48 protein-coding genes are annotated in these 44,001 nt (G+C 49.8%); 22 read left to right on the top strand and 26 right to left on the bottom strand.

Annotation, left to right across the window (positions count from 1 at the left end):
• Positions 1-78: 78 nt before the first annotated feature.
• From QEH59_RS14735 to QEH59_RS14730, 3 genes are read right to left on the bottom strand one after another with little or no spacing between them, the layout of a single operon-like run.
• Positions 79-600, bottom strand: a complete 522-nt coding sequence (locus QEH59_RS14735) for a hypothetical protein (RefSeq protein WP_308986146.1) — start codon at positions 598-600, stop codon at positions 79-81.
• A complete protein-coding gene (locus tag QEH59_RS19030) occupies positions 597-800 on the bottom strand; it encodes a ParE family toxin-like protein (protein ID WP_425609252.1) in 204 nt (67 codons plus the stop codon). The genes QEH59_RS14735 and QEH59_RS19030 overlap by 4 nt, the downstream gene beginning before the upstream one ends.
• 44 nt (positions 801-844) lie before the next feature.
• Positions 845-1,768 (bottom strand): viperin family antiviral radical SAM protein, encoded by a 924-nt coding sequence (locus QEH59_RS14730; protein ID WP_308986145.1) that lies wholly within the window; start codon positions 1,766-1,768, stop codon positions 845-847.
• Between the two features lie 129 nt (positions 1,769-1,897).
• On the opposite strand from QEH59_RS14730, the gene QEH59_RS19025 reads away from it, so the two are divergent.
• The 3 genes from QEH59_RS19025 to QEH59_RS14720 all read left to right on the top strand — a co-directional run bounded on the left by QEH59_RS19025 (position 1,898) and on the right by QEH59_RS14720 (position 4,770).
• A complete protein-coding gene (locus tag QEH59_RS19025) occupies positions 1,898-2,116 on the top strand; it encodes a helix-turn-helix transcriptional regulator (protein WP_425609251.1) in 219 nt (72 codons plus the stop codon).
• Positions 2,117-2,444: 328 nt separating this feature from the next.
• Entirely contained in the window at positions 2,445-2,651 is a 207-nt protein-coding gene (locus QEH59_RS14725; RefSeq protein ID WP_308986144.1) for a MerR family transcriptional regulator, read from the top strand.
• A 661-nt stretch (positions 2,652-3,312) separates the two neighbouring features.
• Positions 3,313-4,770, top strand: a complete 1,458-nt coding sequence (locus QEH59_RS14720) for a tyrosine-type recombinase/integrase (protein ID WP_308986143.1) — start codon at positions 3,313-3,315, stop codon at positions 4,768-4,770.
• Between the two features lie 3 nt (positions 4,771-4,773).
• On the opposite strand, the gene QEH59_RS14715 is transcribed toward QEH59_RS14720, so the two are convergent.
• Together QEH59_RS14715 and QEH59_RS14710 are read right to left on the bottom strand one after the other, a co-directional pair.
• On the bottom strand, positions 4,774-5,121 hold the full coding sequence (locus QEH59_RS14715) for a helix-turn-helix transcriptional regulator (RefSeq protein ID WP_308986142.1): 348 nt from the start codon (positions 5,119-5,121) through the stop codon (positions 4,774-4,776).
• Positions 5,122-5,219: 98 nt separating this feature from the next.
• Positions 5,220-5,507, bottom strand: a complete 288-nt coding sequence (locus QEH59_RS14710; RefSeq protein ID WP_308986141.1) for an antirestriction protein ArdA — start codon at positions 5,505-5,507, stop codon at positions 5,220-5,222.
• A gap of 115 nt (positions 5,508-5,622) precedes the next feature.
• Here QEH59_RS14710 and QEH59_RS14705 point away from each other — a divergent pair, with 115 nt between their 5' ends.
• The 3 genes from QEH59_RS14705 (at position 5,623) to QEH59_RS14695 (ending at position 7,827) form a co-directional block, all read left to right on the top strand.
• Entirely contained in the window at positions 5,623-6,612 is a 990-nt protein-coding gene (locus tag QEH59_RS14705; RefSeq protein WP_308986140.1) for a hypothetical protein, read from the top strand.
• Positions 6,606-7,394 (top strand): hypothetical protein, encoded by a 789-nt coding sequence (locus tag QEH59_RS14700; protein ID WP_308986139.1) that lies wholly within the window; start codon positions 6,606-6,608, stop codon positions 7,392-7,394. Before QEH59_RS14705 ends, QEH59_RS14700 begins: the two co-directional genes overlap by 7 nt.
• Positions 7,395-7,671: 277 nt before the next feature.
• Positions 7,672-7,827, top strand: a complete 156-nt coding sequence (locus QEH59_RS14695; RefSeq protein ID WP_308986138.1) for a hypothetical protein — start codon at positions 7,672-7,674, stop codon at positions 7,825-7,827.
• Positions 7,828-7,854: 27 nt separating this feature from the next.
• Here the strand turns inward: QEH59_RS14695 and QEH59_RS14690 are convergent, their stop codons facing one another.
• From QEH59_RS14690 to QEH59_RS14675, 4 genes are all read right to left on the bottom strand, one after another.
• Positions 7,855-8,676 (bottom strand): RES family NAD+ phosphorylase, encoded by an 822-nt coding sequence (locus tag QEH59_RS14690; RefSeq protein ID WP_308986137.1) that lies wholly within the window; start codon positions 8,674-8,676, stop codon positions 7,855-7,857.
• Positions 8,677-8,688: 12 nt separating this feature from the next.
• The gene (locus QEH59_RS14685) at positions 8,689-9,891 is read right to left on the bottom strand and encodes a restriction endonuclease (RefSeq protein ID WP_308986136.1); all 1,203 of its coding nucleotides are present in this window, start codon (positions 9,889-9,891) and stop codon (positions 8,689-8,691) included.
• A 100-nt stretch (positions 9,892-9,991) separates the two neighbouring features.
• A complete protein-coding gene (locus QEH59_RS14680) occupies positions 9,992-10,438 on the bottom strand; it encodes a DNA/RNA non-specific endonuclease (RefSeq protein ID WP_308986135.1) in 447 nt (148 codons plus the stop codon).
• Entirely contained in the window at positions 10,411-10,662 is a 252-nt protein-coding gene (locus tag QEH59_RS14675) for a hypothetical protein (RefSeq protein ID WP_308986134.1), read from the bottom strand. The genes QEH59_RS14680 and QEH59_RS14675 overlap by 28 nt, the downstream gene beginning before the upstream one ends.
• A gap of 129 nt (positions 10,663-10,791) precedes the next feature.
• On the opposite strand from QEH59_RS14675, the gene QEH59_RS14670 reads away from it, so the two are divergent.
• The 9 genes from QEH59_RS14670 (at position 10,792) to QEH59_RS14630 (ending at position 25,930) form a co-directional block, all read left to right on the top strand.
• Complete coding sequence (locus tag QEH59_RS14670; protein ID WP_308986133.1) at positions 10,792-11,454, top strand: helix-turn-helix domain-containing protein; 663 nt, start codon at positions 10,792-10,794, stop codon at positions 11,452-11,454.
• Between the two features lie 154 nt (positions 11,455-11,608).
• Entirely contained in the window at positions 11,609-13,654 is a 2,046-nt protein-coding gene (locus tag QEH59_RS14665; protein WP_308986132.1) for an ATP-binding protein, read from the top strand.
• Between the two features lie 40 nt (positions 13,655-13,694).
• Positions 13,695-14,876 (top strand): hypothetical protein, encoded by a 1,182-nt coding sequence (locus QEH59_RS14660; protein WP_308986131.1) that lies wholly within the window; start codon positions 13,695-13,697, stop codon positions 14,874-14,876.
• Positions 14,876-15,457 (top strand): condensin complex protein MksE, encoded by a 582-nt coding sequence (locus QEH59_RS14655; RefSeq protein ID WP_308986130.1) that lies wholly within the window; start codon positions 14,876-14,878, stop codon positions 15,455-15,457. The genes QEH59_RS14660 and QEH59_RS14655 overlap by 1 nt, the downstream gene beginning before the upstream one ends.
• Positions 15,454-19,134, top strand: coding sequence for an ATP-binding protein (locus tag QEH59_RS14650; protein WP_308986129.1), 3,681 nt, complete (start codon positions 15,454-15,456; stop codon positions 19,132-19,134). The genes QEH59_RS14655 and QEH59_RS14650 overlap by 4 nt, the downstream gene beginning before the upstream one ends.
• A 293-nt stretch (positions 19,135-19,427) precedes the next feature.
• A complete protein-coding gene (locus tag QEH59_RS14645; RefSeq protein WP_308986128.1) occupies positions 19,428-19,958 on the top strand; it encodes a DUF7281 domain-containing protein in 531 nt (176 codons plus the stop codon).
• Between the two features lie 37 nt (positions 19,959-19,995).
• A complete protein-coding gene (locus QEH59_RS14640) occupies positions 19,996-22,023 on the top strand; it encodes a tetratricopeptide repeat protein (protein ID WP_308986127.1) in 2,028 nt (675 codons plus the stop codon).
• A gap of 73 nt (positions 22,024-22,096) precedes the next feature.
• Positions 22,097-22,648, top strand: coding sequence for a hypothetical protein (locus QEH59_RS14635; RefSeq protein ID WP_308986126.1), 552 nt, complete (start codon positions 22,097-22,099; stop codon positions 22,646-22,648).
• A gap of 438 nt (positions 22,649-23,086) precedes the next feature.
• Positions 23,087-25,930 carry a hypothetical protein gene (locus QEH59_RS14630; RefSeq protein ID WP_308986125.1) on the top strand — a complete coding sequence of 948 codons (2,844 nt, stop codon included), beginning with the start codon at positions 23,087-23,089 and terminating at the stop codon, positions 25,928-25,930.
• On the opposite strand, the gene QEH59_RS14625 is transcribed toward QEH59_RS14630, so the two are convergent.
• The gene (locus QEH59_RS14625) at positions 25,902-26,102 is read right to left on the bottom strand and encodes a hypothetical protein (RefSeq protein WP_308986124.1); all 201 of its coding nucleotides are present in this window, start codon (positions 26,100-26,102) and stop codon (positions 25,902-25,904) included. The genes QEH59_RS14630 and QEH59_RS14625 overlap by 29 nt on opposite strands.
• A gap of 392 nt (positions 26,103-26,494) precedes the next feature.
• On the opposite strand from QEH59_RS14625, the gene QEH59_RS14620 reads away from it, so the two are divergent.
• A complete protein-coding gene (locus tag QEH59_RS14620; RefSeq protein ID WP_308986123.1) occupies positions 26,495-26,758 on the top strand; it encodes a hypothetical protein in 264 nt (87 codons plus the stop codon).
• Here QEH59_RS14620 and QEH59_RS14615 read toward each other — a convergent pair.
• On the bottom strand, positions 26,739-26,987 hold the full coding sequence (locus tag QEH59_RS14615) for a hypothetical protein (RefSeq protein ID WP_308986122.1): 249 nt from the start codon (positions 26,985-26,987) through the stop codon (positions 26,739-26,741). The genes QEH59_RS14620 and QEH59_RS14615 overlap by 20 nt on opposite strands.
• A 122-nt stretch (positions 26,988-27,109) precedes the next feature.
• Here QEH59_RS14615 and QEH59_RS14610 point away from each other — a divergent pair, with 122 nt between their 5' ends.
• Positions 27,110-27,355 (top strand): hypothetical protein, encoded by a 246-nt coding sequence (locus tag QEH59_RS14610; RefSeq protein ID WP_308986121.1) that lies wholly within the window; start codon positions 27,110-27,112, stop codon positions 27,353-27,355.
• A gap of 67 nt (positions 27,356-27,422) precedes the next feature.
• Here QEH59_RS14610 and QEH59_RS14605 read toward each other — a convergent pair whose 3' ends face one another.
• The 14 genes from QEH59_RS14605 to QEH59_RS14540 all read right to left on the bottom strand — a co-directional run bounded on the left by QEH59_RS14605 (position 27,423) and on the right by QEH59_RS14540 (position 37,864).
• A complete protein-coding gene (locus tag QEH59_RS14605; RefSeq protein WP_308986120.1) occupies positions 27,423-27,635 on the bottom strand; it encodes a hypothetical protein in 213 nt (70 codons plus the stop codon).
• A gap of 11 nt (positions 27,636-27,646) precedes the next feature.
• Positions 27,647-27,928, bottom strand: coding sequence for a hypothetical protein (locus tag QEH59_RS14600; protein ID WP_308986119.1), 282 nt, complete (start codon positions 27,926-27,928; stop codon positions 27,647-27,649).
• A 59-nt stretch (positions 27,929-27,987) separates the two neighbouring features.
• A complete protein-coding gene (locus QEH59_RS14595) occupies positions 27,988-28,356 on the bottom strand; it encodes a hypothetical protein (protein ID WP_308986118.1) in 369 nt (122 codons plus the stop codon).
• A gap of 113 nt (positions 28,357-28,469) precedes the next feature.
• On the bottom strand, positions 28,470-28,985 hold the full coding sequence (locus QEH59_RS14590) for a hypothetical protein (protein ID WP_308986117.1): 516 nt from the start codon (positions 28,983-28,985) through the stop codon (positions 28,470-28,472).
• Positions 28,975-30,027, bottom strand: coding sequence for a TrbI/VirB10 family protein (locus tag QEH59_RS14585; protein ID WP_308986116.1), 1,053 nt, complete (start codon positions 30,025-30,027; stop codon positions 28,975-28,977). Before QEH59_RS14585 ends, QEH59_RS14590 begins: the two co-directional genes overlap by 11 nt.
• Positions 30,028-30,040: 13 nt before the next feature.
• Positions 30,041-30,934: a hypothetical protein gene (locus QEH59_RS14580; RefSeq protein WP_308986115.1), complete on the bottom strand. Its 894-nt coding sequence runs from the start codon at positions 30,932-30,934 to the stop codon at positions 30,041-30,043.
• A gap of 6 nt (positions 30,935-30,940) precedes the next feature.
• On the bottom strand, positions 30,941-31,627 hold the full coding sequence (locus QEH59_RS14575) for a hypothetical protein (protein WP_308986114.1): 687 nt from the start codon (positions 31,625-31,627) through the stop codon (positions 30,941-30,943).
• On the bottom strand, positions 31,624-32,844 hold the full coding sequence (locus QEH59_RS14570; RefSeq protein ID WP_308986113.1) for a hypothetical protein: 1,221 nt from the start codon (positions 32,842-32,844) through the stop codon (positions 31,624-31,626). The genes QEH59_RS14575 and QEH59_RS14570 overlap by 4 nt, the downstream gene beginning before the upstream one ends.
• 6 nt (positions 32,845-32,850) lie before the next feature.
• Positions 32,851-33,294, bottom strand: coding sequence for a hypothetical protein (locus tag QEH59_RS14565; RefSeq protein WP_308986112.1), 444 nt, complete (start codon positions 33,292-33,294; stop codon positions 32,851-32,853).
• 14 nt (positions 33,295-33,308) lie between these two features.
• Positions 33,309-34,103 carry a DUF4141 domain-containing protein gene (locus QEH59_RS14560; protein WP_308986111.1) on the bottom strand — a complete coding sequence of 265 codons (795 nt, stop codon included), beginning with the start codon at positions 34,101-34,103 and terminating at the stop codon, positions 33,309-33,311.
• A gap of 2 nt (positions 34,104-34,105) precedes the next feature.
• Entirely contained in the window at positions 34,106-34,516 is a 411-nt protein-coding gene (locus QEH59_RS14555; protein ID WP_308986110.1) for a hypothetical protein, read from the bottom strand.
• 47 nt (positions 34,517-34,563) lie between these two features.
• Complete coding sequence (locus QEH59_RS14550; protein WP_308986109.1) at positions 34,564-37,212, bottom strand: VirB4 family type IV secretion system protein; 2,649 nt, start codon at positions 37,210-37,212, stop codon at positions 34,564-34,566.
• Positions 37,205-37,546 (bottom strand): hypothetical protein, encoded by a 342-nt coding sequence (locus QEH59_RS14545; protein ID WP_308986108.1) that lies wholly within the window; start codon positions 37,544-37,546, stop codon positions 37,205-37,207. The genes QEH59_RS14550 and QEH59_RS14545 overlap by 8 nt, the downstream gene beginning before the upstream one ends.
• A gap of 45 nt (positions 37,547-37,591) precedes the next feature.
• Positions 37,592-37,864 carry a hypothetical protein gene (locus QEH59_RS14540; RefSeq protein WP_308986107.1) on the bottom strand — a complete coding sequence of 91 codons (273 nt, stop codon included), beginning with the start codon at positions 37,862-37,864 and terminating at the stop codon, positions 37,592-37,594.
• Between the two features lie 188 nt (positions 37,865-38,052).
• Here QEH59_RS14540 and QEH59_RS14535 point away from each other — a divergent pair, with 188 nt between their 5' ends.
• On the top strand, positions 38,053-38,997 hold the full coding sequence (locus QEH59_RS14535) for an AAA family ATPase (protein WP_308986106.1): 945 nt from the start codon (positions 38,053-38,055) through the stop codon (positions 38,995-38,997).
• Positions 38,998-39,038: 41 nt separating this feature from the next.
• On the opposite strand, the gene QEH59_RS14530 is transcribed toward QEH59_RS14535, so the two are convergent.
• A complete protein-coding gene (locus QEH59_RS14530; RefSeq protein WP_308986105.1) occupies positions 39,039-39,491 on the bottom strand; it encodes a JAB domain-containing protein in 453 nt (150 codons plus the stop codon).
• 416 nt (positions 39,492-39,907) lie between these two features.
• On the opposite strand from QEH59_RS14530, the gene mobF reads away from it, so the two are divergent.
• The 4 genes from mobF to QEH59_RS14510 form a co-directional block, all read left to right on the top strand.
• Positions 39,908-41,161: a MobF family relaxase gene (gene mobF, locus QEH59_RS14525; protein WP_308986104.1), complete on the top strand. Its 1,254-nt coding sequence runs from the start codon at positions 39,908-39,910 to the stop codon at positions 41,159-41,161.
• 98 nt (positions 41,162-41,259) lie between these two features.
• Positions 41,260-43,371, top strand: coding sequence for an RHS repeat-associated core domain-containing protein (locus QEH59_RS14520; protein ID WP_308986103.1), 2,112 nt, complete (start codon positions 41,260-41,262; stop codon positions 43,369-43,371).
• Between the two features lies 1 nt (position 43,372).
• Positions 43,373-43,600 (top strand): hypothetical protein, encoded by a 228-nt coding sequence (locus QEH59_RS14515; RefSeq protein WP_308986102.1) that lies wholly within the window; start codon positions 43,373-43,375, stop codon positions 43,598-43,600.
• Between the two features lie 173 nt (positions 43,601-43,773).
• Positions 43,774-44,001, top strand: a 228-nt coding sequence (locus QEH59_RS14510) for a hypothetical protein (protein WP_308986101.1), incomplete at its 3' end; no start/stop codon positions are given.

Raw genomic sequence — 44,001 nt, 5'->3', positions numbered from 1 at the left:
TCATCGATCAAAATTTAAGGTCTCGAAATCCAGAAAAAGCAAAGGAAAACCGAAGAAGAAAACGGTCGATAAAGCCGCTTAAGTCCGTGCCATTCGGGTCAGAGGATACTTTGCTTCGTCTTCCCATAGTGAGCATACCAACTGGTGTAGGCTCTTTTCCAGTATTGGTCCTCCATTGCTGAAGTGGTTGAGTTGGAGTTGAAATAGAGGCAGTATCTTCACGGCATGCTGAACATTTAGAAGCGTATTCAAGCTGCGGGTCTCGTACCTCGAGTTGATAAGAGTGCTTTCCGTGATGCGTTTCTGATGGATTTTACAAATAGCATACCATGCGGCGTGAAGGCTTAAATATAGATACTTGTTATTGGGTATTCTTGAAATTGACGCTACGAGCCAATTATCCATCTCAGTTAAACGCGGCGGCCCATCTTTCTCATTCGCCCAGTTTCTTAGTAAGTCTTTGTTGAAAACCTTCTCATCTGGCGTTTCTGAAAATGCCTCATTGATCGTTGGAAGGCCCATCGCATGCACTAGGAAGTGGAAGACTTCGCCGAAGGTAGGGAAGGGGGTATTAATGATGTTTGATGGTTTTGTGCTCATTGGGATAATTTAGAAAAGTTCAGGTTATTGTAAGATGAGTGCGTATAACAATCATAAAAACGATAGCCGTTTTCGGTTGTCAGAAAAATTGCCCGCCAATGTAAGCCCAGTGGCACTGAGATGATTTCACTGTTCCGACGTAACTGTTTGCCCCTGAAACGACGATGGTTGGCACCATTTTGCTCTAAGTCCTGTATCATCTTGTTGAGCCGTTTACGGTGGGCGCGTGGCAGTTGAACGTTTTTCACTTTGCCCCCCTTTCTGCATTGAGTCCGGTCGCGAAGTCATAATCGCCGTCGCGCTGTTTGAAGCGTTCCATAGAGAAATTGACATCGGAAAAGGCTTCCTCAATGCCTACATCTAGAATGGGACGGCTGTAGTTGTATGTGCCTTCTAAGGTGTCAAAGAAGCGGCCATCGGGTGAGATCATCGCGTAGGTGCCTCGGATGTCCGACTGCGTCTCGGGGATAACGGTGACGCCCTGGGAGCTTAAGGAAGCGTGACGGGATACAAATGCGTCAAATCGCTCCTGTGTGACGACCCATTGATTAAAGCAGCTGCCGTTCTCCTCTTCGACCCGCGAGGCTTGTAAGACCTTCCAACGAGTCGGACGGGCTTGTTCGATGAAGTCATTGAAGTCTTCGTCTGCGTTCTTCTGGTTAACGACTGTGTTGATCTTCACTCGGATACCGAAACTCTTAGCTAGTTTGATTTTACGGAGATACTCGCCTTTGGTTTGAGGCATTCCACGAAACGCACGACCAATCTTAAGGTTCGTTGCGTCGTCGGTTGAATCGATACTGATAGTTAACCAGTCGAGAATAGGGCCCAACTGGCGTATCGCATCATCACTCAGTAGCGAAGCATTGGTGACAAGTGAAGTCACCAGTCCTAAAGAACGTGCATATGCAATCGCTTCATAGATTCCTTTGAATAGGAGCGGTTCGCCCCCCACGAAGGTAACTTTTCGGCATTTACATCCTATTGGCTTAGGTGCTCTTGCTATTTGTCGTAAAATTTCCAGTATTACCTCAAGGTTGAGGAACTTTTGTTTGATTCCCGGAAATCCTGCGTAACAGAACCCACAAGCGTAATTGCAGAGTAGGGTGAGATGCAGGTTGATAGTATGCGCGAGGCGTTGTTTTTTTGTGTTTTTTATTGTGTCCATAATTAAGAGCACAACGTTTGGGGGCATAATATCCATTGGGGTAGATTCTCTTTTTCTGAATCTTGCAACTTCTTGATTCACAGATGGGTTTGACTTCTAATTTTAGTTTAAAAGTGCTTTTCGTTGGAGATGCAGAACTCAAATGATGGCAGTAGTCTTAATTTATTCACCCCCGAGGAACTAATGAAAGAATTGGGAGTCTCGCGCCGGACGCTCCGCCGCTACGAGTTGGCTGGGATGATTCCCGCGATACACTTGTCAAAGAGATGTATTCGTTTTCGCCGTTGTGATGTTGAGAGTATGCTTGATCGCTTTACGTATTCTCGGAGGCATTCATCTGTTCTCTAAAAAAACGGATTCTCAGAAAAATTCTCATAATTTTTTTCTAATCTGAATTTCAAGGGTGGGGGGGTGTTTCTGTAATGATGCCAGCAAATTGAAAGACTGGGAGTTGTTTTACTATAATAAGGCGATTTTCTCGCCCTTTAGGGGCCTTTTATAGGGTGTAGGGGGTAGGGAGGCACATGGTGGGCTTGAGCAGACCAGTCGGCATCCTATAGAAAGTTATGATGAAAAAAGACCTACACGCGAAACCATCGACATTCTACGCACATTTGCGGGGCCTGCGCTTGCGACCGGGCTACTGGAGCGGGGTGAACTCGAAGCAGCGCTTCATTTGCTCGAAGATCTGATACGAGAGCCGAAGCAAGATCGACTGATTACGTTTACCGCCGCAGCGAAGCAACTGGGGGTGTCTACTAAAACGGTCTCTCGAATGCTCGAATCTGACGAATTGAGGGGAAAGCGCTTACGTCGTCATTACCCTCAGAGCATGCGGATCTTCCAATCCAGCGTAAATGAAGTGTTGAGTCCGGTCGCTTGAGCGTCGTCTCAAATTCATTTGTTTGAGGGGAAATGGCTTCAAAATCGTTGAGTTAACTTTGAGTTACGTGATCTCGATTCACGGAAACACACGAAAACTATCGGATTAAGCTAACTAACGTAGCATCGCGCTAGATAGGCATGAAAAAGCCCCTTAGAGTGATCTAAGGAGCTTTTAAATTGGGTGCAGGGCTAGGATTGTTTGGTCGATCACTTCGTTCCTCCTGTGTCGTCGCCTGCGCTCCTCGGTAGAACCTAGGTTCAACTCCTCGATTGCACCGGACATTAAAAAGGCCGACTCGCTTCGCGAATCGACCTTTCAAATGGGTGCAGGGCTAGGATTTGAACCTAGGACCTTCAGGTTATGAGCCTGATGTGCCATAAGTCAGAAATGACTTTATTTAAGGGTCTTATGGGATTTTCAGTATATTTTATTGACTGACATGGGTCAAAACTTAGTCTTTGGGTACGTTAGAAAGCAATTCTGATCGTCATTGTTTCAGATTGCTTCATGAGCCTGAATTTTAGCTGTCACAAGGAAACGTTCAAGTTTCAACTGGCTAGAAGTGAATAGGTTATAAAGGCGGTGAACTGATACCGCAACCGGGACGGTCGCTTATAGCTGCGACCGTCGTTTATTCACCTCAAATCAAGGCTATTCTATGGCATTACAAATGAATTCTGATTCCAAGTGGTTCTACGGGCGCATCATGGTCAACGGGGCCAGAAAAAACGTTCGCTTGGGTATTGAAATTAAAGGCAAACGCCCATCCTCCCTACGAGAAAAAGGAGACGCGTTGTTTGAAAGATCAAGAGGGCAGGCCCAAGAAAAACTTCGGCAGCTGCAAAACGAGGCGAGTCAGAAGAAGGCTACGGTTGAGATACTGCAAACGATCCATGAAGCTCGAACGGGTGACCGAGCGGGATCTATTCCGCTAAGGGCGACCAAGACGAAAATGGGCATGTGTGCCGCTTGGAAGAGCATTCCAAGAAAACGGAAACATTCGGATCGATACGTCAAGCAGGTTGAGTCCACTTTTGAGCGCTTCATTGTATTCCTTGAGGAGAACTACTCGAAAAAGAAGGTCTGTGAGATGGCCGATGTTCGTAAGCAAATGGCTGGAGATTTCATGCAGGCAGAGGCCGAACGCGGCGTCTCCGCAAAGACGTTCAATAACACGTTGATTCTACTGCGATCCACCTTCAAGGCGCTAGCGGATGATGCCGCTATCTTCAAAAATCCCTTTGGTGCGATTCCGACTAAAGAAGAAGATACCGTTTTCCGTAAGCCCTATGAGATTGATGAACTCTCAAATATTGTTGAGATCGTCAGTCGGAAGGAACACGCCTTCATTCGGCCTGTAATTATTGCCGGAATTTGTACCGCGATGCGCAGGGGGGACTGCTGCCTGTTGGCTCCAAGCTCGGTTGATTTCGAACAAAAGTTCATCAAGGTGAAGACTGGCAAAACTGGGAAAATTGCGCAAATCCCTCTTTTTCCTCTGCTGGAGGATGAGTTGAAAAATCATCCGTTCAAGGCGGGAAGCAAGTATTTGTTTCCCGAGCAGGCAGAGATGTATTTAAAAAATCCGGATGGAATTACATGGCGGGTTAAGCAGGTTTTAAAGGCCGCTGGATACTACGATGCGGTGAAAGGCGAAAATGCCGGAAAGACTCCGGGAGCAATTCACGTCGCAGATACTCACGCTAAAAGAAAGATCGGTTTGAGGAATGCTTCGATTCGTGATTTTCACTCGTTTCGAGTCAGTTGGGTCACTCTCGCGTTAACCTCTGGAGTTGACTTGGAACTCGTGCGAATGGTGACCGGACACAAGACGGTTGATATCGTCCTGAAGCACTATTTCCAGCCGGGGCGTGATTACTTCAGGAAAAACCTGGAATCAAAAATGCCCGGCTTGTTGATGAATAATGCAAATTCGAGCACTGAGCAAGGCGACGAGCGAGGGGCAATTCTTCGCCTGATCGAGCTGTCGCAACGGCTGGAAGGCAAAAGAAATTCGGAGCTTAAGAAACAGCTCCTTGATGGTTTGAGGTCTTTGCTTGATCGGCATTCAGCTAAAGAGAACGGTCAAGCTGCCAAGCTCTTAACTCAACCCTAAGCTTCAGGCGGCACTGTTCATTCCTCGCGCCTTTGGCTTATACTGCGAACGCTGTTGGGAAAGATTCACCAAATCGCCGTAACTATAGCGAAATACTCCATCAAAAATTTCAATCGGTTTTATCGCGCCGGTATTGACGAGCCTCCAAAAGGTAACGCGACTAACTCCCAGTTTCTTGGCTGCGTCGTTCATTTTTAGCAGCAGTGGTTCATTGGTGCTGTGATTTTGGTTGCAGCTTGGCCCAGGGAGGTTGCCTGCCAATGCCATCATGATAAATTCGACGATTTGAGGATCAACTTGATCGTCGTTGTTAATCGCTAGTTCGATGATGGATTTGGTGGCTTCTTTCATGGCGTTTCCGTTACGCCGACAAGGTAACAGGAAGCCATCAGGCTTAATAGGGAATGCTCATGCACGCGTTCTTCCCAATTCCTTTGGGTGCAAACCCATCAGCAAGGAGGGAGATTGCAGCGATTTGCAAAACTGATGCTGTATGCTTTGAAATGTCCTTCGATGAATATCTCGAAATCAATCCACACCTTCGCCGCTGAAGGGCATGTCCTGTCGTAATCGTGGATGGCGTGTTCTTCTGCCTCTGGGGGCGGGGAGGGCGCGAGCACGTTACGGATTTCTTTCCAAGTGCCGTCGGTCTCGTCCGGAATCTCGATCCATTTGCCGGGAAGTTGTCCAGCGCCGCCACAGTCACTTACGCCTCTGCCGGACGGACTATAAATCATGAACTTGTTTAAATTATCGCCCTTGATTGTGCAATCAAGCTATGACCAATTATTGTAAACAACATGAGGGACGATAAACTTGACATGTTTATCGTCCGAAGTCTAGTTTACGTTGATGCCAGAACCTCTCCTCCGCGATCTCAGGAATTACCTTGAGAAAGTTTCGGGTGCCAAACCGGCCCTCCAGAAAATGGATGTCCCGCATCTGCCCCTTTTCATGCGCGACCGCTACAGCTTTTTTTCCATCGAGCTGTTCGGTCGCCTATGGCAGCTGATCCTCGAAAACGCTCCACAGGCTCCCGGGTCTGCTGGTGAGTATGAGGCCCAAGCGAAAAAACTGACACCGCATCTGGGGGGCAGCCCGGTCTTTGTCTTACCATCGCTGCCTTCGAGCACCCGTGATCGCCTCGTGCAGCGCGGTGTGCCCTTTATCGTTCCGGGCAATCAGGCATTTCTTCCCTCCGCACTGGTCGATTTACGCGAGCACTTTCCCCGTTCGACGCAGGGGGCCAAGGCAAGTCTCAGCCCGACCGCTCAGTTGGCGGTCCTCTATCATTTACAGTGCGAGTCCCTGGAGGGCGTTCCTCTCCGCGTCATTGCCGAAAAGCTCCAGTGCTCCGCGATGATGCTGAGCAAAGTGAAGAATGAACTCCTAGAGTCGGGCATCTGCTCAATCAAGCGCGCCGGGCGGGCGCTCTTGCTTGAATTTCCACGGAGTAAGGCCTCCACTTGGGACATGGTGAAAGATAAAATGACCTCGCCGGTCAAAGCGACGCATTGGGTCCGGCACTCGACGGGGGAGCTGCCCGCCTTACTCTCCGGGTTCAGTGCCTTAAGTCGTCATTCGATGTTAGCGGAGGATCCACTCCCTACCTATGCCCTCGGATCGGATCGGTTCGATTCCTTGGTCGAGCAAGGCGTGCTGACACTTCTTCCCGACGCCGACACTGCCGACGCCTGCATTGAACTCTGGTCGTATGATCCCAGATTGCTCAGCGACGCAGAGACGGTTGATCCGCTCTCCCTCTACCTCGCGATGCGCTCGACAGAAGACGAACGTGTCGAGCAAGCATTGGAACAGTTGCTGGAGGGGATTGCATGGTAAGGGGGCTCGACATCTTTCGAGAGCGCTTTCGTGAATTTAAGGAAGGCTTCGTTCTCATCGGCGGTGCGGCCTGCGACGATTGGTTCAGCAGGCAGGCCCTTGATTTTCGAGCCACGAGAGATCTCGACATTGTCCTTTTGATCCATGCCCTCGATCAGCGCTTTGTCGCCGCCTTTCGTGCCTTTATCGAAGAGGGCGGCTACGAGGTTCGGCAGCGTTCCGATGAAACACCCATCCTCTACCGCTTTGCCAAGCCCAGTGACGCACGCTTCCCCGCGATGCTGGAGCTTTTCAGTCGCAATCCGGAGGTCTTCGAGCTGGCCGACGGGCAGACCATCATTCCCGTGGGATCGACCCTGCACGAGCGCAGTCTCTCCGCCATTCTTTTGGATGACGCCTATACAACCCTCGTTGAAAACGAACACGTCGATAGCGACGGACTCCATTTCGCCAGTGTCGCCGCACTCATCCCACTCAAGGCGCGGGCATGGCTGGATCTTTCCGAACGACGGGACCGTGGCGAAAAGATCGATTCGAAAGACATCGACAAACATCGCTCAGACATCTTCCGCCTTGCCGCCACACTGCCTGACATCGCTGGTCCCGAGTTGCCGACAACGGTGCGCGAGGATCTGGAGCGGTTTCTGGCGGCTTTTCCAGAGTCCTCACCGGAGTGGCCCCGCATTCTAAGTGCGCTCAAAGTAATCTTTGGAGGCGGACTGCGTCCCGAGCGTTTACTCGCAGCAGTGAGAACCTATTTCCAAATCCCCAACAACTCCTGACGCAGCTCCCATCACCGGAGAACTGATTTTCCCAAACATGCGCCGCCCACACCTTCATTCTCATATTCCTTGCATCCTTTGGGGAGTGGGCTGCCTTGATTGAAAGCCTGAATTTCCTGCCAAGCGGCGAGCGAAGCTAGAGAGTGCCCGGAGCGGACGATGATTCGTCCTGTCAAGGTGGAGATGGGGCTGTCCCGAATTGCCGGAATAGAGGTCGGGCGACGAAAAGGTTCCGGCAATTAAGCCCCATACGACCTTGACAGGTTTAAGCGCAGGGATGGCAGAATTTCTCCCGCGCTGCGGGAAATCAGGCTTTTCGTTCTTCTTCGTTATTGCCGATACCTTGGGGCTCTTGCTTTCATTGCTCCCGGCAGCTTACATCGTTTATGCGATGCAGACTGAGTTTAACCAGTTTGCATCGAAAGTTAGATAGTGTCGTGCCTCAGGTTTAACATCCACATTAGGGTTCCCAGTTGATTGTTCCGTCCTGATAATGACCTGATGCGTTCCTTATAAGCTCATAGTCGTAAATCCCATATTCATAGCGTTTTACTATCTTCAAAACTGAATTCCCAGATAACTCTAATTTGCTCCGCGCAGCATCGACATTTAAAGCTAAATTCATCGCATGGCTTGAAGCGACACTTGGATAAACTAAACCGTCAATATCCGGCAATTTTTCCAAGAGTTGTCGCCCAAGCGCTCGTGTATATAGGTAGCCCTCAGCACTAGCATTCTTTTTAGCAAGAATTTCAGACAGTATTGCGTCGATCAATATGAACCCGATCCCTTTTTTATGAGGTATTCCAGACAGAATTCTATTAATCAATGCTCCTGCTTCGTCCGAGATCGAAGATTTACCTGAGCGATGCACTTTATAGTATTCACCCACGAGACCACATCTTATCTCCTCTTTTATTTTAAACCCAGCAATATGAACATAGCAACCTTCACTAGCTTTAATTTCCTCAAAAACAGCATGTTTGTTGAATGAGCCGTAAAAAACGGATTCGCCGCAATTATTAATCCTGCCAGGTTTAGTTATCATTGATGGTGGAGGTGCCTCCAATTCTTTGACATTTTGGTAGCCAGATGATTCAGAGCATATACGTGCCCTCCATATTGGTTCGCTAAAGTTGAAACGATAGTTGAGAAGCTGGTAGTGCTTTAACAGCTGTCCAAATTTCCAATTAATCGACTCAGAATCTTTATCAGATAATAGGTCGAGGCGGAAGCGTTCCAACCAGTCCGGGTCTAATATTTGGATGATATTCTTCGCCATACTCAGACTTCATTAGTTAGATTGTCGTAGCTGGAATTCAGCAATAATTGCAGGGCGTGAAGCAAGTAGGTTTTCTGGGTGACTGTTAGCCCAAAGTTCAATCCGTAGCCCCGAGTCTGATTGGTTGTGCTTTTCGGCATAGTCAACTGCATCGCTGGTAAAACGGCCAGACGTTGCTATTACGTGACAATCTACGCGTGGAGGTTCCCATAGCGTCATCTGACCTTTGGCGGCGGTTAAGTCTGGTAGTGACACACTTTTAGACAACCAGTGCTTGCATTGGATTATAAGTCGATGTCGCAACGTACCACCAAGTTGATCTTGCGTAACACGAGAAACCGAAAGGTCTCGTCCTCGATCAGGAGCATTGGTTCCAGTCAGCCATTGAGGGTTTTCGTAGCCTGGAGTGCGTGAAATTAAGGTAAAGATTAGGCGTTCAAAACTTTCAGGTGACAGTGTCTCCCATGCTAGACCACTCACTACTTCACCATGGGGGTTCGAACTCACCAATTCCCCTAAATCGCCGACATCTACTGGTAGCGCTTCATCGTTTCCATAGAGCGAGGCCTCAATCCCTTGTTTCACCGCAGGCCAGTCATGCTTAATAATATCAAAGAGGTCGCAAACTAATCCGAAATGAAGATGGCGGTTAAGATCACTCCATCCTTTAGGGCGTTTGATCGAATCTCCCAGGAGTGTATTTATAAGTGCAACAGATGAAGCTAAGTCCAGCCATTCTGGGTTATTTAAGGACTGGTCTGTAGGTTGGAAGCCCGTAGGATACAATTTCCCTAGTGACAATATTAGGTTATCAACATGCTCCATTGTCTCAATGAGTTTGGCGCGCACCAAGGCTCTACGCTTCTTACTGAAACGATATCTGTAATCTTGGATATGCTTACCTTGCGCATATATCGCATCTTCAACCGCAACTTTGCATGAAAATTCGTCTAGTTCTGCAGCATCTAGCCTCATCTGACCAATTGCATTCAGGTCATATAAATCAATGGGCATACTCCAACCGTCGATTTTGGGTAGCGCTTTTGCAATATCGGTAAAAGTGCGGCATCGGTCATCATATGCGTTTTCGCTCGAATCAACAAATGCAATGCCTTTTGGGATCAAATCAGATATTTCGTTCCAGAGGACACCTAACTTATCGAGATTGGATTGAACTGCATCAAATGTTTGCAGGGCTTTTGTTAATGAAGGCATGAGTAGAGCGTAGTAGTTGAGTGGTTTCTTTGCGGACGGTACATATTTGTTTAGTTAACCGATAGGATAAAATGCATTCGATTGTGAAATGAAAGTATGATTACCACATCCTCACCGCCCGTACCGCTTCCATATGCCCCTCGGACGCTTCATTGAGCAGGGTGAAGAAATCCAGTCCCGTAGCCGCCTCGATCTCGTCCACTGAGACTAAGTAGGAATTCAGTCTTGCCGCGCTACCCGCAGTCTGAGGCATCACCCGCGCCAGTAAGCGGGTGGCACCATCCATCTCGTCGATCACGACCTTGAAGAAGGCTGTGGGTACCGTCACCCCAGATTCCAGCTCTGCGACCGGTTCTTCGTCAATCGGCCCGGTAATCACCCATAGCTCCTGTCCCTCTCGGAGGTAGTCATTGGCGATCAGCTGTTCGACCTCCTTCCAAGGACCTCGATTCAGATCCGGGGTCTGTGGTACGATGTTGGACATCAAGAAAGTCTCAATCTGGGCGGCTTCACTGAATGTCATGCCAATAGCGTAGTTGGGTGCCATGTGGCCACGATTAAAGCCAGAATTCGTGTAGTCATGGCGCTCGACCCTAGCGCGAGTTTCAGATCCGCCTCGAAGCCGTCAGGGCGCTCAGCTGTACGTCCTGCGCTGCTGTATTTCAGGCGGTAGGCGACCCATGCCGGGTTCATCCGTTCCTCGTCATAGCCGACCAAGTAGCCCTTATTCTCTACGATCTTAAGTAGACGGGCAAGAAAGATGCCTAGCAAGAGACGCCCGGGCTGCAGATGGGGTTTTTATTCAAACCGATTTAACCGAAGGTTGCCGTTTGCTAACTTCAACAACTTTAATAACTTTAATTATTGACGTAGTATTGTGCGCGGAGCATCAATGCTTGCATGCAAAGTTTATCAACTGTCATTCGCGAGCTCATGGAGCATCGCGAGCTGACGGGGAGCCAATTGGCCGAGGATATCGGTCTGAGTGCGGCTTCCGTCAGTCGGATTGTGACCGGGCAGTCTAGGCCTCGCCAAGTGACCCTCTCACGCCTGATGAAGCGACTTTGCACCTCCAAGGAGGAGGAGCAGATGCTGATCGCGGCCTACGAGTCGAAGGATGCGGAAGGGCTTCCGCTTGCCCCGCTCATTTCGGAGGCAGCAAATGCGCAAGCGGAGGAGGAGCGCGTCGAGCGTTTTTTGGAGGTAAAAACTCAGTCGATCCTCTTCAAGCGATCTGTTGCCCGTGAACTTGAACTGGCAAAACATAGCTACTTTGCGGATTTCTGCCGTGGCTCCGCATCCACCGACTTTCTGGTAAACATTGGTAGCCGGAAGATCGCCTTGGAGTGCAAAAGTAATGTGCACCGCGACATATCAAAAACCGTGATCACTGCCAAAATCCTTCGAACCAAACTCGGCTGCTCTGAGGTCTTGTGTGTCGTCCCTTTTGGACGTGAGGAAATAGAGGAGGAGTCGATCGACATTCGTTTCGTTAACCTTTCTGAACTAAATGAGACCCTACAAAGTATTACTTATGCGAAGGATGAAGGGAGTGGAAGATGATCCGATTTGTTGAGGTAAAGCAATGAATACAGTTAGAATCAATTTCAACAACTGCTATGGTATACGTTCCCTAGAGCACGAATTCGATTTCAGTCTGGGAAACGGTCAGCGTGGAAAACCTAGAGCTTATGCGCTCTATGCTCCAAATGGGTCGATGAAAACCTCCTTTGCGAAAACGTTTGAAGATCTTTCTGCAGGAAGGTCGCCACGAGAGGAACGCTTCGACAGAGAAACTAAGTGTGAAGTTGAAGTAGATGGGCAACCTATCGACTCTGAAAATATTTACGTTCTCCACTCAGTAATCGAGATTAAGAGAGACCGGCCAGCGGTTACGAATATCCTCGTCAATCCGGAACACAAAGCCCGTTACGATGAAATCCTCGTAGATCTGGATAAGCTAAAAACAAAACTGGTTAATTCGCTGCAGAAAAAATCGAAGCTGAAGAAAGATGATATCGAAACTAGTATCACCCAGGATTGGGATAACTCAAACTTTGCAGACTGTGTCCGACTTGCGAAGGAAAGCGCAGATACAGAGGATTACACGCAATTCGTTTATGCTGTAATATTTGAACCAAAGGCACTGGAGATTCTGAAAAGTCCTGAGTTCTTGAGCAATGCTCAGCAATTCAACCAACGCTATCAGGAGTTATTTGATAAGGTGGGGACGATTTACCGTAAAGGAGTTTTTAATCCAACAAAAGCGGAAGCCTCATTTAGCACTCTCGACAAGCAAGGTTTCTTTAAAAGCGGTCATCGAGTTCACCTATCCGGAGAGCAAGAATCTTTAGACCAAGAGAGCTTAAATTCGAAAATTGAGCAAATACATGAGGAGATTGACGCAGACCAAGTGCTCAAAGATATCCGCAAAAAGCTGTCAAAAAATGCTCAAACTCAAGCGCTTACTGATCTGTTCGAGAGTCTGTCCCCCTCATTGACAGAAGTATTTTTGGAAAAGACTAAACCTCAGAACCAGAATCAGCTGCGCAAAGAATTATGGGCATTCTATATCCGTGACAACGCAGATGCTGACAGCTATCTCGAATCATATAATGCCAGTAAAGAGGAAATGGCCGCAATCGAGCAGACTGCTGCTCAGTTCGTGCCGCAATGGGCTAAAGCAATTGATTTATTTAATAGTCGTTTCATCGATATGCCTTTCAGGCTGGCGGTTGAGAATCAAACAGCAGTCGTTCTTGGTAAAGAACAAGCTCGATTACAATTCATCTTTGAAGACGGGGAAGACCGTGTTGTCTGGAGCCGTTCTGAGCTAAGGACTTTAAGCCAAGGTGAAAGCCGCGCTTTGTATCTGTTATATTTCATTTTTGATGTCGAAGAGCGTATTCTAAACCAACAGAGAACTCTTTTTGTAATTGACGACGCGGCGGACTCTTTCGACTACAAAAACAAACATGCGATCATCCAGTGTCTCAAAGACCTAAGCAAGCATGACTTTTTCGCGCAAGTAATTCTCACGCATAACTTCGACTTCTTTCGCTCAATTCAGAATAGCTATGTCGCATACAATCGATGTTTGATGGCAAACAAATGTAGCGACTCAATTGAATTGGTTCAGGCAGATGGCATTAAGAATATCTTTGTAAAAAAATGGAAAGAAGAGATCCCGGATGACGAACGAATTCTTTGCGCATCAGTACCCTTCGTTCGGAATCTTATCGAATATACTAGGGGAGATGGTGACTCAGACTATTTAAAGCTGACATCTCTCCTGCATTGGAAGAGCGATACAGATGCCATTAAAGTAGTTGATTTTTTGGATATTTATAACCGATTTTTTGGAACGTCCCATAGTAGCAGTAGGGGGGATGCTGTTTTTATCGATCTGCTTTTTCAAAATGCAGACGATATTAAAAACCGGGAGACAAATACAGGTCTATGCCTTGAAGATAAGGTATTAATGTCGATAGCCGTGCGACTTAAGGCGGAAATTTATTTAATAGCCAAATTAAGAAGTTTGAGAGGTGAGCCCAATTATTGGTGCCTATCAGATAACCAGTTCGGACAGTTAATGAAGGAATTGCAAACCGCAGATCCAAACACGCCAGAGTTACAAACGCTCGATAAAGTGAGCGTAACTGTTAGTTCAAATATTCACCTGAATTCCTTCATGTACGAGCCGATTCTTGACCTCACAATAGATCACTTAACTAATTTATACCACGAGGTTTGTAACCTATAGCTAATCAAACGAAAGAGATGTTAGGGTACAAAGTATAATCATGGCAAATCACTCGCGTCAGTTCTTACACCTCTTCCAGAAGCGGTACCGTGACCCAGTGGAGGTGTTTTTCAGGAACCGAGACCGAGAGCTAACGACAACAGAGGTTTTTGAGAGCTTTGATCAAGACACAGTCCGAGAACTTCTCCGCCTGAACGTGCTATTGGAAGAGGATTCGGGTTTCCGCCTGGATGAACGTGTCGAAGGCTTTTTGGAACAAATGCTTGAAGCGGGTGATGCCGCTCCCGTGGAGTGGTTGGAGACGGATCTCAAGGAGTTTGATCGATGGGAAGGATTCTACCACCAGACAAATGATCTTTCACAGCAGAATCGCTGTATTGCGAAGCTGGTGAGGATTCTTAAGCAGCTCCGAAATCGCCTTTTGCGTCAAAACAACGAGTTGCAGCGAGCAGCGGATTACGACTACCGAACAGAATCCAACTATGAAGTGAAGGAGGCCAAGCTGCAGTGGCGACTGGAGGAGACCGAGGCCTTACGCACGGTCCTCGGAGAGGTGGACATAAGGATGAAGCAGGCCACCGTATTTCAGATCAACCGTGATACTGCTTTGCTCCAAGCCCGGAGCCAGATGATTGAGGCGATCCTTTCCGTTGGCCAAAAAGTAATCCAAAGTCTTCAACAGATTGCTGAGTATCTCAACCGGGTTCGCAGGGATTATGCTCGGGTTCGTAAGCTAATCCAATTGCAGGACCTGATTGATCGATACGAATTGGATACGCAGAGCAATGTAGCTGAGGTCGCTGAAACCTTGGAGGGACCTTTGGTTACATCATTCAACTTCCACACGGTGCTTGCCCCGAATCTGCTTGATGAGAACCCGGCTATGTTGGCACGCGTTTTAGCAAAACAAGGCATCGCGGACGCAGGGGAGAACGCTCGTCGCGTAGTTCTTCCTCGGATGGAAGCACCTGCCGAGCCGGAAATACTGATCGATGCAGAGGAGCTGATTGAAGACTTTTCCAACCAAGAACGGGACCTCTTTGCATACCTTGCCAATGTCAAACTGGACGGCGAGCATCTAGAGATAGAACGGCGTATTTCTCTGTTTTGCGAGATTCTCACTACAACCGACCTGCTCAATCGTTGCAAAGTCAACGATGGGAGAAGCCGACGGATTGACGAATGGGAATATCTTGAAGTGTTACCTTTACCCAGCCACTAATGAACGACTGTCAGCCACCGCCAGATATCATCAAACAGCTTTTTCAACGGCTCAGCCGAGGAAGCAACCTCATTCTTTCGGAGAATGGGCCGGGCGGTGATCGCGAACTTTATCGTTCATTGCAGGAAAGTCAGTATGTGCAGGCTTGCCGGGATTATTTCCAGAAGATTGGTCTGCGCTTAGTTGAAGGCGACAACTGTTTCTATTTCGTGCCTGATGAGGAGATATCCATAACTCAGGAGGAGAAACTTAGGCGCATTGTAGAACAGGTGACTCTTCTGAACTTCCTGACCCAACATATAGAAGGCTTTGGGGAAGGCGTCGTTTTTTCAGCAATTGATCTAGCCAGTCGATGCCAAAACGACCCGCGCAGCGCTAAGGTCTTTCAACAGAATGCCTGTAAGGGCGAAACTGTATTCGAGCGGGTCGAAAGCCTCTTGGGCAAACTGTCTGGTCGAGGCTTCCTTGAGGACCAGCAATCGGATCGGCGGGAATTCCGGGTTCTATCAGCAGTTCACTACCTGATGGATTTCGCGGATCGTATCGTTATCAGGAATGAAGAGGAGGGAACTGAATCATGAATACGTTGAAGCGGGTTATTCTAATCAACTCCGGAGGCTACTCGGAATTGGAGGTGCCTTGCGACGGCCATGTCCAGATTGTCGGGATGAACGGGCATGGTAAGACGACCTTGCTCCGGGCAATTCTTTTTTTCTACGTCGGCAACAATGAGAATGCGAGCTTTGGGATTCACACTACCCAGAGCGATTTTGCATCCCATTACCTCGGTGATTCACCGTCTTATCTGATCTACGAGGTTCAGCGCTCAGGCGGTGCCCATCCTTTTCATATTGCAGTATCACGTCCGTCCTCCCGAGTCCAGTTTCTGTTTGTTGATGATGCCTATGATGAAAGCATCTATATTGATCCGACCCGTGTGGTGCGGTCTTTAGAAACGGTGCGTGGCGAACTGGACTCCCGACTGATTGCGCACGATACACAGTCCAGCTACGAAGGTTTTCGCCACACCATTTATGGCGTGCGCAAAAGCCCCTACACTGTTTTTCGATCCAACCCACGAGCCAGCCAGCAGGTCGACCTTTTACCTCGTATCATATCCGGCATTTTCACTGTAAATCGCATGGATGCGAGCCGATTGAAACGCGCCCTTTGCTGTGGTTTGATCGAGTCGCCTCAGTCGTTACGAATCGATTTGAGGCAATTGCGCAACAACCTTAGCGATTTCCAGAGAATTAACCGTGCAGTCAGCACTTATCTCAATAATCAAAGAATCGCAGAATCGATTTTGGATCTAGCGGATCAATACGAAGAGTTCTCCGAGCAATTGGAACGCCTGGTTCGAGACTTTGTAGCACGGTCTAAGGCGGTTCCTGATAAAGAGACCGAGCACCAAGGCTTGAAAGCTGAGGCCGAGGCTAATCTTACTGCACTTAAGGACGAGTATCAGAAGAAAGAGCGTGAAGTTCAGGAAAAGCTTGACGACCTGAAAGACCAAATCAGTAAGCTGGAAGTGAATATCGAGCGTGGAGAAAAGCGTGAGCAGGAGTACCGGGAAAAGCGGATTGAGGAGAAGGCAGCTGCGATCGACACAATTCCGGTGCTTCGGCAGAAGTTAGCAGAAGCTGATGCTCACTATAAGGCACTTACCGGAAAATACGAGGATGAATCAAAACGCCGCGATGAACTATTGAGTAGTCTGAAGCAGGCAAAGGACGAAGCTTTATTTCGATTAGAAAAGCAGAAGTCCCAACACCAGAATGAGCGCCACAGAGAATTGGAGAGCTTGCGTCAGAAGCTGAACCAAATACGTCGGCTAATCGAGGAGGAGGAGGAGGAGAAATTAAATGCACTGACGCCCTTGCGCAAGAAGTTGAATGCGAAAGCGGATAATGTTGCGGGATCGTGGAAGCTTTTTCATGCAAAGAAAGAGCCAGACTCTCTTCGGCGTAAGCGCGAGGAGCATGGGCATCTGAAATCGGACCTGGCAACATGGGAAAGCCGGCTCGAAAGTATTTCGTCCGAAGCGAAGGTCGCGCAGGCTCGGCATGAAACCGCATCGAAAACACTGGAGCACGAGCGCGAAAAATTGGATGAAACCCTTGCACGAGAAAAGAAAACGTTAGACGAGGAGCGCCAGAGTATCCGTGCCGATCTTGACAGCATGGAAAAGTCGATTGCAGGACTCATTCGCCGGGATAAGCCACAATGGCTCCCTACTGCTAGTCGAACCCTTGCAAGGAGTTTCATATTTCGCGATGCGGCTTCACTCGAAGCTGGTATCGACGCCGGTGCAGAATCACTTCTGCTAGGTCTCAAGTTGAACGAGGAGGAACTTGAAAAGCTGGAAGCCGTTGAGGTGGATCCCTCCACATTAGAATGTCGGCTTGCTGAAAATCAAAGCATCCGAGACGACTTTGCAAAACGGGCAGAGGAGTTGCGTGCAGAAATAGACGTGAAGCGTGATGCGCTGGAAAAACAACGTCGTCAACAGGTAGAAGGCTGGGATGCTGAGAAGCATGATTTAGAGAAACGAATTCGCAATGGCACGAATGCAAAAATTGATCTGTCGAACACCATCACAAATCTAGAGAATCGTTGTGAGAGTGATCGAAAGGATGAGGAGACGCGTATCAGGGAACGGGAAAATATGCTCGAAACGCAGCGCCGGGAACTTGATCAGAACGAAAGTGGTATTCGCAGCGAGTCGAAGCTAAGGAGGGAAAAGGCGCAAGACGATGAGGAAAAGGAAAGGAACAGGTTCAATGAGCAGGTTGGAAAGCGATTAGGCGAAGTTGCTAAACAGATTGAAGACCAGGGAAGGCATTACAAGGTTCAGTCCGAAGTCATTGAAACAGAATTCTTGAAGCAACTTGGAGAAAAAGGTGCCAACCCTGAAGTTATCAATGAAGCGGATACGGCAAAGAATTTAGCTGCTAAGGCGCTTAATGAGGTCGAGGATTATCGCTTAGTTGTCGAACAATACCAACAACACAAGCGTGAGGACATTGATCCACTTCCCAGTTGGCGAAATCGACGATTGGAGTTGGGCGAGTCTATTGAAACCATTGAGAAAGAGCGGCGGATCCAATTCGGAAACTTTTCTAAGGAGGAGAAGACCTGCAGTGAACTTATCAATAAGCTGACCGAGGACTTGAATGCAATTAGCCGCGACAAAAATGAGATTGAGAGCTTTCGCAAAGATCCCATTGCAATCGAATATCTCGGACTGTTTGCCGACAAATCGCTGGAACCAGCTGCTGATTATTTGCCTGGCTCACTACGGGAGCTGGTACAAACAGCGAGTGGCATTCACAACCAACTTCATGGCATAAACAAAAATGGTGACAGTTTAGCTCGTAAGTTTTTGAACAAATTTGAATTTCGACCGGGAGAGGAGAACGATCTGGGCTTTACTCCAATCCCTGATGGCTTCATGTGGAACATTTTCGTGGTAGACCAGTTGCGCTCATTTGTCAGGCTAAACAAAATTCAACGCTTCCGAACGCTCCAGACCAAGCAGTTTGACAGCATTATCTCGCAGATTGTCCGTGAAGTTTCGCGGATTGAGGATGCGCTTCGGCAGGTCAAAGCGACTGCGCGTAGGGTCCAGGAGGATTTGGCTCAAGACAAGTTCATCGATGTTCTGGATGCGATAGAACTGCGGGTCCAAGACGAACCATCTGAGCTATGGAACCAACTCAAAAAGATAGAGCGCTTCCAGAACATAAGCTTTGGCACGGAAATCGACCTTTTTCAGCAGCAAGCTGACGACTCTTTGGTGAAGGAAGCGATCCGGACCTTCGAGGCGCTCGTGAAGAAATTGGAAAAGGAACGGCGCGATGCGCTTGAGCTGGAGGATAGTTTCGAGTTTGCGATTAGAGTAATCGAGAATGGTCACGACCATGGGTTTCGTGCTTCGCTCGACCATATCGGTTCAACAGGGACGGACTATCTCGTGAAGATGCTCATTTATCTCTCGCTCATCGACTTGATACGCGGGCAGGCTCTTGCGGGAGAGGATCAGGCTTATCTGCACTGCATCTTAGACGAGACCGGCGTATTGGCACCGAAATACGTCAAGGAAGCCATTCGTTACGCTGAAAGGAAGCGCATTTTCCTTATCACAGCCGGTCACAGCGCTACTTCAAAGGGCTTCCGCTATTGGTTCCGCGTTCGGAAACGAGGACAGTATTTCGGTGGAGAGCAAATTATCAGCAAACGCCCGATATGCGAATAACTCCGATCCAGGCATCCAAGCTACTGAATCTCCAGCGAGGCGCATCTCTGGCGCGCTCGGAGATAAATAAGGTCCTTCGTGACGACTTGTTAAACAGAGGGGCAATCCGATTACAGAAATCGGGGGCAGGCTATAGGATAGTCGCCGATCCAGAAAAGCTAGAATCAGTTCTAGCAAACCACTATTCAATTCGAGATTTGAACTCTTTTGTTTCGCTTCGAGATGGACCTGAGCGCTCACGGGCAGAGGTCACACAAGCCACGGGAAATTCCAAAACATTACCTGTAGCGCCGATGAAAGGGTTATATCTGAGCGTTCTTGGCGATGCAGAGATATTCATCGACGGAATATCTGCGACACCTCAACCAGGAACGGCTCTGTTTGTTCCGGCGAATCGACTTGGTGGCCTTTCTATTAGTCCGTTGCGTATCCTTGGTATCGAGAATGTTGAGGCATTTCTTAATGCAGGGCGACTACGTCTGCCACTTCCTCCTAGGGCAGTAACTGTCCTTCGATGGAACTGGGCGAACGAATGGCGTGCATGGGTCGGGGATCACCGTCCAGAATTTCTCTATGCAGGTGACTATGATTGGGCGGGAGTCTCAATTTTTGAGCATGAAGTATTGCCTATCTCTTCAGAAGCAAAGTTTCTAGTACCTGACAATCTTCACGAAAGGCTCCAGACCGGAAATGCTGCTCTGTTCCAATCACAAGAAGATAAGTATCAAAGATATCAGCCTGTTAGTACACACGGTGCTATTATATATGATGCCGTGCGTGAATGTCGCCATGCGCTGGAGCAAGAATCCTTGATTGAGCTATGATTAGGAAGCTTTTCGCGCTAGATTTATACATCAAACAATGCCACCACTCAGCTTAGTTGAATATGCGTTAGAAAGGAGTATCGAGCCTCTGGCATTTGAAGATCTTTGCGTAGATCTGCTTATACGGAATGGTTACCGAGAGATTGTTCCTGCCGGGGGGAGGCGCGACCATGGCCGGGACGCCGAGTGTCGTGTCTGGGTTAAGGACAGGGTTGAAATACATACTGCGTTTCAATTTAGCCTAGAAAAGAAATGGGAGAACAAGCTTTTGCGAGATATCCCAACTATCATCCATCACAGCTCGGCTGTTCGTTCAGTTGTTTTTGTGACGAGCCAGTCGGTTACGAATGAGAAGCAGGATAAACTTCGTGAGCAGTTGCGTATAGGTAAGGGTATTGAACTCGTTATCTATGATCGGGGTTGGTTGTTAATCCAGCTGGAATGCTACTATCCCGACTTGGTCGAGAAGTATTTCAATTTTTCTCCGGACAAAACGGTATCATCTGTAGAAAGCCAGGTCGAGCTCCGTGGCCTCAGCGCGGGGAATGCGGGTGAGCTGTTTCGTAATCATTCTCCAGAATCTGTTCGGGCTAGTTTTATAGCTAGAACTCAAAAGCAGCCGGATGATTTTGGAGCTTGGAAAGGGCTTGCGCACATTGAAAACCATTTAAGAAATTATGCCGCAGCTCTCTCGGCTTGTGTCAGAGCTGAGAGGCTCATGCCAGATGATATCAACGTGAAGTTGTTGAAGGCCACAATCTGGGCAGAAAAAGGAATCCTAGAGCAATCCAAACCACTTTTGATAAAGGCGCTTGAAGTATACGAATGGGGCGCGAACAGGCTTGGACGTTCAGTTGATTTTTATAATCTCGCTAATGTTCAAAGTGACCTCGGTGAAATAGAGGCAGCTGAAGAGAACTATCGCAAGGCGCTAGCTCTAGATCCAAATTCTGCCAAGACTTGGAAAAATCTGGGCAGTGTTCTTTTCAAAAGAAAGAAGCATGAAGAAGAACTTCATTGTTATGAACAGGCACTTAAGCTTGATGGAAAGCTAGTCGAGGCCTACCTATGCAAGGCAAACACCTTGTGCGTTGTATTTGGTAAGGCTGAGGAAGCCGTTCGCTTATTCAGGATAGCATATGAGATCGAACCAAACCTGAACGATCAATGGGCGCATACTCCGTATTGGTATGCCACCGCCTTGGCAGATTCAGGGGAGATTAAAGAAGCTTTGGTGCAGATAGATAGTGCACTAAATTTCCACCCGGATAGCCCATATATGCTTAACTTGAAGGCCGCTCTTCTTTCAAACCTTTGGGATGAGAACCCGAGTCAGTATTTAGATCAGGCTTTAGAGTTCTTCAGGTTTAGAGTTTCGTCAATTCACCCGGACTATCCAGGACTCTCGATCTTGCTTAGTATTCTGGTTCAGCGCGGAGTGCCAGAAGAGGGCTGGCGATTCATTGAAATAAACCTTGGCTTTAAGCCAGACGCGTTGCGCAAGTATGCTGATCGTGCTGGGCTATCCATTGTGCAGATGGCTGACGGCTTTGCAATGGCACCACAATATGAAGAGTTTCGAGATAGTTCTATACTAAAGGATCACCTTGTGCGCATGTTTCATTATGGTCTCAACTCAAGTAATGTCTTAGAGCCTCTATTGAATCACCTACTAATGGTACCTCACCGTCTCATGCATGATGGAATTCGCGATGCTGTTGCCGCCGGTTCAAAGAAAGAGATGTGTTCAGTTTTTCGTGATACTCTTGGGCAAGTTTCTGATATTGTGCTAGCTTTAGGTAGCCTCTGGTTATCTGAAACCAAACCTGATGAGAAGTCTGAGCAAACCCGTCTGTTGTCTCTAGGAGTTGTTTATCTTGCAGAAAATATTATCACCGAAACCGCCAGATTATATGGCTATTACCTTGGCCAGTTTGGTTTTCCTCGGGGACAGGAGCCAGATGGTGGCGATATAATACCTGATGACTTTAACTCTGAAGTTGGAGTTCGTTTCCTGGATTGCGTCTACAAAGAGTGGAATCTTGGAGGCGAGGAAGACAGCTAAAAAAATTTAGAATGTAGCCAGTTGCTGGTATTCTCACCATACGATAACTTACTCACGTAAAACCTTCACTAATATGCCAAAGCTTCAAATAATTAATGAACATCAATTGGACGATTGGGTTTCCAAGAATGACAGGGAAGCCCAGACGCTAATCGTCGAACTGATCAGCAAGCTAGTCTCGGTATCTTGCCCCACCGCAACGCATCAAAGTTTCCCGTTGCATGTCAATCAGCCAGGTTCAGACGGGGAGGTTATGACCGAATTTGGATATAAAGGTTTCGTTCCAGACGGTCGAAGCTTTTGGGAAATTGGAACAGGGGAGAAGGCGGGAAACAAGGCAACCAAGGACTATCGGGAACTCACCGCCGTCATCCCTGAGGATGTCCGAAAGGAGTCTTCATTCATTTTCGTTACGCCAAGATCCAGCGCCCACGATTGGCAGAACACATGGAAGGAAGAAGGAGTCTCTAAATGGACAAAAACACGTGAAGACCAAAACGAGTGGAGTGTAGTAAAAGTCATCAATGGCGCACTCCTCACTGATTGGCTTTCTTATTTTCCGGCATTGGGGCAATGGTTTGCCTGCCGTATCTTGGGACTTCGCTCTGGGTTTGAGACAGGGTAATCTAGATGGGAGGTGCTTCGTTCTTACGGGGAGCCACCTTCCTTGTGCCACGAGTTGTTCACCTCGGGAAGACAGGAAACTTTTCAGAAACTGACAGCAATACTAATCGAACAGGAGTCGTCTAGGCTCCGAATTGACACAAGATACCCAGATCACGTTGCAGACTTTATCGCGGCTTACCTACAGACGCTGGACGAAGAAATACAGCCAAAATTTCTCCCACGCGTCCTGATATTTTCGAGTGAGGAAGGCTGGCGCGAGGCTTGTAATCTACAAGAACGCCACATCCTTGTTGCTGATTTCGATATCGATTCGAAACGTGGTTCACAGTTACTCCAGCTCGCCACTTCTTCGGGCCATGCAGTGATTTATTCCGGGTTCCCAGGCGGACCGCCGCATGGAAATTCATGTGAGCTGTACCCCCCGCGAGTTCATGACATGAAGGAAGCCTTGGTGAAGTCGGGATACACTGAAGAACGCGCGAGGGGACTCACCAATAAATCAGGGCGTGATTTGAACCTCTTACTTCGACTGATTCAGGGGCTCTCTGAGAGACCTGATTGGGCGACACAATCAGAAGCAGCAGACTTGGCAATCGCTCAAATGTTGGCGCAGTGGAAGGATGAAAATCCCGGTGATCAGCAGGCAATCGAAGAATTATCGGGAAACGGATATGGGGAGTGGATCGTTCGGATTCGCCAAGCAGCCAGCGCCAAGGCCGCTCCCCTTGAGTTTGCAATTGGGCGCTGGAAGTTTACATCCCGCTATGAGTCATGGCTCTACCTCGGTGGCCTGATTGGCGCAGAGGTTATTGAGCGTTTCAAGACGCTGGCCATCAAAGTGCTCTCAGAGCCCGACCCACGCCTTCAGCTTAGAAAAAATCAGCGATATGCAGCAAGTATATATGGAAAGGAGCGCGCTTACTCGTCATGCTTGCGCGAGGGCATTGCTGAGACGCTCGCGCTTCTCGGTTCACATTGTCATTCGCTCTCAGCCTGCCGAAGCGGCCTCGGTCAAGAGGTAGCGTCACTTGTCGTGCGCGAACTGCTCGCCGAAGCCGACTCGCAACGCTGGGCCAGCTTGAACGATGTCCTTCCGCTATTGGCTGAAGCTGCACCGGATGAATTCCTACGAGCCGTGGGTGGTGCGAGCGAGAAGCCCGATGAACCCTTCTCCGGGGTCTTTTCCGAAGAAGGAGACATGTTCCATGGCGGTAGCTTCATGACCGGTCTTCTCTGGGCTCTGGAATCTCTGGCTTGGAACGATGATTATCTGATTCGCGTGTGCGATATTCTCGCAAATCTGGCAGCGGTTGATCCCGGAGGAAACTACTCCAATCGCCCGGACAACTCATTGAGGGGTATCCTCCTTCCATGGTTCCCGCAAACGGTCGCGAGCACAGATCGCCGTCATGCCGCTGTGCGTTCCACCGTCCGTGAATATCCTGAAGTCGGCTGGAAGCTGATTCTGAAGCTGCTACCTGTAAACCACTCTATCGGCCATCCGACGCACCGACCTAAATGGCGTGATTACATTCCTGAAGACTGGAAAGACGGTGTGACCAATGGCCAGCGCTGGGAGGATGAGGGGTTTTATGCCGAACTAGCGCTGGATGTAGCTGGGCGTGACTCTGAAAAGCTAGCAGAATTGTTGCCATTCTATTTTCACATCCATCCCAGGCTCAGTAATTTTATGGAGAATTACCGGAATCGCCTGCTGTCGGGTGATGTTCTAAATCTGCCCGAAGAAAAGCGACTCGCGCTCTGGACCGAGATTTCGAACAAAACCTCAAATCACCGCAAGTATGCGGATAGTGACGCGTGGAAAGTGCCTGATGAGATGCTTCAACAGCTTGAGGAGGTAGCTGACCGCTTGAAACCGCAAGAGCCAGAGGTGCGGCACCGTCGTTTATTCTCTGGTCAAGATATGAATCTCTATGATGATACAGGTGATTGGGAGGAACAGCGTCAGCGGCTGCTTGAGAAACGTATTGAGGCATTAAAGGAGATTAAACAGCTTGGAGGAACGGCGGTGCTGAGAAGATTCTGGCAAGCCGTAGACTCACCAAATGAGGTCGGCAATGCCTGTGGCGCGGACGAAACTTTGGCCGATGATGCGGAATATCTGCCGGTGCTTTTAGAATCGAAGACGGACGCTGATTATCGCTTTGCTGTTGCCTACATATGGCGTCGTTTTCATAGCAAGCATTGGGAATGGATTGATGGCATGGATCGCTCTCAATGGTCTGTGACTGCCCAGGCAGAGTTTTTTGCGCAACTACCCTCCGTGCAGGAAATATGGCAGCGAGCCGAATCTGAACTAGGCACGAATAAGGTAGAATATTGGAAGCGCGCTCGTGTCCATCCAGACCGCAATCGTTTGGAAGGCTTCGAGCACGCTATTACACAGCTTATTGGGAACGGACGTTCCGATATGGCGATACAGTGTTTCTGGTTAGGTGATCTTTGGACCGGTGTCTATTTGGAGTTAGCCCTGCTAGCACTGGAAAAATTCGATCCAGAGGAAAACCGCATTGATGCACATGCGATTCAAAAGATTTTCAAGCACCTGCAGGAGGTCGAGTCTATAGATGAAAAGCGTTTGGCGACGCTAGAATGGAATTACCTTCCACTTCTTGATAAACATAGCGGAGGAGCGCGTCCGATGACTCTGTACCGTCGCTTGGCAGAACAGCCGGAATTCTTCTGCGAGGTCATTCGTGCGGTCTATCGACCTAGGCACGAGGTTGAAAGAGACGATGAAACCGAGGGGATAGAAGACCAGCCTGAGGTCGACGAAAGTAAGGCCTCAATGGCGCGGAATGCTTATACACTGCTGATGGACTGGAACTATCCGCCCGGTACGGAGCGTGGAGGCGTGTTCAGCGGTGATAAACTTAAGGCATGGCTGGCCTCGGTTAAAGAGGCATGCGTGGCATCCGGGCATTGGGAGGCTGCATCGCACCAGATCGGTGAGGTGCTTTATTATGCACCCAAAGACGGAGACGAGCTTTGGATCGACTCTGTCTGCGATCCGCTTGATTCCAAAGACGACACGGAGTTTCGCCGGGGCTTGCGCATTCGTATCTTCAACTCCAGGGGTGTCCATGGCTTTAGCGGGGGAAAAGATGAAATCAAGCTCGCCGAGAAATGGGAGAGGATCGCCTCACAGGCCGAAGCTAAAGGCTACGGGCGGCTCGGTGCTACCCTTCGCGAACTAGGCAAGACCTATCGTGAGGATGCCAAGCGCTCTATCACTGAACATCGTCACGCATTTGATTGAGGTTAAGATCGTCGTTGCCGATGACGTACACGCCTTGGTCGCCCACCACCATGATGCCGGGGGGATTCCGTTCTGGTGTGCCCCATGCCTCGCCGGTGTAAGGTTCAACATGACCGCTTCCGACCGCATCAATGACAGCGGCCAGTTTCTTTAGATCGAAGTATAGTTTCATAATAATTCCTTTCGTTGTGTGCAGACACGAAAGAGCCCCCGCATCGCTTGGATGGCAGGGGCTCTTTCGGCTACGTTGTGCTTCAGTTCTGGGTGCAGTAGGCATCAAGGACACCATGCAAGCGCATGCTGCGTTCGGGTAGCAAGTCCACGCGCCCCTTGAAAATTTCGGTCCAACAGTTGTGAAGGGGGCAAAACGGGTCGAGGGGGCAAAACGGGTCGAGGGGGCAAATCGGGTCGGGTCGTTATGTTTGCAGTCCCCGCGAGGACCTCGGATAGTACTGGGCGGGACTTCCGGGGAATCGGACTGAGTGCAAGTGACCCTGTTGCCTTCGGGGCGGTTCCTCTGGCAAGATCACTCCATGCTACCTCCGGAACCCATTCGACTGGCTCATGGCAGGCGAGTTCCGAAGCTTTCGCGCTGGCGTGGACTCGGTGCTGGGCATCGGGAGCCGGACGGGCGAGGCGGGCGAACAGACGCTCACCGAAACAGAGTTTCGAGGTACGTGGCCTTGGTTCTCAGAATCGGAGTTTCGGATCGGGGCCGCCGTAGCCTTTATGAGCGAGCCTCATGCCAATTGCGCTGTTTTTGAAATCGGCAAACTCTTCAACAAACCCACGACTGATCAAATTTACTCTAAAGTGAAGCCTGAGTAGAGTGGGGGACTGGCCGTGTTGTTTTTCTCTCCAAAGCTGATTTGATCACTTTGGCCACGAATTTCTCGTTGACCACTTTTTGAATCGCCTTCTCTTCGGCTTTTTTGATTTCGGCATCCAGCAATGGCATTGCGGCATCGACCACGGCTTTCAATAAGGCGGGCGGCAGTTTTTCCAGTTCGTAACCGCGTCCCACATGCTTCAATCGTGCTGTAATCTTGTTTTTCATGGGCTCAAGTTTACCGGTGCGCTGCTCCCTCAAATAGGGGAATTCAGGTCTCTCAAGCTCCTCTATTTTAGCCTGATGACCTTTGGTATCTTTGTTGCATCACATCAACCCAAGGAAATGAAATGAGCAGCAAGGAAGATCAAACAGAACTGGAAATGGAGAGCCACCTCCAAGCCAAAACCAACCGGCCGAGTTATTTGGCTTATCAAGTGACCCAGCTGGAGAATCGCGAAAGCAAGTCATGGACGAAAATCGGAGTCGGTTTTCTCCACCGCGATGGTGGCGGATTGAACATCCTATTGGATTGTCTGCCCAAAAACGGGCGTATCACCCTGCGGGCACGGCCTTACCGCGAAGAAGGCGAGTAGTCAGTCCGCGCGAAGGTCGTTCATATAAGCGGGAAAGCCGGCAGCGGGTTTCCCGCTTTTTTGTTTATTAGGGTTTGATCCGCGCACCTCGCTTGATGGTCGATCTCTGCTCTACGATAGATGCAGTCACTTCCAAGTGTGGCACTTTGTCGGCTACGGCTTTGGTGAATTCGGGATTCTTTTGAACCCAATTCAATACGGGAGCCCCGACCTTTTGCCCGGTTTTGAGCTTTTGCTTCAAGTGCTTTTTCTCGATGGAATCTGTAAGTCGTCTGTTCATATTGAGCCTCTTCAGGGGTTGAGTTCCGCGTCTTTCTCCATGTCGAGGTAGGTTTGTAAAAGGTGCTCGTCCTGGTCGGGCGGGGTCTTACCCGACACTTGCAAGACCTGCCTTTCAAGATTGGCGACGATTTCGTGCGCTTCGACTCCCGAGAGGTAGAAGATGACTAATTGCTCCGCGCTTGGTGCGACTCCATCGTACTTGCGTCGAAGAAAGGTATTCGAGCGTTCAAAGGTCGCCTGTATCTCGGGAGGCAAAAGCAAGGGAGGCATTTCTGTTTTTGGCGTTTCCATAATCGATGGATGAAAAGCGGTTGACCGGGCTTAACTGCCCGCCCGGCCAACCTTGTTAGTTACATTTTCAGGGCAGTCTTAGTCGCTTCTTTGCGTCCGAGGTTCAAGCGCGCTTGCTGCTTCTTGTCGTCAGGCACGTTGGCAATCTTGTTCTCAATGGACTGAGCAATCTCAGGGTTCTCTTTGAGAAACGCATTAATTGCCTCGTTTTCTTTGACCTTCTGCGTGGTATTCGCGTCGTACTTGATTGCGTCTCGTAACACAGAGCGGCGAATCAACTGATCTTTGGTTTCCGTCTTCAAGTAAGCGATCCGCTCGGGATGCTGCTTGATGTAGTGATCGATTTTAGCATCAATCTCAGGATTCCGCTTCGGACCTTTTGATTTTACCGCTTCGGACTTTTGGCTAACTCTTTTTGATAATGACATAGGATTTTCCTATTATAACCGCGCGATTTCTTTACCTGCCCGCGAGGCCGCTATTTGTTCAGCTGATGGCAGGTTTGGCAGTATGCCAAAGTCTGAGGTTCGTGTATGCATGATTACTTATCCTCAATTTTTGATACGCGGCGTGAAAGCGATTGAATCGCCTCCTCTTTTTCCGCCAACTGGGAGAGTAGGGCATCGTTCTGCTCGACCAGTGCTGCGATCAGGTTGTTTGCCTGAATGATCTTGTTTTCGAGCTCCGCTGAGAGCGGTGCCGTCTGCTTGGCCGGGTCAGCGACAGCAATGACTGGGCCTAAAGGCACCGCCGTAGGAGCGCTCGGCGAAAGGTTCCATTTCGCGGTGCGCTCCACTCGTGCAATACGGTGGCTGTCATGGCGAATGCCCGAATCCTGTGGGTCGACGTAAGGGCCGAGATGGTAGGCGTGGATCGCCTCGGGCGTGCGAATCTTCGCCATGTTGTAGGGATTCAACTCCGTCCCTGAAACCTGAATCGGTGTTGATGGGGGCGGGGGTGTTGATGCTGCTTCATCCTTGGTCTTACAGCCAGTCAAGGCCGCTGCGGTCAGGCAAAGCAGAGCAATGGCGAAGCGTTCGTTTCGTTTATCCTTCATTATTGGGGTCTTGGTTGTTCCAGATGTTCAAATTGCTGATGTTTCCGCGTGAGCCTTCCTGAACGTCGATGGTCTGGGTGACGTAGACGTAAAACTGTTTGCCTGTGGGAACGCGGATATAAAATCCATCCTGTTCGATGGCATCACGGATTTGCTGAGCGTACTCTTCGAGTATCGCGGTTGTCCCGTCCAGTGCGGCATTGCCTGCGGTGCTTTTAGCCAGCTGGACGGTGGAGCCCGTTTCGGTGATATACTCATCGTAATCTTTGATGCCTTGGGTGGCGGCGGCTAGAAAGGTGGCAGCGAAGAGCTTTATCTCGTTCCAGTTGTCGCTCTTGATCAAATAGCCTTTCAGTCCAGCGGAACCGTCGCGCAGTCCCCATAATCCGGTGTTGAAGTCGATTTCCCGATCCAATGCGATTCCCTCAAGCGTCAGCTCGGTTCCGTTCAAATAATCCTGTGTGCGCCATACGAAATTCCAGGTGCCGGAGGCGTCGATGCGATCGCGGGTGCGCCCTTCGCTGGCTTTGCCGTGCACTTCGGCCCCTGCGGGAATGATTACCTTTCCAGCATGAACGACGTCTTCGGTCACAAGGCCGATGATCGGTGTATTGATTGAGTTGCTTTCGACCGTGATGGTGAGTTCGCAGGGAACAAGGCGACCGAAAGGTGCATAGTTTGAGGAGAGATTATTTCCCTTGGATTCTTGAGAGGAAAACAGATTGAGCGGTAGGGCACCCTGCGTCTTCTTCTGTTTTTGGCGTGCCAGAAGTGGGCGCGACAGAATGGGTTCCGGAGTCTTTTCGGTCTGCTCAGGAGCTACGGGGGCGGCTTTGGCCGAGGCGATTTCTTTGGGCAACTTGAATCGCGGGATGTCGCGTTCGTAGACCTCTGGCTTATAGTCGTAAGCCTCGTCGGCCTGAGTGAAGTCGGAACTGCCCGCTTGAGCTAATGAGTTCAATACGATGGATGCGCCAATGAATACGACCAGTGCTAGCATGATCAGGGCGTTGCCGAGGGGAGATTTGATAAATGCAAACATGCTTCGGTTCTGTTTATGGAATGACTAGTTTCGCCGGATCGCTGACTTTCGAGACGATAACCTGGAACTGGTTTTTGATACTCAAATCTGCACGTTCGCCGTTGGGCTTTCCTGTAATCGCGATGTAGGCAACACTTCCCGAGTCTGGCGGAATAATGCCGGAGGCATCGGCTATCGACGGAAAGTAAAGATTTTGCCCGATACGGATGGCCACGCTCTGCGGTTGGTAGTAAATCGGATCCTTCGATGTGCTGTGCAGGTTAATTTTGAATACGAGCGTATCATACTTGTTGAAGCGAAAAATCTCGTCCACGGAGGCCGTGAAATCCTTGTATTCCGTCACCATATTGTCAGGCATCCGGTGTTCGACCCCGTCAAGCTTCCCGGGATAAGCCTCGTTGATCAGGTAATGGCTCTTCGAACGGTCCAGTAAGGAGAGCAAAGCTGTCGGACTTATTTTATGAATTTCATGCCCCCATCTGGGGCGACTTGAACCGTAGCTTGTCTCTGCATCCGCACCGAGGAGCCGCACTGTTCGGTATGGAATCGAGTCTTCTTTGTGATAGAAGTTGAAGACGTAGGTTTGCCCGTTGTGCACGACATTGACGGCGGCTTGAGCCTTTGGCAGTACGGCACGAACCGAGAAATAATAGTGTCCGTCAACATAGCTCAATAGCACCGGAGCTTTGTTGCTTGGATTGTTGCTGATGTTGGCCCCGTCAATCGATACTAGAGGACCGGGAAACGTGACCGTGGTCGGCGTGTTGCCAATTGGTATATTGTAGACCGTATTGGCATCCAAGGCGTATTCCTTGATGACTTCGGTATTATATCGGTCTTCGTTTGCCGACAGTAGCTGTGTCGCAATCAGTAGAAGAACTATGCAGAGGTGTGTGCGTCGTATCATGATCCGCTAGAGTAAAATGCTTTCTTCAAATGAAGTAACCGCCAAGGGGAAGCGTTTGTTGTCGAGCATGTTCGGGTTCCGGTGCAGAACCAGAGTGAGTGTGAATTGAGGGTCTTCGACGAAGGTCTTGCCCTCGAATGACCCAGTTCGGATGAGCTGACCTTGGACTTGAGCAAACACCTGTTCGCCCCGAGTCTGGAGTATCTTGATTTCGAAGACCTCCACCTTTTGATGGATGTTCTTCTCCCTGAACTCATGTGCGGCCTCCGAATAGAGCGCGCGTGCCTTCCGCAAAGGCTCGTCCAGATACATTTTGTCTAGTAGCTCGGGCATATCGAACCCGTTTGGGTTCTGGGACAGCAGGGCATGGGTTGACCAGAGGGCCAACTGCTCGTGTAACTGAGTCGCTTTTTCAAAATCCAACGTAGGTGCAATCGAATAGGTGCCCGCGCCATCGAGTATGATCACCCGTTCGCGGGTCCGGTAAGCGTTGATGATAAAGAAGGGCTGGACGACGACGATGCCCAGCAAAGCGATGCAGAGGAGAAACCACATCCGGGCCGCCCATGCGTTGTCGGTAAACAGTTTCAGCGGATGAAACTTGTTTTGAGCCATGCGGCCCTTTGACGGTGATTGGAGGTTGTTTGGCTCGGGGATCGAGCGATCCAATGTGTCTGTCTGTTGGGAACTCATATTGTGATCACTGCTTGAGGTGCGGTGTTGAGGGCAAATATCCGTGCGGCATGTTGATCGCCCGTAGGATCGTTCGGTGCGTTATCGGCTAGCAGGGGATTGCCGAAGTCTTGGGGGGCGGGTAATGCTTTCGCTGAGTTACCTGCAATTGCGCAAGTAGGGGAGCTGGACGTAGGATGACGATAGTAGCTTACGGCACCTGTGGTTCCGTCGTTTCCGTAAGCGGCGACCGGTTCATTGACCTGATAGCCTCCTCCGCCTCCGATGCCTTCGTATCCTCCGGTCGGAGCGGGGCCTTCAGAGCTTCCTCCGCCACTTGGTGCGGGTGCACTGCCAGCACCACCTCGTTGGCCTCCGAGTATACCCATGCTGCCTCCCATATAAGTCGCAAAAGCGGCAGCTCCCGTTGCGGCATTCGTCGCACCTTCGAGGATCGCTCCACTGGAAAAAAGAAGGAACATGATCGTCGGCGTAGCCAGCGTGCCGACGATGAGAATCAGAGCCGCGACCAGCCCCATAATCATCGATCCGAAACTCATCATGTAGAGCGCAGATCCTGTGTTGTTACCGGTGAAAGTTGATGACGTGGCGAAGTCGTTGATGAAGCTGATTGCGGCCAGATTCGTGATGGCAAATCCAATCGGCCATGCCATGACGGCCAGAATGTTGGAAATCAATTTGACCCCGATATTGCTGAGTGAAGGGAAAATGAACAGTGCCAGCCCGATCGGCAAAAAGAGGAAACCAAGCCAGGTCAGTGCATATTGCAGAATGAGAAACGGAATCTGAAACAATGCCGCGAGGGTGATGAAGAACTTTGTGGTTCCGAAGACCAAAGCGAGATAGACGGAGTTCACGATGCGATCCACTCCCCAGCCTTCGGCTTCGGGGTCTTCCTCTATCGCTTCCAGCAGTGCATCAGATACCTCAAAAGGCTCGCTGCCGAAATTAGCATTGATGGTTTCAGCGGCATGGTAGAACCCTTCATCCAGCTTTTCGAACCAGAAGGATATGGTTGCGATCAGAGCGACTATAAAGAAGCAGGTAAACACCGGTTTGATCATCGAAACCATATCGGCGTTGCTTTCCGATACTCGCATCAATCGGACGATCAAACCAGTTAGAAGAATAAAGTAGGCCACAAACATCAAAGCCCCTTGAAGGTCGATGACTGTGCTCTGGAAGTTCTCCAGAAATATGGGGCCCAACAGATTCATTTTAGCTTATTGCTGTTTTTGCAGGCTGTTGAGGTAATCACTTGTTTTCTCGGACGCTTGGGCCCGGTCTACCGCTTCCACGACGACGTTGATGCCATCGTACTTTTCCATCTGCTCACGGATATACTGTTTGCGCAGCTTCTGTAGCTCTCGGACGCGTTCTCCCGTTCCGTCACGAAGCTCTCCGAAGGCTTTACGCTGTTCCGGTGTCATGCTTTTGTGTTCCCGTATATATTTGCTGCGCTGACTTTTGTATTCGGCAGACAGCGTTTCGATTTCCTCGATGTAGGGATCTTCGATCACAACATCCTTTTTGCCCTCGACCGTGATTCGAAGGGTGCGTGCGGGTTCGCCGTTCTGCTGGATCGTGATTTCAGCTTCTTTGGAATCATCGGAGCAAGCCACGAGGGCGAGTGAGGCGATAACGAAAATTGTGCAAAGTATTTTCATAGTCAGAGGTGGGTTCAGTTGTTGGATTCGTTGTTTGAGGTGATGTCTTTTAGATAGCCCCGCAAAGAGCGGTAGGCGTTGTTCTGGTCTGTGAGCTGCGCCTTGACCGACACGGCTTGAGATTTCTCGCTTTGGTTTTCGTTGAGGTTCTTTAAAGCCGTATACTGCTGATGTTGCTTCTCCCGCTCCGAAATCAGTAACGCGATTTGTCCGTTCTGTGCATTGATGATGGCCGACAGCTTTTGGATCTCGGCATCCGTTTCGGCGGCTTCCAACTCAACCAAGGTCAGCGCCTGGTTTTCCTGCAGCTCGGCTAGACGGGCATCGATCACTTCGCTTGACTCCACGTAATTGGTGTATTGCTGATCGACGACGGCATATTTTTTAAGCGCGGCATCATCAACGGAAACGCTTTCGCCTGTGACCGTTGTTGCCTCCACTTTCTTGAACAACCCGTTGTGGGTTTCCTCTAGACTGTCCGAGCCGTCGGCTTCGCTGATGATTGTCTCCCAAGGCATGCCGTAGCTCAGGTCTTTTAAAAAGTCTTCGACAGAAAGGATCTCCAGCGAGGGCAGATCGACTAGTTCTGGATCGCCGATCCAATCTTTAATCGTGGTCTGGACGTCCAGTTGTTCTGTTATTCTTTGGTAGTTCCGATTCCACTCGCTGAGTGTTTCGGCATGCTGAGCGGCATCCTGAACTTTGGCGATTATGGTCTGCGCTGTATGCGCCGGGTCGTTCACGATCCATTGTGCTTGAGCGGAAAGCACAAAGAACAGAAGGAGCGTTGTTATTTTGAATGGCATCATGATTATCTCGCTTTCAAGTAGATGATACGGGCGTTGCGGATTTCCCCGTTGATTTCCTGTTCGGGTATTTTGATCGGGACGAAGCTTTCTGGCTCCGTTTCTGAGGCGTAGCTGTCTTCTTTCTGCCGATTCTGGGTGATCCAGTATTGTTGTTTCACGCTTTGGTTGAGGGCGGCTTCATAGCCCTCGCGATAGGCTTTTTGCTCGTTTTCTTCAGCTAGGGCATTGGCTCCCATCGCGGTCAGTGCTCCAAGAGCCGCACCTCCGGTAGTCCATGCGGCATTGCCGTCCGACGCTTCGTGCGCGACCACCGCGCCGAGCGCACTGCCGCCGATGACGGTCGCATTTTTGCCAGCTTTACTGCTGGCACAGCCGGATAGTAAGACGGCAATCAATAGCGTCGATGCAGGCAAAAGGGCTTTTCTGCCCGGGAACTTGGACTGAGGGTAAGCGATGGGTTTCATTCTAAAACAGTTTCTTTCTCCGACTGGGGCGCTTGGCCGTCCGCATTCTTGTGATAAGTCGTTGCTTGGATGTTCAGAGCCGTCCCACAGAGCGGCGGATGTGCGCCGGGCGCGTAGTAGCAGACGCTTGAAAACTTGTGCCCTTTGGATTGTTGCTCAACGAGGGGGTAATCCATGATCGCCTCCTGTACAGACGGCGGAAGTCCGGTGTCCTTGGCGATTTCATGGATGTCAGCCCGGTCCAGTTGGCGCATGAGCAAGTGTTGCTTTGAGTTGCCCATCACGACGGAACGGATTCGAGAGCTTTTAAAGCGCTCGTATTGCTGGACGATCGAACAGGTCCAGCAGGAAAATTTGCGGAGCTGCGCATAAGCTTCCGATACGGTCTTCTCTCCGCCGGGGACGTCTAGGAAGCGGGAGACTTCTTCAAAAATGATCCGCTTGCGGAGGTGCCGGGGCAGCGAGATGATATGCTGGCGGGCGAACGAAGTAATTAGGAGGCCTGCCGCGGTTCGTAGCTCGACCGCTTCATCGCCCAACTGCCCCAACTCGAAATGTGCGATCTTGTCTCTGAGGTTGATATTGGTCGTGCCGTCAAAAAGTTTCCCGTAGCTCCCCGTTGCCGTCCACGCCGACATCAGTGTCGCCAATTCGTCGATTTCCGCTTTGGGGTGATAGGAGCTGCGACCGAAACGCATCAGCTCGATCAACTGTGAGTGGATCGGATAGTCCTGTGGTTCAAAGTAAGCGAAGACCGTGTCTTTGACATAGTCGCTGGTGTCTGGGTTCTTCGCGAACTCGACGATAGTTTCTGAACCGATGGAATCGAAGAATTCCAGTGCTTCTTCATTTTCGGATTTGAGCAGCTCTTTGAAAATGCTGAATGCTTCGACAAAACTGGTCTTGGTTCTGATTTTCTTCTGCTTCCACAGATAGGTCGCACAAGCCATTTTGCGCACCTCGGGTATGCGACTCCGGTTTTTCCTGACCCAGCTTTCAAACTGGTCGCGGTAGAGTAGGTCGATGTAGTGACCGATCTGCGCTTGCCGGACTTGTTGCCTTTCCTGTGAATCAGGAACGCCGATCATGCGTGAAACCAAGGTCACGCCGGATGAGACTTGCAAGCGGGTTAGGGGCATCCCGGCCGTGTCGAGGTAGTTGATGACAAGATCGCTGTCGGGCTCGATGATGATGGGCGTCCCCCCGAGGTTGTTGGTGAAGCGTTCGTAAGAAAGACCTTCTTCGATGATGACCGAGTAGGCGAACTTGTGTGCGGTCTGGGACAGGAGGTCTTCCATGAAGACCGATTTTCCCGCGCCGCTGATTCCGAAAAGAACCGTGTGCTGCGGGGTTTCGTCCAAAAAGGTGCTGATGCCGACGAGGTTATTCTGGTTGCCGTCGTAGATGGCTTCCGCTTCGTTGAGATATCCGGTGAAGGTGGCAGAGAACGGCAGTAAATCAGCCAGATAGCCATCCTCGGCATACTCATCGCGGTGGGTGTAACTGGAACCCGTCCAGCCCGGCCATGAACTGAAGAAGAGTTTCTTACTCGATGCAAAAAGCGTGTTCTGGTATACCTCCGCGCCGTTCATCTGGCTGACGGCTTGTTTCAGTTCTGCGGTTTTGGCTCGCAACGTGTCTAGGTCTTTCGACCACGTCCGGATAATGTAGGTGACGCTGTAAGGATGCGTGTATCCTTGTGCGAGCGCATCAATCGTCTTTTCCTTCTTCTGGATTGCGGTGGCGTCGGATTGACGGCCTTTGTGGCGGTGCTCGTTCTTCAGCCGGTCGGCCTGCTTCTCCTCCTTGCGGATGACTTTCTTCACGTCCAGCGGTTTGATATTTACCGTAATCTGGTAGTCTAGCGAGGGCAGGCTCGTCAGGTTGTGGATGATGCCGGGGTAGGTCTCGCTCGGCCAACGCATGACGGTAAAGATACTGTGGTAGTAGCCGTCGAATTCCAGGGCAGCTTTGTCCGCCGGACGTAGATCACAGTGCAGGCAGTTTTCCTGTATACTGTAACGCCCATCGAAACTGCGCTCATAATCGAAGTCGAAGGTTTCCGTTAAAGACGGATTTAGAAACTTTTTGAAGTAGGTGTAGTGCGCCAGATCGTCCATCGGGAGGATGGTCGTATCCGCGCCCAGCACACTTCTGATCTGGTTATACAGTTCGCCAAAATGAGTCTTCAAGCTGTCGAGCTGAGCCTCATAGAATTTATGCAATCCCGACTTGGTTTTCACGTTGCCGGAGTATTTTTCCATCCGAGATGAAACGAAAACAACCAAGTGTTCTCGCCTCAGTTTGCGCGCAAGCATTCTCGACCAATAGCGGGAGAACCGCTCGTTGCGTATGGCCTTGGTATAATCGTCCGTGCAATGATCGCGGGTGTCCTCGTAATACTTTGTCAGTGGGTGCCGGTAGTCATTGTTGCAGGTCCATTGTACCTGCATGGATTCATATGGCCCCAGCGAATTTATCAGGTGGCGTATTTTTCGCTTGTACTCGTTCTTAATACCGATGCTGCCTCCCCGGAGATCGGGCGTTTCGATCACGAACCCTTTCGACGCGGTGCAACCTTTTTCAAGCGAGCCGAATATAAGCATTCCATCGGCAAACCAACCATTGGGGGCGTGACTAGACATGGTCCTCTTTCTGCAAACGGGGGTTGATCGGCTGATTGGCTTTGACCAACGAGAATCCCTGTGAGGAGACGTTATCGAACCAATCGCGGTCGTAACCTCTAGGCCTGTTGTGCCGGAGAGTGATCACATACAGCGTCGGGAAAACTAAGAACGGCAAGGCCGCCAATGCCGATACCAGCAAGCCCAGCTTCAAGGCGCTGAAGCAGATGGTTGCGACCGCTAATGCGGCGACCACGCCGATGATCGGATAAAGGAACAAGTTTCCCGAGAGTCCGAATGCCTGGCCCTTCGAGTCCGTCGCCGCATTCGTTCGCGTTCGCTCCAATTGTTCCATCTTCAAAGGGATTGGCTGATCGTGCTCAGGTGAAGAATCGAGAGCTTAGAATGTTGGCGTGATGACCGCGTCTCCGATGCCAGCTAAGACGAAAAATGCGGACATGATCAGTCCCGCTGCGGCAATGATAATGCCACCAAATATTGACGAGTATCCCTCGGAGTCACCGTCCGCGATTTTTCGGGCACCGCGCCATATTAAAAATATTCCGTAGACGAAACCGAAGAAAAAGATGACTCCCAAGGCGAGGGAGAACATCTCTTTCAAATCGGAAAGATTTGCTTGAGCGATGACGATAGGTGCGGTGATGGTATTCATTTTTTAATTGGGAAATCAGGTCTTATGTAATTCCAGTTTTTTTATTTAGCATAAGAATGCTTGATGTTTTGCATCGAAAATATCAGATTTAATTCGAGTCAATAACGCAGTTATGCAATGTGACTATAATGTGTATTGATTAGTATTTATACCTCATTTTGAGCCTGCATATATAACTTACTTTTAGAATGAAAATGGATACATCGAAAATAAATCATGTGTTGGGACTACGGCGGAACCTACTCTCTCGAATCAAAGGACAAGATCATGCCATCGACAGGACTTGTTCGGTATTGGAGCGTGGTGCGTTCAATCTGCCATCTACAGAAAGGCCTTTGGGATCTTTCCTTTTCGTGGGGCCGACAGGCGTGGGAAAAACGGAGCTGACCAAGTGTTTTACGAGTTATCTTTTTGACGGCGATAATCGGCTCATCCGCTTGGATATGTCGGAATATCAGAATAAGACGCAACTGGAAGTGCTCCTTGGAGACGGCAGTAACTCACAGGGGCAGTTAGGGCGTTTTTTCGATCTGAACCGGGATGAGCACGGTGAATTGAAAGGCGGCACGATCCTGCTCGATGAAATCGAGAAAGCACATCCCGATATTCTACTGATATTGCTACAGGTATTGGAAGATGGGCGACTGACCTTGCGCGATGGAACGCTGCTGAATCTGTCCAAGTTCTTTATTGTGATGACTTCAAATATTGGTGCATCCGAAGCCATGGAGATGAGAAAATCCTCGGCGGAGACGGTCGAGCGTGTCGTCTTTTCGCTCGTTAAAGAGAAGCTGAGACCGGAATTGGTCGGGCGGATCACAGAGCAGATTGTGTTCAATCGTCTGGAGTACGACGTGCAGGTTGAAATCGCCCAACTGCTTTTGGATCGTGAAATCAAGCGTCTGATGGCGAAGTTCGAGACGACGATTGCCTATGACAAAGGCGTCTTGGAACTGATTCTGGTTGAGGGCTTCGATGCCCGATTTGGTGCGCGCCCCATGCGCCGATGCATCGAACGTCTGGTCGGCGATGCCATCGTCGAGCAGATATTTAGAGAGAATAAACCGGAAGGGATTTTAACGGTGAATAGCGATGCCGGTACCTTGCATTTGCAGGAAGCCGCCGTGGTCTGAATGCCGCCCGGTCGGCGAATGTAAACCGGGCGGCACTTCGCTCAAACTAATCCCGCTTCACTGAAAGAATAGAAGCCTATCCCCTGTGGGTCTGACTTTTGATCACCGCAGATTATGTGATCAAGGAGCCTAATGTTCATCAATGATCCGCATTCGCGAAGCTGACGTGTTATGTTTATGTCCGCCCGTGAAGGTGCGGGATCTCCGCTAGGGTGGTTGTGGGCGACGGCGATACCTGTCGCGTTCGCGAGAATTGCGATTCTGAATATTTCTGCCGGATTGACTAGCGCACTTGTGGCGGTGCCCAATGAAGCCATTGCCCGCATGATCGGATGATTTTTTTGATTTAGGCAGATGACCCAGAAACTTTCTTGCATCGGATATTTATCGAAAGCTCCCGCCATATATTGGTGGATTTTGGCCGGGAAGTTCAAAGGTGCCGTAACACCTTCACTGACCAGTGAATACTGAAGTTGAGCTTCATAGATTTTCATTTGCGAACCTTTCAATTTGAAAGGTTTCCCGCCCCTCAAACCGATGAGGGTTTTAACAGGAAACCGTTCGCGGTTCCCAGTCATGTGAGGTCAAGGTGGAGGCGTAGCACTACCTTGAGCCGCATGATACGATTAGAAAAAACGGAGACAGTTCCTTTGCCCCCCTCGCGCAATGCGGAGAAAGTTTACCGTCGAGGTCGAATGGTTCTCAGGCTTGGAACAGGCATTCCAAATGGATGGAACTGCCATCGGCGGACTCGCCATAGCTTCGGGTTCTAAGTGCCCGCAAATCGGGTAATCCAGACCTCGGGTCTTTCCCTATTAGGTCGGTCATCACTGCGCTAATATTGCCTTATTCCATAAGGGGTAAGGCGTCCCCCTAGTAATGAAACGCCCAATGCGTTTCAGAACAGAAAATGAAAACGGGGAATCCCGCGAAAGTGATGCTCAGTCCGAAGGCACAGTATAACCTCAAGAATGCGAAACAGTATTTCCGTGATCACCTCCAAGTAGGTGACTACTACGCGCAGGAGCATGTGGTTCAGGGCGAATGGTTCGGTCAAGGTGCCGAAAGACTGGAGCTCCAAGGTGTCGTGAAAGAGAAGGATTTTATCGCCCTATGCGAAGGCAATCATCCTGGGACGGGTGAACGTTTGACGCTGCGAAAAAACACCACCCGCACGACCGATGGTAAAGAAACCGCCAACCGCCGTATCTTCTACGACTTTACCATCAGCCCGCCCAAAAGCGTCTCGATTGTCGGACTTTATGGAAACGAGCGAATCGTGAAAATCCACGATGAAGCGGTGCGGAAATCGATGCGAGAAATGGAACAATTCGCGCTCACCCGTGTACGCAAAATGGGGCGCTCCGACGACCGCGAAACCGGGAATGTGATTGGCGCATCGTTCCGTCATGAAACCAGCCGGGCGCTCGATCCGCATTTGCACACCCATTGCATTCTGATGAACGCTACCTTCGATCCGGTCGAGAAACGGTGGAAGGCCTTGCAGAATTTTGAGATGCTGAAGGCACAAAAATTCATCGAAAATCTTTACTATCACGAACTGGCGAAAGGGCTCAAAAAAATCGGCTATTCGATTGAGAACAACGCGCGTGATTTTGAAATCCAAGGGATTACCTCCGGACTGATCGGGAAGTTTTCCAAGCGTCATCAGCAAATCGATGACGCTGTGAAGGCGCATATTCTAGACGGAAAATCCGTCCGAAATGTGAAGGAATTCCGGGCGCAAATCGCGCACGAAAAACGAGACCGGAAAATCAAGGAATCCACGGCGGATAAACTGCGCTCCCATTGGGGCGAACAGATGACCGATGCAGAACGCGCGTCTTTGGCGACAAAAAACGCATCGAATCCGGGGGCGCGAAAGAGGCCGGATTTACGGGCAATTGTGGATTGGGCTGACGAGCACCTGTTCGAGCGCAAGTCGGTGGTTGAGGACTATCAGCTCAAGGCGGCTGCTCTGGCGCGTGGCCGGGGCGAAGATTTCATTCTTGAAAAACTGAACTTCGAAATCGAAAAGCGTCAGTACCTGAAAGACGAGCGAGGACACAAGATCACCTCACGTGCCACTCTGGGGCGCGAACTGAAAATTGTTCAGATGGCTCAAAATGGCAAAGGCAAGTATGTGCCTTTCTGTGAAAATTAGGTACTGGCGGCGCATGGGGTAACTTCACCGAGAACCGGGACTACCAATATGATCCCGAAAACAGGCGTCTCAGTTCAGAAAGTTACTACAGCGATCCCATGGTGGGCGTCTCCACCGAAGAGGACATCGACTATACCTTCGATGGCGACAATCTCGGCGTTCGAATCAAGGCGCAGATTCAAAGCGGCAATACACCATGGCAGGTCGACAATCCCGCCACGACCGGCCTCGATGCCTTTTTCCGCATCGCCGAAGAGTCGAGCGACAGCGGCCTGAGGGGCGTGATGATCGGGGGCACGACAACCGGCCCTGCGGAGTATTCGCTCTTGGTCGATGGCGAGCCTACAGGTTCCTTCCGTCCCGACCCTGAATATGGCAGCGGTAACTGGAGCTACCCGCTCCAGCTGACCTCCGGTGAAAGCCATACCGTCGAAGCCCGGGCGAAGCACCTGCACCCAGACAGTAACCACGAGGTTTCGTCTTCCTCCACGTTCACGATCAATCCGCAGACAGATGAGGTTTACACCCAATACGATTCCAGTGGAAGAACGCTGAGCCGTTCATGGGCTTGGGATTCCGGTGCCTATCAAGTTGTGCAAACGTTTCAGTGGGATGCGTCGGGCCAGCTTAAGGAAATCACCCAAACCGACAGCCGCGCTCAACCTGAATTGCCTGATTTGGTCTGGACTGCCGTCTACGATGGACTCGGGCGCCGAGTTCGCACCACTACGGATTATTCAGGAAATAGCTTAATTGGCCCAGTGACCGTTGATTGCAGCTATGATCCGCAAGTCGAGTTCCTGGAAGTCGCGATCTCAGTTGATGGCAAGAAGACTTGGAAGGTCTATGGAGCTGACTTGGACGCGAACTATGGTTCATTCCAAGGCGTAGGAGGCCTCAAGGTTCTGATCGAGGACGATACGGGAGAAGTAACGCCTCTTCTCCATGACAGCTATGGCCATGTTCTAGGCTACATGGATTCTCAGAACACGATTGTGACGGGAGATGACGCCTATGTCTGGAACCAACTGCAAATGAGCGGCTATGGCCCTCATTCCGGATACCAGCAGCCAACCGTAGAAGCGGATGTGGCGTATCGTGATGCTCTTGGTTGGCAGGGGCGTCGTTCCGACCCGACAGGATTCTATGGAATGGGTGCGAGATTGTATGATTCACGCAGTGGTCGATTCCTCAGTCCCGATCCGCTCGGGCATACCGCCTCGATGGATCTCTACTCTTACGCTGGTGGAGATCCTCTTAATTTTCTTGATCCTTCTGGGCGAGGGGCAATACGAGGTAATCCTGCGACATCAGTAAACCCACTTGGCCCAATTCGATACGATGACCTTGTTGCTGCTCAGGATCGTTTGAATCTTATGCGTGATCTGGAAATCGCGTCGGGGCTTGCTAATTTCGTGAATGAAAGCAGTCCTTTTAGGAGGTTCGGTAGCTTCAGGTGGGAAACGAGTGTAGATCAACAGTTATCTCAGGTGAATTCTGCGATCCGCTACTTAGAGCGAGGAGTTGCGGGCTTGAATTTTGGATATTGGGGAGCAGAGCTTGTATCGGATGAAAGTTATGATCGTGCAAGTGTTCAGGATTTTGATTTAGCGAATAGTTCTGATTTAGGGCACTTAGAATCCGGCAATATGCTGTTGGGAGCACGTAATTCGGCAGGACTTGAAGCTGCTTTAATGCCCTTTGAGGTGCTTACGGTGGCTAAGATATTGAAGCCAGTTCGCGGAACATCTGTAGCAGGTAATCTTTCTGTCGATGCCACTACACAACTTCGTTTGACTGCTGCTGCGGGTGATCGGAGACTATTATCTGGTGCTGCTTCACATGGCGGAAGTCTGCCTACTATTCAACCGGGGCAACGTTGGTTACGGGGAAGCCAAGGGAATGCTGCAAGAGTTCCGAATCAAATTGCGGAGAGACTTGCGGGTAGGGAATTTAGCAACTTTAACCAATTACGCGAGGCGTTTTGGAGAGAAGTGGCCGCAGATCCCGTGCTTAGTCAGCAATTTAGTTCCGCAAATTTGGCTAGGATGCAAAGGGGGAGGGCGCCGTTTGCTATTACTGAGCAACAAGTGGGTGGTCGAGCTGTCTATGAATTAGATCACTTGCAAGAGATTCAGAATGCTGGTAACGTCTACGACTTAGACAACATAATTATACGAACGCCACTTAATCACATAAAAGGGAAATAAAATGAATGCAGATCAAGAATCAAAGTTCAGGGCACTTATCGATGAACTGATGGGAATTCCCGATGAGGACCGTGAGCAAGAAATTGTTTTAGAAATAAACTCGCTATCTCCTGACCCAAACTGGAGTGATTATATATACCAATCCGATGAGTATATGAAGGAAGGTGATGTGCTCGACTTAGACCGTATTGTTGCAAAGATAAAGGAGCATAAAGTTATTCGACTTTAGTATCTTTGGTGGCTATATATTGTAGCCACAACTCTGGAAATTGCAGAAGAACCTGTTTGGGTAAGTGTGGATTTTTAGTAGCTAGGTTTTTGTCAAAAAAAATGAGGAAAAATGATCTAATTTCATTTGGATGTCTGGTCGCGGTTAGTCTCGCTTCATCTCTTACCACTGGTGTGTTCCTTTATTGCAAGCTGTTTCCTTTTGATGGCGATCCAGTAGTTTCTGGTAGTGAGCAAGGCGCTGCCTTATGCGCACTCGAAATGTGTCTGATTCTGTTTTCTACTATTTTGGTCACAGCGACTGGTTACTACCGAATATTTGATATGAAGAAAGAAATAGAGCGGACAAAGCAGTTGTTGGACTGGAGAATGCACCTCCTGCATTTGGTCACGTTCGGAATT

Source organism: Thalassobacterium sedimentorum, assembly GCF_031127905.1.
Taxonomy (GTDB): Bacteria; Verrucomicrobiota; Verrucomicrobiia; order Opitutales; family Coraliomargaritaceae; genus Thalassobacterium; species Thalassobacterium sedimentorum.
Note: the sequence above shows the minus strand (reverse complement) of the source record. Positions and strands in the feature narration are given on the sequence as shown.

Coding starts and splice junctions, on each gene's coding strand:
- QEH59_RS14720 (WP_308986143.1), top strand. CDS start 3,313: ATGGCATTACAAATGAATTCTGATTCCAAGTGGTTCTACGGGCGCATC.
- QEH59_RS14735 (WP_308986146.1), bottom strand. CDS start 600: ATGAGCACAAAACCATCAAACATCATTAATACCCCCTTCCCTACCTTC.
- QEH59_RS19030 (WP_425609252.1), bottom strand. CDS start 800: ATGATACAGGACTTAGAGCAAAATGGTGCCAACCATCGTCGTTTCAGG.
- QEH59_RS14535 (WP_308986106.1), top strand. CDS start 38,053: ATGAAAATGGATACATCGAAAATAAATCATGTGTTGGGACTACGGCGG.
- QEH59_RS14660 (WP_308986131.1), top strand. CDS start 13,695: ATGGCAAATCACTCGCGTCAGTTCTTACACCTCTTCCAGAAGCGGTAC.
- QEH59_RS14665 (WP_308986132.1), top strand. CDS start 11,609: ATGAAAACCTCCTTTGCGAAAACGTTTGAAGATCTTTCTGCAGGAAGG.
- QEH59_RS14625 (WP_308986124.1), bottom strand. CDS start 26,102: ATGAAACTATACTTCGATCTAAAGAAACTGGCCGCTGTCATTGATGCG.
- QEH59_RS14540 (WP_308986107.1), bottom strand. CDS start 37,864: ATGAATACCATCACCGCACCTATCGTCATCGCTCAAGCAAATCTTTCC.
- QEH59_RS19025 (WP_425609251.1), top strand. CDS start 1,898: ATGCAGAACTCAAATGATGGCAGTAGTCTTAATTTATTCACCCCCGAG.
- QEH59_RS14595 (WP_308986118.1), bottom strand. CDS start 28,356: ATGTCATTATCAAAAAGAGTTAGCCAAAAGTCCGAAGCGGTAAAATCA.
- QEH59_RS14615 (WP_308986122.1), bottom strand. CDS start 26,987: ATGAAAAACAAGATTACAGCACGATTGAAGCATGTGGGACGCGGTTAC.
- QEH59_RS14705 (WP_308986140.1), top strand. CDS start 5,623: ATGCCAGAACCTCTCCTCCGCGATCTCAGGAATTACCTTGAGAAAGTT.
- QEH59_RS14610 (WP_308986121.1), top strand. CDS start 27,110: ATGAGCAGCAAGGAAGATCAAACAGAACTGGAAATGGAGAGCCACCTC.
- mobF (WP_308986104.1), top strand. CDS start 39,908: ATGAAAACGGGGAATCCCGCGAAAGTGATGCTCAGTCCGAAGGCACAG.
- QEH59_RS14515 (WP_308986102.1), top strand. CDS start 43,373: ATGAATGCAGATCAAGAATCAAAGTTCAGGGCACTTATCGATGAACTG.
- QEH59_RS14635 (WP_308986126.1), top strand. CDS start 22,097: ATGCCAAAGCTTCAAATAATTAATGAACATCAATTGGACGATTGGGTT.
- QEH59_RS14645 (WP_308986128.1), top strand. CDS start 19,428: ATGAAAGGGTTATATCTGAGCGTTCTTGGCGATGCAGAGATATTCATC.
- QEH59_RS14550 (WP_308986109.1), bottom strand. CDS start 37,212: ATGTCTAGTCACGCCCCCAATGGTTGGTTTGCCGATGGAATGCTTATA.
- QEH59_RS14605 (WP_308986120.1), bottom strand. CDS start 27,635: ATGAACAGACGACTTACAGATTCCATCGAGAAAAAGCACTTGAAGCAA.
- QEH59_RS14690 (WP_308986137.1), bottom strand. CDS start 8,676: ATGGCGAAGAATATCATCCAAATATTAGACCCGGACTGGTTGGAACGC.
- QEH59_RS14560 (WP_308986111.1), bottom strand. CDS start 34,103: ATGATGCCATTCAAAATAACAACGCTCCTTCTGTTCTTTGTGCTTTCC.
- QEH59_RS14585 (WP_308986116.1), bottom strand. CDS start 30,027: ATGTTTGCATTTATCAAATCTCCCCTCGGCAACGCCCTGATCATGCTA.
- QEH59_RS14730 (WP_308986145.1), bottom strand. CDS start 1,768: ATGGACACAATAAAAAACACAAAAAAACAACGCCTCGCGCATACTATC.
- QEH59_RS14600 (WP_308986119.1), bottom strand. CDS start 27,928: ATGGAAACGCCAAAAACAGAAATGCCTCCCTTGCTTTTGCCTCCCGAG.
- QEH59_RS14685 (WP_308986136.1), bottom strand. CDS start 9,891: ATGCCTTCATTAACAAAAGCCCTGCAAACATTTGATGCAGTTCAATCC.
- QEH59_RS14575 (WP_308986114.1), bottom strand. CDS start 31,627: ATGAGTTCCCAACAGACAGACACATTGGATCGCTCGATCCCCGAGCCA.
- QEH59_RS14590 (WP_308986117.1), bottom strand. CDS start 28,985: ATGAAGGATAAACGAAACGAACGCTTCGCCATTGCTCTGCTTTGCCTG.
- QEH59_RS14700 (WP_308986139.1), top strand. CDS start 6,606: ATGGTAAGGGGGCTCGACATCTTTCGAGAGCGCTTTCGTGAATTTAAG.
- QEH59_RS14580 (WP_308986115.1), bottom strand. CDS start 30,934: ATGATACGACGCACACACCTCTGCATAGTTCTTCTACTGATTGCGACA.
- QEH59_RS14530 (WP_308986105.1), bottom strand. CDS start 39,491: ATGAAAATCTATGAAGCTCAACTTCAGTATTCACTGGTCAGTGAAGGT.
- QEH59_RS14655 (WP_308986130.1), top strand. CDS start 14,876: ATGAACGACTGTCAGCCACCGCCAGATATCATCAAACAGCTTTTTCAA.
- QEH59_RS14520 (WP_308986103.1), top strand. CDS start 41,260: ATGGTGGGCGTCTCCACCGAAGAGGACATCGACTATACCTTCGATGGC.
- QEH59_RS14565 (WP_308986112.1), bottom strand. CDS start 33,294: ATGAAAATACTTTGCACAATTTTCGTTATCGCCTCACTCGCCCTCGTG.
- QEH59_RS14710 (WP_308986141.1), bottom strand. CDS start 5,507: ATGATTTATAGTCCGTCCGGCAGAGGCGTAAGTGACTGTGGCGGCGCT.
- QEH59_RS14680 (WP_308986135.1), bottom strand. CDS start 10,438: ATGGCACCCAACTACGCTATTGGCATGACATTCAGTGAAGCCGCCCAG.
- QEH59_RS14715 (WP_308986142.1), bottom strand. CDS start 5,121: ATGAAAGAAGCCACCAAATCCATCATCGAACTAGCGATTAACAACGAC.
- QEH59_RS14630 (WP_308986125.1), top strand. CDS start 23,087: ATGAAGGAAGCCTTGGTGAAGTCGGGATACACTGAAGAACGCGCGAGG.
- QEH59_RS14620 (WP_308986123.1), top strand. CDS start 26,495: ATGGCAGGCGAGTTCCGAAGCTTTCGCGCTGGCGTGGACTCGGTGCTG.
- QEH59_RS14670 (WP_308986133.1), top strand. CDS start 10,792: ATGCAAAGTTTATCAACTGTCATTCGCGAGCTCATGGAGCATCGCGAG.
- QEH59_RS14695 (WP_308986138.1), top strand. CDS start 7,672: ATGGCAGAATTTCTCCCGCGCTGCGGGAAATCAGGCTTTTCGTTCTTC.
- QEH59_RS14545 (WP_308986108.1), bottom strand. CDS start 37,546: ATGGAACAATTGGAGCGAACGCGAACGAATGCGGCGACGGACTCGAAG.
- QEH59_RS14650 (WP_308986129.1), top strand. CDS start 15,454: ATGAATACGTTGAAGCGGGTTATTCTAATCAACTCCGGAGGCTACTCG.
- QEH59_RS14640 (WP_308986127.1), top strand. CDS start 19,996: ATGCCACCACTCAGCTTAGTTGAATATGCGTTAGAAAGGAGTATCGAG.
- QEH59_RS14570 (WP_308986113.1), bottom strand. CDS start 32,844: ATGAATCTGTTGGGCCCCATATTTCTGGAGAACTTCCAGAGCACAGTC.